A 57217-nucleotide genomic window follows, 5' to 3' on the forward strand; every position below is an offset into this window, starting at 1 on the left:
TGTCGACGACGCTCGAAAACGAGGCCGTAGCGACGCTCGAAAACGAGGCCACCCAGACAGATTGGATGGGTGATCTCGGTGGAGGACTGGGCGTTGATCCGGCGGCTGGTCGCGGACGGTGTTCCGCGGCGGCAGGTCGCGCGGCAGTTGGGTATCGGGCGGGCGACGGTCGATCGGGCGGTGGCGTCGGACCGGCCGCCGAAGTACGAGCGCAGGCCGGTGCCGACGGCGTTCACGCCGTTCGAGGCAAGGGTGCGGGCGATCTTGGCGGAGCATCCGGAGATGCCGGCGACGGTGATCGCTGAGCGGGTGGGCTGGACCGGCTCGATCACGTGGTTCCGGGACAACGTGCGCCGGTTGCGGCCGGGGTATCGCCGCCCTGATCCGGCTGACCGGCTGGTCTGGGAGGCGGGGGACGCGGCGCAGTGCGATCTGTGGTTCCCGCCCAAGCGGATCCCGTTGGAGGATGGGTCCAGCGCGTTGTTGCCGGTGTTGGTCATGGTCGCCGCGCACTCGCGGTTCATCACCGGGCGGATGCTGCCCACTCGGCGGACCGAGGACTTGCTGCTCGGCTCTTGGGAGTTGATCGGGCGGCTTGGGCGGGTGCCACGCCGGCTGATCTGGGACAACGAGCCGGGCATCGGTCGCGGTGGTCGCCTGGCCGCCGGCGTCGCGGCGTTCACTGGCACGCTGGCCACGAAGGTGGTGCAGCTGCCGCCGAACGACCCGGAGTCCAAGGGCATTGTCGAGCGCCGCAACGGGTTCTTTGAGACTTCGTTCATGCCCGGCCGTTCCTTCACCTCACCAGCCGACTTCAACACCCAGTTCGACCAGTGGCTGAGCCGCGCGAACGCGCGCATCGTGCGCACGATCAAGGCCCGCCCGGTCGACCTGATCGAGGCTGACAGGGCACGGATGCTCGCGCTGCCGCCGGTTCCGCTGCTGCTGGGTTGGCGGCACCGGGTCCGGCTCGGCCGCGACTACTACGTCCGCCTCGATGCCAGCGACTACTCCGTCGACCCGACCGCGATCGGGCGGATGGTCGAGGTGAGCGCGGATCTGGACCGGGTCCGGGCCCGCCTCGACGGCCGCGTGGTCGCCGACCACGCCCGGGTCTGGGCCCGCGGCGCCACCGTCACCGACCCGGCTCACAAGCGGATCGCGCAGGCGCTGCGTGAGCAGGCACGACAGCCACGGGTCGCCGCCACCGCCACCAACGCGGATGACCTGACCCGGGACCTGGCCGACTACGACCGCGCATTCGGGCTCAGCGGGGAGGTCGCGTGATGGCTGCCAAGACCACCCCGGAGTCGGTCAAGCAGATCCACTACCTCGCCGCCGCACTCAAGGCACCGCGGATCACCGAGACCGCGCAGCGGCTGGCCGACCAGGCCCGTGACGCGGGCTGGACCCACGAGGACTACCTGGCCGCCGTGCTCGAACGGGAAGTGTCCGCGCGCAACGCCTCCGGCGCCGAACAACGCATCCGCTCGGCCGCCTTCCCCGCCCGCAAGACCCTCGAGGACTTCGATTTCGACGCCCAACCCGCCATCCGGGCCCAGGTCGGCTCGCTGGCCTCAGGCGCCTTCCTGACCGAGGCACGCAACATCGTGCTGCTCGGCCCACCTGGCACCGGCAAGACCCACCTGGCGATCGCACTCGGCGTCGCTGCCGCCCGCCACGGCCACCGCGTGCTGTTCGCGACCGCGACCGATTGGGTCACCCGGCTCACCGAAGCCCACCGCTCCGGCCGACTGCCGCAGGAACTGACCAAACTGCGCCGCTACGGGCTGATCATCGTCGACGAGGTCGGCTACCTGCCCTTCGAGCAAGACGCCGCGAACCTGTTCTTCCAACTCGTCTCGTCCCGATACGAACACGCCTCGCTCGTGCTCACCAGCAACCTGCCGTTCTCTGGCTGGGCCGGCGTCTTCGGCGACCAAGCCGTCGCCGCCGCGATGATCGACCGCATCGTCCACCACGCCGACGTGCTCACCCTCAAAGGCGCCAGCTACCGCCTCCGCGGACGAGGAATCGACAGCCTGCCCAGCATCAGAACACAGAACCAGGCAGACTAGACACACCGACCGGTGGCCTCATTTTCGAGCGTCACAACGGCCTCAGATTCGGGCGTCGTCGACACCACCGCCTTGGCGCATGCCAACGGGCGGACGTTCGACCGCTCTTGACCCGTCGCAGGGCGCCTTGCTGACTCGGCTACCGTCAGCGAACGCCGGAGATGACGAGTCAGAAGGAGTGTCGTGATCCATTCGGTGGTGTTCGACGTCGGGGAGACCTTGCTCGACGCCACGCGCGAGTTCGGCGCGTGGGCTGATTGGATCGGCGTTCCGAGGCACACCTTCTAAGCAACCGACGCGAGTCGATGCCATGCTTGGTGGCGAGCTTGCGCGCCAGGGGGTGACGTACGGGCCGTTGCCGTCAGTCGGCGCCGACTCCGCGGGCCGCTCTTGCGGCGCAGGCTGAAGGCCCGGTTGCCGCGCGGCGAGCGGAGCGCTCGTACCACCGATCACGGCCGGCGACCGGCGAGGGAACCTCGGTGTCGACCTTGTCGATGGAGACCTCAGCAGCGGCCTCGGTGACTCTCACCCAGCTCCGGCAAGGTCACCGGAGTGCACTGGGATCATGGCCGCACGCCGGTCACTTACCCCGCCACACGGGAGCTCGCTTCTCCGCGAAAGCACGCGCACCTTCCCGTGCGTCCTCGGAATCGAAGACGGGGCGGACCAGCGCCTCCTGCTCACGGAAGGCTTCGTCCGTGGTCCAGTCGAGGCACCGGCTGATGACCTCCTTGGACACCCGGACGGCCAGTGGCGCGTTCGCGTTGATCCGGCGCGCGAGCGCGAGTGCTTCGGTGACCGCTTGCCCGGGCGCTACCAGCCGGTTGACCAGCCCGTGGTGATATGCCGCCTCCGCCTCGATCGGATCGCCGGTGAGTGCGTGTTCCATGGCCAGCTGGTAGGGCATTCGCAGCGGCAGTCGGAGCAGGCCACCGGCCGCGGCGACGAGACCGCGCTTGACCTCGGGAATCCCGAAGCGCGCGTCCTCGGCCGCGACGATCAGGTCGCACGCCAGCGCGAGCTCGCATCCGCCGGCCAGCGCGTAGCCCTCGACGGCCGCGATCACCGGCTTCCGCAGCCTGCGTTCCGTCATGCCCGCGAGACCCAGGCCGGGTATCACGACACTTTCACCGCGCAGGAAGGCCTTGAGATCCATGCCGGCGCAGAAGGTGCCGCCGGCGCCCGTGAGGATTCCGCACAGCAGGTCCTCCCGTACCTCCAGCTGGTCGAGTGCCGCGCTGACGGCGCCGGTGACCGCCGCGTTGATCGCATTGCGAGCCTGCGGCCGGTTGATCGTGATGATCAAAACGTGATCCTGCTCGTCGACCCGTACCTCGTCGCTCACCGCGGCAGCTCCTTTCCCGATGGTGCGAGGCTTCGCGCGATGACGTTGCGCTGGACCTCACTGGTCCCTTCACCGATCTCGAGGATCTTCGCGTCGGCGTAGAAGCGCGAGATCGCGGATTCGCGGATGAAGCCGTAGCCGCCGTGGATCTGGACGCTCTCGCTGGCGACGCGGTTGGCGACCTCGGACGCGTACAGCTTCGCCATGGCCGCCGCCTGGGCATAGGGACGTCCCTGGTCACCCAGCCACGCGGCACGGTAGACCAGCCAGCGCGCGGCTTCCACCTCGGTGGCCATGTCGGCGAGCTTGTGCCCCACCGCCTGGAACTTGTTCAGCGGGCGCCCGAACTGCTCGCGATCCTCGGCATGGCGGATCGCGAGGTCGAGTGCGGCCTGTGCGAGCGACAGGGAGAGTGCGGCGACGCTGACCCGCCCTGCGTCCAGAACCTCGAGAAACTGGCGCAGCCCGTTGCCCTCCTCCCCCAGCAGATGGTCGTCCGGGAGCCAGCAGTCGGTGAAGATGAGCTCGCGGGTGTCGAGGGCATGCCACCCGAGCTTGCGTAGGGGCTGGCCCTTGTCGTAGCCGGGCGTGCCGTCCGGCACGAAGAAGGTGCCGTACCTGTTCCTGCCGTTGTCGTCGGTGCCGGTGACCGCGAGCACGGTCACCCCCAGGCTCATCTCGGTGCCGGCGTTGCTGATGAACATCTTGGTGCCGTTGAGCACCCAGCCGTCTTCGGTCCGGCGGGCCCGGGTTCGGATGCCCGCCGCGTCCGAGCCGGCCGTGGGCTCGGTGAGTCCGAATGCGGCGAGCTTCTCGCCGGTCGCGAGCGGGACGAGCCAGCGCTTCTTCTGCTCGTCGGTGCCGAATCGCGCCAAGGGGAGGATGCCGATCGTGGAGTGCGCGTTCCAGGCGGCCGCGACGGACTGGTCGGCCTCGCCGAGGGCTTCCATGGCGGCCACGTAGGACACCAGCCCGGCGTCGGCGCCACCGTAGGTCTCTTCGACGAGCATGCCCATCAGGCCAAGCTCGCCGAGGCTGCGGAACACCTTCGCCGGGAAGTAGCACCGTTCGGACCACTCGGCCGCGTACGGCGCGATCTCCTTGGCGGCGAAGTCGCGGCACATTCGTTGGAGGGCAACGGTTTCCGCTGGCAGGTCGAAATCCATGTCAGTGCTCCTTGGGGTCCAGCAGGATCTTCAGGTGGGAACCCGAGCCGAGTTCGCGGAACGCGTCGAGCCCCTGAGTGAGCGGATACACGCCGGTCAGCAATGGTGTGGGGTCGAGGCGCGCGGTGGCGATCAGGTCGAGCACGCGTGGGATGTCGAAGTTGTAGCCGAGCGATCCGAGCACGGTCCGCTCGAAGGGCACGATCTGTGTCAGCGGAATCGAGGCGGCGCCCCCGCTGATTCCCGCGAGCACGGCGCGCCCCCCTCGCCTGACCGTCGAGATGGCGAGTTCGACCAGTTCGGGCCGTCCCGTGGCCTCGACGACGACGTCCGGCCCGACCCTTCCCGTGCGCAGGAACACCTCGCGCCGCACGTCGGTGACAGCGGGGTCGTAGACCTCCGTCGCGCCCAGCTCGGCGGCACGCTTCGCCCGGTCGGGTGCCGGCTCGCTGACGTAGATGCCCGCGGCCCCGGCGAGTTTGAGAGCCATGAGCGCCGCTATGCCGATCGGGCCCGCGCCGATCAGCAACGCCGTGTCGCCCGGTTGCACTCCGGCCCGCCGGATGGCGTGCAGGCCCACCGCGAGGGGCTCGGCGAGCGCCGCCAGCTCGTCCGGCACTCCGTCGGGCACCGGTACCAGTCCGACGGTGGGAACGGTGACCAGCGGCGCGAACGCCCCCGGCGACGCGAGGCCGACCGAGCCGCCCTTCGCACAGATGTGGTACTCGCCGTGGCGGCACCAGCGGCAGGTGCCGCACCGCAGGCACGGGTCGACCGCCACCCGTGTGCCGACTTCGATTCCCGGGACCGGGGAGCCGAGTGCGGCGACGCGGCCGCTGAACTCGTGTCCCAGCGTCAGCGGGGGCGTGGCCCCGGTCAGCGGGTGCGGGGTGGTCCGGATCAGGTTCGGACCCGCGGTGTACTCGTGCAGGTCCGTCCCGCAGACGCCGGTGTAGGACACCTCCACGATCGCCTCACCGGGTCCGGGAGCCTGCGGCTCGGGTACCTCGTCGAGCCGCAAGTCCCCTCTGCCGTGCCACCGCAACGATCGCATCCGACCCACCTTCGCGTCAGAGTTGTTTTTTCGAACAATCGGTACAAGAATCGTGGTTCCCCGCCAGATGTCAAGGGGGCGGGCCGAAACCCCAGCAAGACAAGGGCAGAACGCGATGACTTCCACTCAGGCGAGCGACGTCGGCGTCGATGTCGCCGAGAAGACCGAGATGTACCGGCGGATGCGGCTGATCCGCCAGTTCGAGGACCGGGCGTCCCGGCTGTACCGCACCAACCAGATTCCCGGTTTTCTGCACCTGTCGATCGGGCAGGAGGCCACGGCGGTAGGGGCGTGCTGGCCACTCGACGACCGCGACGTCATCACCTCGACCCACCGCGGCCACGGGCACTGCATCGCCAAGGGCCTGGACGTGACCGGCATGTTCGCCGAGCTGATGGGCCGGCGAACGGGGACGTGCCAGGGCCGGGGCGGTTCGATGCACATCGCCGACCCCAGGAAGGGGATCTTCGGCGCCAACGGCATCGTGGCGGCCGGTCTGCCCATCGCCACCGGTGCCGGTGCCGCGGCGCAGTTGCGCGACCGCGGCGGAGTGGTGCTCGCGTTCTTCGGCGACGGCGCGGTCGCCCAGGGCATGTTCCACGAAGCGGTCAACCTCGCCGCGGTCTGGCAGCTGCCGATCATCTTCTGCTGCGAGAACAACCACTACGCCGAGTTCTCCGCCGCGAAGGACCAGCACCGGGCCACATTGGCCGACCGGGCTCGCGGATACGGCATCCACTACACCCACGTCGACGGAAACGACGTGCTCGCCGTCGCCGAAACGACCACGGAACTGGTCCGCGACCTCCGCCGGGGCGGCGGTCCCGTGCTGCTGGAAGCGGAGACCTACCGCTGGCACGGGCACTACGAGGGCGACCCGGAGCGCTACAGAGAGCCCGAGGAGCTGGAAGAGTGGAAGACGCGTGATCCACTCACCCTTCTCGCCTCGCACCTGGAGGCTGGCCGCGTATCCGAGATCGACCGCGAGGTGGACGCGGTGATCGACGAGGCGGTCACGGAAGCGCAGGCCGCGGAGGAGCCGGCGCCGGAGACCCTGTATCACTTCGTCGGCGTCCCGCGCGAGCCGGTGCCAGAGCCGCCCGAACCCGACGGCGAGATCTTCCGCACCATGGACGCCGTCCATGAGGCGCTCGACCACGAGCTGGCCGCCGATGAGGACGTGTTCCTGGCCGGCATCGACGTCGCGGCGGGAGGCAACGTCTTCGGGCTGATGAGAGGGCTGGCGGAGAAGTACCCCGGCCGCGTTCGCGACACCCCGATCTCCGAGAGCGCGATCGTCGGGGCGGCCGTGGGGGCGGCGATGGCAGGCCTGCGTCCCGTAGTGGAACTGATGTACTTCGACTTCCTCGGCGTGTGCCTCGACCAGCTGATGAACCAGGCGGCCAAGCTGCGTTTCATGACCGGCGGCGCCGTGAGCCTGCCCTTGGTGGTGCGCACCCAGTTCGGCGCGGGCAAGTCGTCGGGAAGCCAGCATTCACAAAGCCTGGAGGCATTGCTGGCACACATCCCCGGACTCACCGTGGTCATGCCCTCGACCCCCGCGGACACCTATGGCCTGCTCCGGTCCGCGATCCGCGACCCCAATCCGGTCGTCTTCGTCGAGAACCGGCTCCTGTACGGGCGCAAGGGCCCGCGACCGCGGCCCGGCCACCTGGTGCCGCTCGGCAGGGCGGCGGTACGCCGCGAAGGCACGGACGTCACCCTGGTGTCGTACTCGAAGGTGATCCACGACTGCCTCGCGGTCGCCGAGGACCTGGCTCGGGAGGGGATCAGCGTCGAGGTCATCGACCTGCGCACCATAGCGCCGCTGGACACCCAGACGGTGCTGCGGTCTCTCGCCAAGACGAACCGGCTGGTCGTGGCGCACCAGGCCGTCGAGTCGTTCGGCGTCGGTTCGGAGCTCGCCGCCGTCGCCGCCGAGCACGGATTCTGGACCCTGGACGCGCCCGTGGTCCGTGTCGGCGCGGCTCGCACACCCGCGCCGTACGCTCCCTCCCTGGAGCGTGCCTGGCTTCCCGACCGGGACAGGATCGCCACAGCCGTGCGGAAGTCCGTTCTCGGCTAGCGTGCGCGCTTCCGGGGGCCGCGGCTAAGCCCCCTCGCGCTCCCGGAAAGAGCGCACCCGCTCCTCCAGATCATCGGCGTCGTAGGACGGGCTCCTGAAGCCGGAGATCAACGTCGCGCAGTACTCGCGGGACAGGAACTCGGCGTCCCACTCGCCGTCGGGCTTGGCCCACTGGTAGGTGTGGTTGTGCATGTTGAGGAACTGCAGCATCGCCAGGCGGGCGTTCAGCTTCCGGAAGGCGCCCGACTCCATGGCCTCCACGAGCAGGTCCTGCACGATCTTCTCGAACTCGCGTCGCTGGCGAAGTAGCCGCGTACGGTTGGCGCCCCGCAGGTGCCGGTAGTCGTGCTCGTAGACCCAGATGTGGTCCAGGCGCGCCAGGATCAGCTCCAGCAGCGTCTGCGACAGCAGTCGCAGCCGCAGCACCGGGTCCTCGTCCAGGCCGGCGATCCGCCGCGCAGCGGTCAGCAACGGGTTGAGAACCCGGTTCTGGATCTCGACCAGCAGGTTCTCCTTGGACCCGATGTAGTAGTACAACGCGCCCTTGGCCAGGCCGGCGACCTGACCGATCTCAGCGATGCCGGTCGCGGCGTAGCCCTGCTTCGCGAACAGCTGTGCCGCCTGGTCGATGATCTCCTGCCGCTTGATCTCGTAACCCGGCCCGTGCCCCGGTGGTCTTGGCATAAGTCCAGAGCCTATGCGGCGCTCCCCGCCGCGCGCGCGGTGCCTCGGCGAACCGCCGTCTCGCTTCCTCCACTCTCACCCGGTCCGGGCTTGTCAGGTCAGGACACGAGCCTTAAAGTGCTTCCCGTCACCGTTTCGTAGACCGACTGGTACACGAAACCCGCCACCGGCACAACACACTGGAGTGATGGCCCGTGAGTGATGAAAAGTCCCCTACTCCTCGAGGCCTTGCCGTGCCGCGGGAGGAAGTCTCCCAAGAGGACCTGCACGCGTTGGGCGTCGATCTCGCCCGGGACTTCCCCGGCAGCACCGCTGCCGACTTCCGCCGGTACCCGGTCCTGTCCGAGGGCGGCTGGTTCATCGCCGTGAAACACCAGCGGACGCTCGAGTCGGTCGCCCGCGAGCCGGGTCCGCTGCTCGGCCCGATCATTCTGGCCTCCGACGGTCTCGACGTGAACTGAGAGAGGAGAAGTCACCATGATCGGAGTCGATGTCGGCGGCACCTTCACGGATGTCGTGGCGATCGAGGACGGGAAGATCAAGACCGTCAAGGTGTCCACGGACGTGCGCACCACCGAACGAGGCGTACTCAAGGGGGCCGAGGAGATCGGCGTCGAGACCGCCGAGGTCTTCAACCACGCCAGCACCCACGGCCTGAACGCCGTGATCACCCGCCGGCTGCCCAAGATCGCCTTTCTGACAACGGATGGCCACCGGGACATCCTCGACATCGGACGGACCTGGCGGCCGGTCGAGGGCCTCATGAACCCGGCATGGCGCCGCTCCTACGGTGACGCCAACCGGCCCCTGGTGCCTCGCTACCTTCGTCGCGGCATCCGCGAGCGGCTCACCGCCGACGGCGGGGTGCTGATCCCGCTCGACGAGGAGCAGGCCCGCGCACAGCTGGCGGTGCTACGCCGCTGCGGTGTCGAGGGCGTGGCCATCTGCCTGCTCAACGCCTACGTCAACGACCACCACGAGGAGCGCCTGCGGCAGCTGGTGCACGAAGAGCTGGGTGACGTCCCAGTGTCGATCTCCAGCGAGGTCTCGCCGCTGGCGAAGGAGTTCGCCCGCGCCTCCACGACCGTGGTCGACGTGTTCATGCGCCTGATCTACGACGACTACACCAAGCGCCTCGACGCCGGTCTGCGCGACCTGAAGTTCACCGGCGACCTGAACTTCGCCGACTGCGCGGCCCAGCTGGTGCGCTCCGACGTCGCGATGGAGCACCCGTTCCGGATCGTCTTCGCCGGTCCCGCAGCCGGCACCGTCTCGAGTGCACACTTCGGCAGCCTGATCGGCGCGAAGAACCTGCTCTGCGCGGACGTGGGCGGAACCTCCTGCGACATCAGCATCGTCAGCGACGGCAAACCGTTCGTGAACACCACGTTCGAGCTCGAACACGACCTGATCGTCAACGCGCTGTCCAACGAGATCTCCAGCATCGGCGCCGGAGGTGGCAGCCTCGTCACGATCAACGCGGCCGGCGAGCTGAAGGTGGGGCCGGGCAGCGCCGGCGCCGACCCGGGCCCCGCCTGCTACGGCATCGGCGGCACACAGCCCGCCACCACCGACACCTGCCTGCTCATGGGCATCATCGACCCGGAAGGGTTCGCGGGCGGCCGGATGAAGCTCGACCCGGAGCTGTCGCGGCAGGCGTTCGAGGCGCTCGACACGAAGCTCTCCTTCGAGCAGCGGGTGTCGTACGCGTTCAACATCGGCATCAACAACATCGCCGAAGGCGTCACCAACATCGCGATCCAGCACGGCGTCGACCCCCGTGACTACAGCCTCGTCGCCTACGGCGCGGCCGGGCCGATGCTGCTGCCAGCCGTACTCGACCTGGTGCACGCCGCCGAGGTGATCGTGCCACCGCACCCGGGTCTGTTCTCCGCGCTCGGCCTGGTCAGCACCGATCTCGTCTACGCCGACAGCCGCAGCGCCTACACCTTGCTCACCGCCGAGGCGGCCGAGTCCATCGACAAGGTCTACCGCTCGATGGAGCAGCGACTGTCCGAGCGGTTGAAGGAGAAGGACCGCGGCAACGTCACCTTCGTCCGCAGCTTCGACGGACGGCTGGCGGGCCAGACCTGGGAGACGCCGTTCATCGCGGTGCCCGACGGTGAGATCACCGCCGAAGGCGTCGAGCAGATGGTGGCCAACTTCCACGAGGCCTACGCCGAGCGATCCGGCAACAAGTTCGAAGCGCTGCCGGTACAGGGCGTGACGTACCGGGTCCAGGCGGTCGTGCACGCCGAGAAGGTCGAGTACCCGGTGCTGCCCGAGAGGACGGAGGGCGAGCGTCCGGAACCGACGCGCACGCTGACCATCCGTTACCTGACCGACGAGGACCTGCCCGCGCACGAGTACCAGCGCGCCGACCTGCGCGCCGGTGACACGATCCCCGGCCCCGCGGTCATCAGGGAACCGTTGTCCACCACGTTCCTCGTGCCCGGCCAGACCGCCCACGTCGGTGCCCACGGCGAGCTGCGCATCCGCAAGGCGTGAAGGGAAGACCCATGACTGTTTCGCTGAAAGACCTCGACGACGGGCAGTTCACCGAGCGATACGGCGCCGACCGGTTCACCGCGACCGTCCTCGCCAGCCGGATGCGCTACATCGTGCAGCACATGTGCACGGGCCTGCTCAACAACGCGTTCTCGCTGATCCTGCGCGACTGGTACGACTTCGCGGCCACGATCTCCGGTCCGCCGGAGCAGAACTACCCGATGTCGTCGGTGAGCAACAGCCTCGCCATGTTCCTCGGCACGATGTCCGAGGCGGTGCGCAACACCGTCGAGGAGTACGGCCCGGAGAACCTCCGTCCCGGCGACGTGGTGATCTGCAACGACCCCTACCGCGCGGGCAACCACGTCAACGACATCTGCTTCATCCGGCCGGTCTTCGCAGGCGACCGCCTCATCTCGTTCGTCACCCTGCGAGCCCACCAGCTGGACATGGGCGGCGTCGTTCCCGCCGGGTTCAGCGGCACCAAGCGCAACGTGTACGAGAACGGCCTGGTGATCGCGCCGACACTGCTCTACCGCGACAACAAGCCGATCAAGTCGGCGTTCAACCTCATCTTCGACAACGCCCGCTACTGCGCCTTGCTGCTGCCCGACATCAAGACCATCTACGCGAACCTGCTCCTCGGCGAACAGCTGATCCTGGAGAGCGTCGAGCGCTACGGCGTCGAGGCGTACCTGGGCGCGATCCGGTACAGCACCGACGTGTCCGCGGAGGCGATGCGCACGGCGCTGGCCGAGCTGCCCGACGGCGTGTACGAGGCCGAGGAGGGCATCGACTGCGACGGCATCGACGACACGGTCGACTACCGGATCAAGGTGAAGATCACCAAGTCCGGACCCCGCATGGAACTGGACTTCAGCGGCACCTCGCCTCAGGCACGCACCAGCATCAACGCGGGCATCCTGGACACCAAGACCGCCGTCGGGGTCGCGTTGAAGTTCCTCATCGACCCGGCCACACCGTTCACCTCCGGCGCCTACCGGGACATCGACATCGTGCTGCCCGCGGGCACCTTCATCAGCGCCACACCACCGGACGGCGCCGTGTTCCTCTACTGGGAGAGCACCGGGCCCGTCCTGCTGGCGGTGTTCCGGGCACTGGAGAAGGCACTCGGCCGCAAGGCGGTCGGCGGCGACTACGGCTCGCTCAACATCCACAACGCCAACGGCGTCCTCGAGGACGGCACTCCGTGGGTCACCACCGCCCAGTGCGGAGGGGAGCACGGCCCGTGGGGTGCGACCGAGGCCGGCGACGCGGACAGCTACTCCGTGGTGTACCAGGCCAACAACCTCGACCCGGCGACCGAGGCCATCGAGTCCGAGCTCCCGGCCGTCGTGCTGCGCAAGGAGTACACACCCGACAGCGGCGGAGCGGGAACCAACCGCGGCGGTGCGGCCGTCCTCAAGGACACGCTGTACCTGACCGCCGCCGAGCACTGGTCCAGCCCGCTGCACACCAAGAGCCCCAGCGGACTGGGCGTCTACGGCGGCAAGAGCGGTGGCCTGGGTGCGACGTGGGTCTTCCACGCCGACCGCGGCGACGTCGTGCGACGCAAGGAACTCATCGGGACCACCGACGAGGTCTACGCCGAGGCGACCCCGGTCGCCGGGATGCTGAACCCCGACACGAAATGCATCGACCCTGACGGGAAGTACTTCTACTTCGCCAGTACGCCGGTCTGGCACACCAAGCCACACGCCGTGTTCCGCTACCTCACCAACGGCGGCGGAGGCTGGGGCGACCCGACCGAACGTGACCCTGAACGAGTCAAGAAGGACGTGCGCGACGAGTACGTCACGATCGAAGGCGCCTACCGCGACTACGGGGTCGTCATCACGGGCGATCCGCTCACCGATCCAGAAGGTCTGCAGGTCGACGAGGCCGCCACGCGCAAGCGGCGGGCCGAGATGGCCGCTCGGTAAGGAGGAGGAACCGCATGACTTCCGTCGAACTGACCGAGCGTCAGCGTGAACTACGCGAGCAGTTCCTGTCCGAACGCGGGTACTGGAACCAGTTCTGGGAGGGGTTGCTCAGCCTCGACCCCGAGTTCTTCGAGGCGTATCTCAACTTCTCCGCCGTGCCGTGGCGCAAGGGTGTTCTCGAACCCAAGGTGCGGGAGCTGATCTACACCGCCATCGACGCCTCGACCACACATCTGTACGAGCCGGGGCTGCGCCAGCACATCCGCAACGCACTGGGTTACGGGGCGACCAAAGAAGAGATCATGGAGGTCCTTGAGCTGACCAGCGTGCTCGGCATCCACACCTGCACCCTCGGTGTGCCGGTGCTGATGGAGGAACTGGAAGCCCACGAGCAGCGCAACGGTCAGAACTCGTGAATGGCGTTCTCGCCGCGGGCGGACCTGCCGGGATGCACGGCCAGCAGGCCGTCGTGACCGGCGCCGCCCGCGGCATCGGCGCCCGGATCGCCAGGGAACTGGCCTCCGCGGGCGCCGCGGTGACGGTGCTCGACGTCAACGATCCCGGTGAGACCGTCGCGGCCATCGCGCAAGAGGGCGGGGTCGCTTCCGGGCACGCGGTGGACGTGACGGACCTCGCCGCCGTCCGCCGGATCCTCTCGGCGTTGCCCGCGCTCGACGTGCTGGTCACGTCGGCAGCGGTCTACGGCGACACCGTCGCGATCGACGAGCTGGACGAGCCGGAGGTCGATTTCGTACTGGGCGTCAACGTGAAGGGCACCCTGTGGACGATCAAGGCCGCGCTGCCGCTGTTGCGACAGCGCGGGGGGCGCGTGGTCTGCATCGGCTCCGTCGCCGGCAAGGTCGGCGGTGTGCTGGCCGGGCCGCACTACGTGGCCAGCAAGGGAGCCGTGCACGCGATCGTCAAGTGGCTCGCCAAGACCGAAGCCGGGAACGGGATCACCGCGAACGCCATCGCTCCCGGCGTCGTCGACACCGAGATGGTCACCGGCCGTGGGTACCGGCCCGACTACTGCCCGCTGGGCCGGCTCGCCCAGCCTGAGGAAATAGCACGGGTGGCGGCGTTCCTCGCCTCACCCGCCGCGAGCTACATGACCGGCGCCGTGATCGATGTCAACGGCGGATACGCGATGGCCTAAGGAGAGAACACAATGGACTGTGCTGTCATCACCGGCGCCGCATCCGGCATCGGACGCGCCTGTGCGCTACGCCTGGCCACGACAGGGGCGACCGTGGCGCTACTGGACGTCAACGGGGCCGAGGACACCCGCCGCGAGGTCGAGGAGCGAGGTGGCAAGGCCGCTGAGTACGCGGTCGACGTCACCGACGACAACGCGATCCGCGAGGTCATCGGGCGCCTGCCAGCCGCCCCGCGGGTACTCGTCAACGCAGCAGGCATCATCGTCCGCAAGAAACTGCTGGACTGCTCGGTCGAGGAGTGGCGACGGGTCGTCGACGTCAACCTCACCGGATACTTCGTCCTGCTCCGCAACGTCATCCCGGCCATGGCAGACGCGGGCGGAGGATCGATCGTGCAGATCGCGTCGATCGCCGGCCACACCGGCTACGGGTTCTCCTCCTACACGGCGGCCAAGGGCGGGGTGCTCGCACTGACGAAGCAGCTCGCGGCCGAACTGGCCGAACACCGAATCCGCATCAACTCGGTCAGCCCTGGCGTGGTCGAGAGCGGCCTGAACCGGGACACCCTGAGCAACCAGGCCATCCGTACCGCCACCGTCGACAACATCCCACTCGGCCGCCTCGGCGAACCGGACGACATCGCACGGGTCGTCGCCTTCCTCGCCGGCCCCGAGGCCGACTTCGTCACCGGTGCCGACCTCGTCGCCGACGGTGGCATGATCAGCACGATCCACTGGGGCAATGCGGGCGCCGAGCTGCACAGCTTCCACTCGGAGGACCGCTGATGCACAACTTCGCCGCGGTACTCGAACACAACGTGGGCCGGTACCCGGACAAGGTCGTTCTCACCCAGGGCGAGCGGAGGCTGACCAACCGCGAGCTGTCGACCCGGGTCCACGCCCTCGCGGCCGGCCTCCGCGAACTCGGGATCGGGCGCGGCGACATCGTGGCCCTGCTGCTGTACAACCACATCGAGTTCCTCGAAACGGTGCTCGCCCTCAACCACCTCGGTGCCGCCTTCCTGCCGCTCAACTACCGTCTCTCCCCCACCGAGTGGGAGTTCATCCTCGGCAACGCCGAGGCGAGCGCGGTCCTGACGGAGCCCGAGTTCGCCGATGCAGCGGCCGGAATGCCGGTGCGGCACCGGCTGATCCTCGGCGGCGGACAGGACGGGTGGCACTCCTACGACGACATCGTCGCCCGGCACCTCGGCGAGACGGTGCCGCTGGAGGAGGTCGGCCCGGACGCGCTCCAGCGCCTGATGTACACCTCCGGCACCACGTCCCGGCCCAAAGGCGTGTGCATCACCCACGCCAACCTGCTTCACAAGAACCTCGGCCACATCGTGGAGTTCGGCATCACGAGTTCCGACACCACGCTGGTGTGCGGTCCGCTCTACCACGTCGGCGGACTCGACCTGCCCGCTCTGGCCACCCTGCACGCCGGCGGTTCGCTGATCCTGACCAGGAAGTTCGACGCGAACGAGGTCGTCGACACCATCGAGCGCGAACGCCCGACCAACATCTGGCTCGCACCGTCGATGATGAACGCTCTGCTGCACCTCCCCGGCATCACCGAACGCGACACCTCCTCGATCCGGTTCATCATCGGCGGCGGTGAGAAGATGCCGGTTCCCCTCGTCGAGCGGATCCGGGCCGCGTTCCCGTCGGCCTGGTTCGCCGACGCCTACGGACTCACCGAGACCGTTTCCGGCGATACCTTCAACGATGCCGAGCACATGCTCTCGAAGGTCGGATCGGTGGGCAGGCCTGTCGTGCACCTGCGGGTGCGCATAGTCAACGACCTCGGTGAGGAAGTGCCGCGTGGGCAGCTCGGCGAGATCACCCTCTCCGGTCCCAAGGTGTTCGCAGGGTACTGGCGTGATCCCGAAGCGACGGCGAAAGCCCTGCGTCATGGGTGGTTCCACACCGGCGACATCGGCCGGCTCGACGAGGACGGCTACCTCTACGTCGAGGACCGAAAGAAGGACATGATCGTCTCGGGCGGCGAGAACATCGCGACCCCGGAGGTCGAACGCGTCCTCTACGAGCACCCGGACGTGGTGGAGGCAGCGGTCGTGGGCATGCCCCACTCGCGGTGGGGCGAGGTCCCCAAGGCCTTCGTCGTCCTGCGCACTGGCGCCGCGCTCGACGCCGAGCACCTGAGGGATTTCTGCCGCGAACGGCTCGCGAAGTTCAAGGTTCCGGCCGAGATCCAATTCATCGACGAGCTACCGCGCACACCGTCGGGCAAGGTGCTCAAGCGAGACCTGCGGACGCTTCCGGTGATCGCATGAAAGACTTCGACCTCACCGGCACGACCGCCTGGGTGACCGGTGCCGGCAAAGGACTGGGCCGGGCCATCGCCGTGGCACTCGCCTCGGCCGGCGCCACCGTCGGGGTCACCTCGCGCACCCGTGACGACCTGGAGAACCTGGCCGCGGAACTCGGGAAGGGCACAGTGGTGCTCCCGGGCTCCGTCAGCGACCCAGGGTTCGCCGAGGAGGCGGTCGACCGGCTGGGCAGGCTCGACGTCCTCGTGAACTGCGCCGGGATCAGCCCGGTCTTCAAACGCAGCGAGCGGGTGACCGACGAGGAGTGGCAGCAGATCCTGCGGGTGAACCTCGACGGCACCTGGTACTGCTCGCGCGCCGCGGGGAAGCGGATGCTGGAACAGGGTGGGGGCAGCATCATCAACGTGTCCTCCGTGCACGCCACCACCGGCTTCGAACGGATCGCACCGTATGCGGCCAGCAAGGGCGCGGTGGAGGCGCTCACCCGTGTACTCGCCGTCGAATGGGCCGGGCGCGGGGTCCGGGTGAACACCCTCGCACCGGGTTATTTCGGCACCGATCTGGCGGGTCCGCTGATGAACAGCAACTGGGGCGAGAAGATCCGCCACTCGGTGCCCCTCGGCCGAACCGGCGAGCCCGCCGAGCTCGGAGGCGCCGCCGTCTTCCTCGCCAGCGACGCGTCGTCCTACGTCACCGGGAGCACCGTCTACGTCGACGGAGGGTGGACGGCGCATTGAGCCAACCGCGCTAAACGCGTCCCGAAATCAGGGTGCCGGGAGAGGGGACCGGTGCATGGTCCGACTCCGGCGGGCCGTAGCGCTCGGTCGCGCCCCCGGTCCGCGCTGCCAGCTTGTTCCGCGAGCTCACCCACCCGAGAGCTTGGCCGCCAGCTCTGTCCAGCTGGACCCGTGAACCCCGAACGCCACAACATCACTTCCCTCGTGGGCCACGGAGGCTGCCGCCTCGTCGCCCATCGTGCCTTGCGCGGTTCCGGCGCCGTCAGGTCCGCGGGCGGCGCGGACCTGGTTCTCGCCGCGATCCTCAGCAAGCACGAGGACCAACCTGTGAGTCAGCCAAGAAAACAGGGCGACGATGCGAATCCTGACCGGATCCTGACCAGCCACCGGCAGAAGCCAAAAGCATGACCGAACACGCGACACCGTCCCGCCGAACCGTCCTCGCCGCGCTGGGAGTCGCCCCCGCACCGACCGACGAGTGATGAGTTTTCGCGCCCGCATCCGTCACACCTACGACGGGACACGACGAGGCGGGAGGATGACGTGATGAGTGCGGACATGCGGCTGGAGGAGCTGGGCGTGAGGGGTCTGAACGAGGTCGACGAGCTGGCGTTCTCGGGGCTGGCGGAGCGGCACCGGCGGGAGCTGCACGTGCACTGCTACCGGATGCTCGGGTCGTTCGAGGACGCCGAGGACACCGTGCAGGAGACGTTCCTCCGTGCCTGGCGGCGGCGGGAGACCTTCGAGGGGCGATCGACGTTCCGGGCCTGGCTGTACCGGATCGCCACCAACGCCTGCCTGGACCTGCTCGCCAAGTGCCGCCCGGAGCCTGCGACCGGCGGCGAGGTGCCGTGGCTGCAACCTTACCCGGACCGGCTGCTGGACGAGCTACCCGCGGGCGACGCAGATGAGCCAGAGACCGTCGCCGTCGCGCGAGAGACGATCGAGCTGGCATACCTGGTCGCAGTCCAGCACCTCGCGCCGCGCCCACGAGCCGCGCTGATCCTGCGGGACGTGCTCGGCTGGCCGGCGAAGGACGTCGCGGACCTTCTCGGAGACTCCGTCAACTCCGTGAACAGCGCGCTGCAGCGAGCCCGTGCCGGCCTGCGGGAGCACCTGCCCGCCGACCGACAGGACTGGACCGGCGACGAGGACGACGCCGAAACGCGCGAGCTGGTACGCCGCTACACCGACGCCAGCGTGGCCACCGACGTCCCGGCGCTCGCCTCGATGCTGCGCGACGACGTCCGTTGCTCGATGCCGCCCACGCCGGGCCTCTACATCGGCCGCGACACGGTCGTGAACAGCTGGGTCGAGGCCGGTTTCGAGGAGCTGGAGCACCTGCGCGCCGTTCCCACCTCCGTGAACCGGCAGTCCGCCGTCGCCTTCTACCTCTGGCGCGAGCGGGAGGGCGCGTACCTGCCGCTGACGATCGACGTCCTGCGCGTCACCGGCGGGGCGATCACCGAGATCGTCACGTTCCACGACGACCAGTTCCCGCGGCTCGGACTGCCGGAGCGCCTGCCCGCGGACGGCACGGCATAGTCCCCTGCGGACGCTCGCGCTGCGCGGTGAGCCCGTGTCGCCGCGGTCGCGGTGCAGGCGCGCGACCCGTTCGGCGCCGTCACCCGCGGGCGGATACAGCTGGAGCTGCTTCGCGGCGCGGCACACCGAGCGCCCGGACCCGCATGGGCGACACACCTGGAGCAGGATCCGTGACCCCATTTCGCCCCGAGCCCCACACTGCTCCAGTTGTACGGAACAACGGTGCCGGCGATTCGCTCGAAGTCCGCGATGCGGCTGCCGTGGTCGGGGAAATACGGTGCCGCCGAGGGACTGCTCTCGAACGCCTAGTGGTGAACATCGCGCGCGGCCTGGCCGAAATCAACGGCGCCGCACCGGCGAGCCACTCGATTAAGCGCGGATGTTCGCGGACATGACAGCACTGCGCGGCGGCCCGATCCACATGCTCGCATGACGGAAACGACGGATTTCTTTTGGAGAGCCGAAATGAGCCCTGAGATCGCCGGGCCGTTCGTGAACTTGTCTCCCGTTTGGCCAGGAGGAGGCGTACTCTGTTCGCGGTCTTCTCACCCGGGCGCGCGACCGCGGTCAGTTCGATGCCACCCCGCCCCCGCAACGCGTGCGAACCTCATAGCCGGGCCCGATTCGGTGACTCGCGTGGTCAGGACGAACGAGGGCCAGGTGACCGGGTTCGTGTCCCTGGGGCCACTGGGGTTCCTGGGCCCGCCACTCGCGCGAACCAGTTTCGTCGAGGTGCTCGCGGATCATCGCGAGACCGAGGACGCGCTCTTCGAGTGGGCGGGAACAACGGCGAACCCAAGCGCGACCGGTAACGTCCTTCGTACGCTTCGAGGCAGCGGGAGCACGAACCGCAGGGCTTTGCCAAGTTGCGGGACTTCTGGCGAATGGACTGCTCCACGCTCGATGAGCCGGTATCGCACCGCGATGACCTCACTCTCCACGGGTACCCGAGAGCGGCCGCGAGCGAAACGACGTGGATAACGATCATCAATGGGGCCTGCGCCAGTACAGCTACCTCGGTGCGCTCCTCGGCCTCACCCTCGCCCTCGACGACGAGGCCTTCCTTGCCGGTGGGGAGAACACGCACTGACAGGAACCCCTCCTCGGCTGCTCAGCCGGCAGTCACGACGAGGGAGCGCAGCGTCGAGAAGTCGGGCGAGGCGGCGCTCGTCAGGGCGTCGCTGAACTTCTCCGCCTGGTCCGGCGCGACGTCGGCGCGGGCGCAGTTGTCGAGAAACTTTCCGGTCACACGCGTGGCATCCCAGGGACGCCGCACGCCGCCGTCGACGTCGTCGACCTGGACGGTTCGGGTCGTGCCGTCGGTGAACTCGACCTCTATCGCCGCGGGGAAGACCGCCGGGTAGCCCGAACCCTGCCACGGCTCCCACTCGATCCGGCCGGCCATCTCCAGTACGGCGGGATCCGGCGCGCCGAGGAAGTCGTCCAGTACCACGGCGCCGCGCACCACTTGCAGAGCCAGCACATACGGCAGGCTCCACCGTGCCTCGTCCGCCCGGGCGGGGGCCTGCTTGCGCGCCCACGGCAGAGCGATGATCTGTTCCTGCCCCTCCGGCACACGGCACAGGATCCTGCGGATCCCCACCGGCGAGGCATCCAGCGTGGCCACCGCCTCGACGAACGGGTGCAGGAAATGACAGCACGGCAAGGCCTTGAATGCCGCGTCGGCCAGGTGCCACCGCGAGCCAAGGTCGTTCGACAGCGCGGCCAGCCGAGAAGCGGCCTCGGGGTCCCTCGCGTAGAGACCGAAAAGACCGCGTTCACCTTCGAGGACGTCTGGCGCACCGGTGATTCCGCCTCGCACGAGCGCCACGGCCGAGATCGCGGCTTGCGCTCCGATACCGGCCTGCGCCGCCTTGCTCGTCGCACCCCGGCTCAGGAACGTGAAGTTGCCGGCGGAGAAGCTGGCCGCGACGCCCACGGCATCGATCAGCGCCGTGCGATCGAGCCCGCTGAGCACTCCGACCGCGATCGCCCCGGCAATGGGCCCGGCCACGGACGTTCCCTGAAACCCCGTGCGCTGGAAGCCGCTCGGGGCGGCCAGGCCGAGCCGGATCAGCACCTCCCAGCCTGCCACGAAACTCCGCACCACATCCGCACCATTGACGCCGTCGTTCTCCGCTGCGGCGAGCACGGCGGGGGCGAGGACACTGCTGCCGTGCATCACGGATGCCGTGTGGGTGTCGTCGTACTCGAGCGAGTGGACGAGCGTTCCATTGACGAGGGCCGCTTCCGCCGGCCCGGTGCCGGTCCCGGTGCCCAGGACAGTGCACGGCCCCTGCGCGCGGGGAGCGGCCGGGAGAGCGCGAGCCGGCCCGAGCCGGGAGCCGGCCACGGCGACCCCGATGGCGTCCAGCAGGTGCAGACGGGCGACGCGGTCGATCTCGTCCGGCAAGGCTCGCGGCAGGGCCAGCACTCCGTCGACGAGACGTTCGGCAGCCGTAGCCGTCATCGAGGTCCTCCGAGCAGATCGTCGAGCAGCGTGCCCAGTTTCAGGTCCAGGTCGAGCGCCCGTGCCGGGTCGGTGAGTGTCCGGACGCGCTCGGCGAACCCGGGCCGCAGCTCACCCGTGAGCGTCGCGTACTTGGCCAGGAGCTGTTCGCGCGAGAGCGGGCGGTCGGGGCCGCCCGCCGCGGACAACACCGTCTCCTCCACGACTCGGCCGTCGGTGAGCGTCACCTGGACCCGGGACGGACGGTCGTGCGGCGGCCGAGGCGGATCCGCCCACTCCTCGATCGTGACCAGAGCCCGCAACCGTGCCACGTCCGGATCTTCCAGCGACGAAGCCGCGAACGCCCCGGCGGACGCGTCCCGTGCCGACAACACGGTCGCGACCGCGTGCGGCAACGAGAACCGTCCTGCGAGGCTGGTCCTCGGCTCCGCGTTGCGCAGAGCGGCAGCGAGTGGATGCGCCAGCACGGAGATGGCCGAGATCGCCGAGGGGTGGACCTCCTGGGCGACGCGAGCGGCCGCCTCGACGCTCGAGTGCAGGTACTGGCAGCAGGCGTAGGGCTTCTGATAGCCGTCTTGCACCGCGTACCGCTCCCCCAGCCCGTCGGTGAGTTGGTGCGGCTGAGGCGTGGCGCCACCGACGCGTCCGAATACCTCATCGAGAACGGTCGGGCTCGCGGTCAGTCCGGCGACGGCGACGTCGGCGGCGACGAAACCGAGTTGTGCTCCGGCCGCCGCCCACGCGTTGCGCACGGTCGCGCCCTCGGTGGCGTGCGCGAACGGGCCGGTGAGCGACATCGAGGCGGCGCCGAGAACGGATCGGGTGAACTGGTCGGGAGGCAACCTTCGTGCTGCCGCGATCGCGGCGGCCGCCCCGATCGGCGAGAGGGTCGCATGGGGATGGAGTACCAGCGGCAGCGGCGGCCGATAGGCACGTGCGATGCGGGCGACGACCTCGTAGCCGACCACCACCGCGGCCAGCAGATCGCCCAGGGTTCCTCCCGTCGCCTCGACCTCGGCGAGCGCGGCGGGCAACGTGTACAGCGAACCGTGGCACGTCGCGGGCCGGTAACCGCCGTCGAGCTCGGTCCAGTTCGCCGCGATCGCATTCGCGAAGGCCGCGGCGCGGCGCTCGGCGCGTGTCCCTGGAAGCCCGACGACCGTCGCCTCGCCCGGACCACCCGCCTGGCCCGACACGGTCCGGACCTCCCGCTCGGCGTGAGCGCCGAGCATGGCGGCGAGATCGTCGCAGACGATGGTCAGCGTCGTGCGGAGGACCGCCTCGGGTAGAGCGGCGGTCTCCTGCTCCGCCGCCCAGCCGAGCAGCGTCCGAGCCTCAGACATCTGTCACCTCCACGCGTTCACCAACGGGCGTGGCCGGCCGGGCCGACGCCGTGTGCCTGCGGTGTGCGAGTGTCGCGCAACCGGCCGCGAGCAGGGACAGGGCGACCACATACCAGGCCATCGCGGTGTTGCTTCCGGTCACGCTGTAGAGCCAGGTCGCGAGGAACGGCGCCGTGCCACCGACGATCGTGGTCGGCAGTGCGTAGCTCAGTGACGCGCCCGTGTAACGGGTCTTGGCCGGGAACAGCTCACTGTAGACGGCGGGCTGGGGTGCGTACGCTGCCGACTGCACGACGGCCAGTCCCAGGATCATGCCGAGCAGGATGAGCCACGACTCCCCGGACTCGATCATGGCGAAGTAGGGGAACACGAACGCCGCCCCGACCAGCGCCGCCACCGCGACCTGACGCCGCAGTCCCACTTTGTCGGAAAGCCAGCCGAAGAGCGGGATCGACACGAGATAGCAGACCGAGACGATGGTCAGGTGGTTGATCGTCTCGCCCTTCGGCACACCGAGAGTGCCGGTGACATACGCCAGGGTGTAGGTGGCCACGGTGTAGTAGAGCGCGTTGTTGGAGGCACCGAGACCGGCACCGAGGAGCACCGAGCGCCAGTCGTCCCGCAGCACCTGTACGACCGGCATGGCCAGTACGCCCTCGGTCTTCGCGGTCTCGGCGAAGTCCTGTGATTCGGCGAGTCCTCGGCGGATCGCCAGACCCACCACCACGATGATCACGCTGCACAGGAAGGGAATCCGCCAGCCCCATTGTTCGAACGCGTCCCCGCTGATCGCCGACGCGGCCGCGATGACCAGACTCGCCAGCAGCAGGCCGGCGGGTGACCCGATCTGCGTCGACGAACCGAACAGGCCACGCCGGCGGGCCGGCGCGTTCTCCACCGACAGCAGCGCCGCGCCGCCCCACTCTCCGCCGAGCGCCACGCCCTGGGCGATGCGGCACAGCACGAGCAGCACCGGCGCCCAGACACCGATCGTGTCGTACGCCGGGATGCAGCCGATGAGGACAGTGGCGCCACCCATGATCAGCAGGGTGGTGATCAGCACGTTGCGGCGACCGATCCGGTCGCCGAAATGTCCGAAGAGGACACTACCGAGTGGCCGGGCGATGAACCCGACGGCGAAGGTCGCGAAGGCGGCGAGGGTACCGACAACACCTTCCTGTTCCGGGAAGAAGACCTCCCCGAACACCAGCGAGGCCGTCGTGCCGTAGATGAAGAAGTCGTACCACTCGAGGGTGGTGCCAACGAAGCTGCCCATCGCGGCGCGCCGCGACTGCCCGGCGCGCGACGGAGATGAAGAGGACACGGGTTCGCTCCCTGCTGTTCGTGAGGTTGTTCAGCGGGTCCCAGCCGCGTGCCGGCCCGCGAGCATCCCCAGGCCCAGCGCGGCGAGCAAGCCGTTTCCGGAGGAGTAACCCGAGCCGCCCGCACGGCCGCTGACACCGGCCGCGACTCCGCCCGCCGCGTAGACGCCTGGAACCGGACCGCCACGCCCGAGTACGCGGGCGTGCGCGTCGACGCGAACTCCCCCCTGCGTATGGAAAAGCGCGGGGATCGCGCGCACGGCCGCGTACGGCGGCCGCAGCTTCCCCCAGCCCCAGTTTCCACGGCCGGTTGGATCCTTCGCCGACCCGTCGGCGGCGGCGCGCGCGGTCTCCAGGGTCCGCGCCAGCTCGTCTCCGTCCACCCCGATGGCTTCGGCGAGCGCCGCCACGTCGGCCGCCTCCTTCACCCCGCCCGCGGCGACCAGGTCGGCGAACTCCTCCTCGTGCGCGGCGACCGAATCGCGGATCCTCGTGTCGAAGACGACGTGGATCGGACCCTGCGCTCGCGAAACCTCGGCGGCGAAGCCGGAATAGCCCACCGACTCGTCGCCGATCCGCGCACCGCGGCCGTCGACGAGGATCCCGCCGTGCTCGACGGTCGTCCACGAGGTGATCGAGCCATGCGGGCTCGCCACCGCGGCATAGCCTTGGAACGCGGATTCGTTGCCCATCGTTGCGCCGAGGTCGAGCAGCCACCGCACGGCCTCGCCCGTGCTGCCGTGCGCCCCGAGGTACTCCAGGCCCGAGGCCTGCGGCGCGAAGCGGGCGATCATCTCCGGATCGGCGCCGAACCCGTTGGCCGCCAGCACGACCGCGTGGCTGCGCAAGGTGTAGGTGCCCGAGCGACGTCCGGACACGACCACGCCCCGGACCGCGCCGTCCTCTACCAGCAGGCTCTCGACCGGCGTGTGCGTGAGTACCTCGACATCGGCGGCCTTCGCGGCGCGCAGCAGGTCGGCGATGAGCGCGTGCCCCTTGCGCGACGGCGGCGCGTGCAGCCGTGGCACGCTGTGCCCGACGTGCTTGTAGTCCGTGATCAGCCTCAGGTCCACGCCGTGGGTGTCCACCAGCCACTCCACCAGTGGTGCGCTCGCCTCCGCGAGGACGTGCACGAGATCCTCCGCGTCGTGCGGTCCGGACTGGCGCAGCAGATCCGCCGCCAGCCGCGCGGGCGAGTCGTTGATGCCCGCTTCGGCTTGCCAGCGACTGCCACCGCCCGGTACGGACCCGGTCGAAGCGGCGGTGTTGCCCCCTGGGCGCTCCTCCTTCTCCAGCACCACGGCGGTCGCACCGCCGTCGGTTGCCGCCAACGCGGCGGCCAGGCCGGCTCCACCAGCCCCGACCACGACGACATCGACGTCGACCTCGGGCCGATTCAGCTCTCCCACGGCGTCCTCTCTGCTCAACTGGCGCGCAGCGCCGTGCCGCGCGTCTCGGTCAGGGTCAATGCGGTGCCCGCGCTGATGACGGCGGCGGCCACGAGGAACCACGCGGGCGCCAGTGCGTTGCCGGTGGTGTCGAGCAGCCACAGGCAGATCAGTGGCGCGGTGCCGCCCACGGCCATGCTCGCGAGGTTGAACCCGAGCGCAATGCCGGTGTAACGCACGCGGGAGGGGAACATCTCAGCGAAGGTCGCGAAGACAACGCCCATCAGCGCGGACTCGGGCAGGCCCAGCACCACCTGCGCGAGCAGGGCCAGCACGAAATCGTGGTTGTTCATGACCGCGAAGGCGGGCACCGCCAGCACGCCGAACGCCACCGCGGCCCCGAACAGCAAGGGTTTGCGTCCCCACTTGTCGGCGAGATGACCGAACAGGGGCATCGCCAGGCACGAGACGACCAGCGTCGTGGTGGTCGACCAGAACGCGGCGCCCGCGCTGAAGCCGCCGGTGCGCTGCAGGTGGGTCGACGCGTACACGTAGACCACGTAGTAGCCCGCGAAGAGCAATGTGGACAGACCGAGGGTGCGCAGCAGGGCCGGCAGGTGTGCTCGAACGAGTTCGGCGGCCGGCGCCGAGGCCAGTCCGCGGCCCGAGGACAGCTCGTCGTCGCCGACCGAGTCCTCCAGCCGGAACCGGATCCAGAGGCCCACCAGGCCGAGCGGCAGGCTCAGCAGGAACGGCACCCGCCAGCCCCAGCTCACAAGCTGGTCGTGCGTCAGCACGCTGGTGAGTACCGTCACGGCGACCGAGGCCAGCAACGCGCCGGTAAGCGCACCGAGTTGGACGGTGGAGCACAGGAACCCCCGCCGCGACGGCGGCGACTTCTCCGCGACGTAGGCCGCGGCCCCGCCCACTTCGCCGCCGGAAGCGACGCCCTGCACGCACCGCGCGGCCACCAGGAGGAACGCCGCGCCCACCCCGATCGCGCTGTAGGTGGGCAGCATGCCGATCGCCACGGTGGCGACGCACATCGACAGGATCGTCGCGGCGAGAATGCGCGACCGGCCGAACCGGTCCCCGAGATGCCCGAAGACGAGGCCGCCAAGTGGGCGCAGGACGAACGCCGCGGCGAACGTCGCGAACGTGGCCAGCAGCGCACCCGTGGGGTCCGTTCCGCTCGCGAAGAAGACCACCGACAGGATCGTGGCCAGGTATCCGTAGATCCCGAAGTCGTAGTACTCCACGATCGAGCCGATCAGGCCTGCGGGCACCACTCGAGGGTCGATCGCCTGCGGGACGACCATTGTCGCGCTCCCCTCCGCGGGCACGACTCGATCGTTCGACTCCATCGTGCGAACCTCCTGCTTCTGTGCGCCGGTGACGGGCCGACATCCTGCCTCACCATGCGGCACGAACTGACAACTGTCAACAGTTTTCTATATCGATAGCGCCAGATACAGTGAGCGGGAGCTTGGCTACCATCAACTGTTGACAGCTTCAGACGGTCTGGGACGCGCTACCTGCCCCACGGCATGGCGAAGCGACCGTGTAAGGAGATCTGGTGAGCGAGCAGACACGTCCCGCCAAACTCGGCAGACTGGCGACCTACGCCGGGCGTAGTCTCGAGGTCCTGCGGGACATGATCCTCGACGGCACTCTCGCGCCTGGCGAACGCCTCAACGAGGTACACCTGTCGCAGGCCCTCGGCATCAGCCGGGGCCCGCTGCGCGAGGCCATCCAGCGGCTGGCCAGCGAAGGGCTCGTGGAGGCCGTCACCCACCGCGGCGTCTACGTGCGGTCCTTCTCGCCGCGCGAGCTCTCCGACTTATACGAGCTCCGGATCGCGCTCGAGACACACGCGGTACGGCTCGCGGCTCGGCACGCGCCTGAGGAGCGTATCGAGGAGCTCAGCCGGTTGCTCGACCACACGGAGTCCAGCATGGGCGTCGACACGACCGGTGCCTATCCCGCCGACCAGGACTTCCACGCGCGGCTGGCGGGGCTCGCCGCGAAACCGCCGCTGGTGGTGGCGCTGACCGACGTCGGGCGGAAGATCCAGCTCGCCCGCGCACGCTCGGCCCACCAGCCGCGGCGCGCCCGCACCGCCCTCGACGAGCACCGCGCGATCGTCACGGCACTGACGTCGCGGGACGGCGACCACGCCGCGGCCCTGATCGAAGCACACCTGGTGAGCTCGCTGAACAACGCGCTGGCAGTGCTGGGCACCGAAGAAACCGACTAATTCCGGGCGGGCAACTCGGACAGGGCCGGCAGCAGCGAATCCGTCGTGGTGACGTCCGCGTACTTCTGTGCCATGTCGAAGAGATTGACCTCGTGCACGACGGGACTGCGGTCGTACACGGCGTCCGCGGGCACGCTGACCCGGAAATTGTAGGAGAACGCGTCGGCCACGCTCGAGCGGACGCAGCCCGATGTCGTGCAACCCGTGACGACGAGCGAATCCGCGCCCGTCTCGACGAGGTAGCTGACGAGCGGCGTGCCGAAGAACGCACTGGGGTGCCGCTTCGGCACCAGCACGTCACCCTCGACGGGCGCGACCTCGGCGACGAATTCGTAGCCCTTGGCAGGAATGTCCATGATGGCGGGCACCTTCGCGCCCAGCCTGCCCGCGTCGTAGGACTTCTTCGGCGCCACGTGCGGGTACAGGATCGGCCAGCCCTTCGCGCGGAAGGTCTCCACCAGCCGCGCGATGTGGCCGACCGCCTTCCAGCCGACCTCACCGCAGCTGGTCGGGAACTCCTCGACCGCGGCCTCGAACGGCGCGGGCGTGGTGCCCACCGTCCGGTACTGCACGTCGATGATCAACAGCGCGGGCCGCGAGCCCAGGCCCACGGGTTTGCCGAAGCCGGCAAGGTCATAGTGGCGCAGCGTCATCTCGTCGATCACGCCCGCGCCGCCTACCGTCCAGGTCTGCTCGGTCACGCGAACTCCTTCCGTATCTCCGCCAGCGCGGCCGCACCGCCGTGGGTGCGGGAGAGGTAGGTGCCGGTCGGGGTCGTGGACAGCACGCCGTCGCGGTACGCGAAGTGGCCGCGAACGATCGTGTGCACGATGCGAAGCGGGATCTCCATCCCTTCCCACGGCGAGTACTCGGCCGCCGAGTACTGGGTCTCGGCCCGCACCGTGGTCGTCGCGTTCAGGTCCACGACGGCCAGGTCGGCGTCGGAGCCGACGCGGATGGTTCCCTTGCGGGGGAAGAGCCCGAACAGCTGCGCGGCCCGCGTACTGGTGGCGTCGACAAGCCGTTCCAGCTCGATCCCTCGGCGCAGCCCCTCCCCCACGGTCGTCGGCAGCACGAGCCCCGTGCCGGGGAAACCCGCGGAGGCCGACCAGATGTCCTTCTCCTTGGCGGTTCGGTGGCGGGCGTTGTGGTCGGAGCCGACCGTGTCCACCGCACCGGAACGCAACCCCTCCCAGAGCTCCTCGACGTCCTCGCGGTGCCGCACCGGCGGATTGACCTTGCCGTAGGTCCCGCAGTCGGAATCGGTGGTCAGCGTGAGGTACTGGGTGCAGGTCTCGGTGAACAGGTTGGGATACGCGTTCCGCTGCATCCGCATCGCGTCCAGCGCGGCCTTGCTGCTCGTGTGCACCGCGTACACGGAGGCACCGGTGACGCTGGCGAAGTAGGCGACCCGCTGCACCGCCTCGGCCTCGACCACCGGAGGCCTGCTGCGGTACCAGGCCTCCAGCGGCGGGATCGAGTCGTCCCGCGGCTGGTCGCGCAGTTTCCACACGAGCTCGATGTTCTCGGGGTGCGGGTTGACCACGGCACCGGCCTCGGCCGCCTTGCCGAGGAGCCCGTACATGTAGGCGTCGTCGTTGCCCGGCAGGCCGAGGTACTTGCCCTCGTCACCGCGGAAGTTCATGAAGAACTTGAAGCTGGGCACGCCGAGTTCGCTGACATAGGCTGGGATCTGCGACACCTGCTCATCCGTGCCGAGCACGAAATGGAAGCCGTAGTCGGTGTGCGAGTTGCCCGCCATCGTGGCGTCGGACGCGGCGAACACGCCTTCGTAGGGATCCGCGCTCATGAGGTAGACGAGCATCGTTGTGATGCCGCCCGCGACCGCCGACGCGGTTTCGAGCGACGCGTCGTCGGGGTCACGCGGCACCCGGATGTCCTTGCCGAGGTGGACGTGCGGGTCGATCCCGCCGGGCAGCACGACCTTGCCCGTGATGTCCACCTCCTCGGCAGCGCGGACCGGGGTGCCCGGTGCGACGAGACCGCTGATGACGCCGCCGGCGACCACGATGTCCAGGTCCTGCAACCCCGCGCCGTGCTGGAACACCCGGCCACCACGGAGCTTCAGATCGTGGATGCCGCTCATATCGCCGTTGCTCACCGGATGCGCCTCCGTTCCGCGGTCGCCGCGTACCGCTCCTCGAGCCGGTCGAACTCCGGCTTGCGCACGAGCGCCTGCCGGTCTTCCCAGCTGATCATCAAATCTGCCGCGCCACGGGTGTCCCCGTGCTTACCGAGATGGTTCAGGACCTCGCGCATGCCGACGACCGCACCACGCATCGTGGCGTTGGCGTAGAGGGCCACGGCGAAGCCCAGCTCACCCAGCTCCTGACGGGACAAGATCGGGGTGCGGCCGCCCTCCACCATGTTCGCGACGTGCAGCCCCGGAACCCGGCGGGTGATCTCGCGCATCTCCCCGACGTTCTCAGGAGCCTCGACGAAGATCACGTCGGCACCGGCCTCGAGGTAGGCGGCCGCGCGCTCGCACGCCGCGTCCAGCCCTTCGGTGGCGCGGGCGTCGGTCCGGGCGACGATCACCAGATCGTCGTCGCGGCGGGCATCGACGGCGGCCTGGATCTTGCCGACCATCTCACCGGCCGACACCACGTCCTTGCCGCTGAAGTGCCCGCATTTCTTGGGGCTGACCTGGTCCTCGATCTGGACCCCGGCGACTCCGGCCCGTTCCAGCCGTCGGATCGTGCGCTGGACGTTGAGCGCGTTGCCGAACCCGGTATCCGCGTCCACGATCACCGGGATACCCACGGCATCACAGATGGCTTCGACGTGCGCGCACAGCTCGTCGAGGGTCAGCAGGCCGTGGTCGGGCATCCCCAGGTAGGTGTTGGTCACGCCGGCACCGGTGACGTAGACGGCGTCGAACCCCGCCTCCTCCACCACCCGCGCGGTCAGTGCGTTCGCCGCGCCCGGCAACAGCAGCGGACGATCCTGCGAGCCGACCAGAGCACGCAGTGTTCGCGCCGGGGTGGTCATGAAGCCTCCTCGAGGTCGATCGGAACCGTGGATGATCGGCACTCGTTCACCCTCCGCTTCCCACTCTCTCAGTCAGTCGAGACAGCTGACAACTGTCAACAGTTGGCGAGTTTGCCACGTTGGCGACGGATTGTCACCGGCCGGGTCCAACGGCCAGGTCACACATCCACCTCGCGCGGCCAGGTCACCCGGCTGGCTCAGGAGACGGCCGGCTGGACGGACGGTCTCGCGGCGTGCGCCAACAGCATCCGGCGGCCCAGCAGGACCGCGCCGCCCGCCAGCAGCATCGCTGCCGCCGACACCGACCACGCCACCGTGAACGACATGTGGGTCGCCAGGAACCCGAAGCCGATCGGCCCGACGAATCCACCCGCGTAAACGCCGGCCTGCACGATCGCCGTCGCCGCGGCGGGCGCAGACGGGTTGAGCCGGACGACGGCGAACTGCAGGAGCCCGGGCCACGACCAGCCGAGCCCGAAGCCCAGGACCGTGCCGATAATCAGCCAGACCGGTCCCGGGGCGGCGAGCAGCGCGAGCCCGGCCGCCCCCAGCAGCAGGCAGCCCGCGACCACGGCGACGTGCCCACCGGAACGTCGGTCGGCGAGCCAGCCGTGCAACAGCCTCATCAGCAGCCCGACCACGCTGCCCAGTGTCAGGACCAGCCCGGCCAGTCCCGGGCTCACGCCACGTTCGACCGCGGAAGCCACGAGGAAGATGCCGAGCGCGTTCGCCGACGCGGAACCGAGCCCCGCGGCGGCGGCGATCACCGACAGTGCCGCGGTCGCCCTGTCCTCGGGAACGGCCTTCTCCCGCGAACTGGGCCCGGAGCCACGCGGGGCCGTGATCAGGGAGGCCAGCGCGATCACCGCGCCGATCACGTAGGCCCACCGCCAGCCGATGGTGAGTCCGACGGCGGGAACCGCGACTCCGGAGAGCAAAGTGGCGAGGGGCACCGAGGCCTGCTTCGCCCCAAAGGAGAGCCCCATGCGGACCGTCGGCATCAAGCGAGCCAGCGTCAGGTTGGAGGACAGCTGGCCCATCACGTTGCACCACGCCGAGCACAGCAGGAACGTGAGCAGCGTGGCGTAGTTCTGGGCAAGCCCCGCGATGAGCAGCATGCACGCGGCCGCGCCGAGCACGGCGATCCGGCTGGTACGGCCGGACCCCAGCCGCTCGACGAGCTTCCCGATCGGCAGGGACACCAGCGCGGACACGGCGAAGTACAACGCCACCGCCAGCCCCAGCCCAGCAGGGTCGAAGGCCAACTCGGCCGAGATTTGCACCGTCATCGCCCCGGTGAGGAAGACCGGCAGCACGGTCGAGGTGGTGATCGCAACCGCACCGAATCCCACTCGGAACGCGGACTGCTCGCGGTTCATGACACCGTCCTGACGGCGCCGATCTCGACGATCATTACCAGGACGATAGGTAGCGGCGTGAGGTACCGGCAACAATGGCACGCTGCCCGGCCGCTCGAGTTGAGCGGAGGCGCGAGGCGCCTGCCAGCGGAAACAGGAGGTCCCTCTGCGGGATGGGTGCGCATTCGGCGCCCCGAGTCCGGAGCGCCGACGAGAGCATCGTCACGTTCTCAGCCGAAAAACCGGCCCGTCACGGCAGACGAGCGGAGCCTCCTGCGTTCCGTCGCCACCGCCCGCGGCGCAGCCACGGCAGTATCCGAGGCCACAGGCCATATGCGCCTCGATGGAAACCTGTGCGGCCGCGTGCCAGCGCGCGGCGAGCTGCGCGGTCAACCGGGTCAACCGCTCGGAGCCGCTGGTCAGGACTGCTGCGGTGGGTCGCCGTCGAACGCTCGGTGCAAGCGCTCGCGCAGCACGGGGACACCGCTGGTGCCATCGGCGTCGGTCACCCGGCGGACGTCGGCGCGGCACGCGCGGACGTCCGCGCCGATGATCGACGCGTCGTGTCGGCCGCTGAGAACCGCCGCCACGCGCACCGGCCTCCCTGCCAGGTCCTGAGCGACGGTGGTCATGGCGCCGACGCCCACTCCGCGTCCAATGAGAAGAATGCGCTCCGTGTCATCGTGGACCGTGAACCCTCGCCCCAGGGGGCCGGTGACCACGACAGCCTCACCGACCGCGACGGCCGACAACGCCGTGGTTCCGGCACCGACGACGTAGACGATGTCCGCGACGCCGCTGCGGGCATCGCGGGTGTAGATCGCCATCGGTCGCGGCAGGACCGGTCCTGACTCGGCGTCCGGACTGACCATCACGAACTGTCCTGCCCGAGCTCGCTCGGCGATGGTCGGCGCGCTGAACCGAAGCAGCCGATAATGGTCCGACAATGGGCGGTTGACCAGCACCGGCGCCCGCGCACATGTCGGCGTCGGACGCTCGCCTGCGAGGACGTCCAGAACTGCCAACGTGCTCATGTCAGGCTCTCGTCCAACCGAAGGCGTCCTGCCGTCAACGCGGTCGTCCCCAACGCGATGTCGTCGATGCTCGTCCACTCCGCCGGATGGTGGCTGATCCCCTCCTTGCTCGGCACGAACAGCATGCCGCTCGGTGTGACGTTGTCGATCTGCTGCGCATCATGGCTGGCGCCACTGGTGAGCACGCGCGGCTCGACGCAGAACGGATCGGCAGGACGCCGCGAGCTCGTCGCGAATACCGTCCGGCAGGCGGACCGGCGGGGTGTCCGCGAGCTGCACGCGCTGGAAACCGATCCCGCGGCCCGCGCAGATGGCCTCCGCCCGCCGCACGATCTCCTTCGCGGTGTCCCGCTGACGCTGGGCATCGGTACCTCGCACGTCGACCCACAACGTCGCGTGCCCCGCGATGGTCGTGCTCGAGCCCGGCGTCACGTCGATCTCGCCGACGGTGGTTCGGGTGCCGACGTTGTGTTCCTCGCCCGCCAACGACTCGATGGCCAGCACGAGCTCCGCGGCGGCAGCCATCGCTTCCGCACGCAGGTGCATCGGCGTCCCACCGCTGTGCGTCGCGCGGCCGCTGAGCTCGAGCAGCCGCCGCGTGCTTCCGGAGATCGAGTCGACGACTCCCAAACGCACGCCGTCCGTTTCGAGCACACTGCCCTGCTCGATATGGAGCTCGACGAACGCAGCCCAGTCGGCCGGCCTCCACACGGCGTCCGCCACCGCGGCGGGATCGAGCCCGGCGCCCGTCATGGCGTCCGCGAGACTGACGCCGTCCGCATCCTGCTTCGTCGGCAGGTCGCCGGGACCGGTCAGCCCCGCCGCGATCCGGCTACCGGTGCAGGCCTGTCCGAAGCGCGCGCCTTCCTCGGCCGCGAAAACCACGAACCGTATCGGGTGACGGTGTGCCACATCGTGTTCGACGAGCAACGGCGCCACCTCCATCGCGGCGCACACACCGACGATCCGGTCGAAGGCGCCGCCGTTCGGCACACTGTCCACATGCGAGACCGTGCCGATCGCCGGCAGTATGGCATCCGAGCCGGACCGTTCCGCGATGGTGTTGCCCGCGGCGTCGACCCACACCTTCAGCCCAAGCGTGGACATGGCTCGGCGAACAACTCGTGTGCCGCTCGTTCGAGCGGCGTGTAGGCCAGGCGCGGGACGCCGGGTCCACTGTCTCTTTCGGACAACCCGGCGAACGTGTCGATGCGTTCGCGCAGGGCGCACCGGGTCGGCCACGAGGTCGGTCACCGCACGGTCTCCTTCGCCTCGTGCGACGGCAGCAAGGCGGTCGTGGCCAGTGCCAGCACGTAATCCCCGAGCAGCCGAAGATCTCTCGCGGTAGCTGCTGCCAGGTGATACCGGTCTTGAGCACGAACACGATCCCGGCCAGCGCGGCACGGTCGTCCAGCGGAAGCCGTCCCGGGAACCGTTGCCTGCGACCAGGCCGCGGCGGCAGCACCGGCTCGATACGCGCCCACAAATCGTCCGTAACAAGATCGGTAATCACTCGCCAATGAGCTCAACATCGCTCAACCCCAGCGAAAACGACACACGGATCATTTTGAAAGATCTTTAAGTCCCGGATCGTCTCGGGCACCGTCGACGTCATGGCTGCGTAGCTCGGCTGCCCGCAGAAGTGGATCAGGAACTCGAACTCCGCCCGGCCTGCGGCGCCGAGCAAGTACCACGATCGCGAGGTAACCGCCGAGGACCGTCACCGCGATCACGGTGATGAGGGTCTTTCTCCTGCTGGACACGGAGAAGGAGTTGACTCCGATACCGCCGGCCTGCAGCTGTTCGCTCATCACTTGTGCGTTTTCAGCGCACCGGTGAATGCGTAGGCCGCGAGTCCGACGTCGAGCCGATGGCTTTGCTCAAGAGCGTTGTCGATGTCGCTAAATCGGTTGACCATAGCGATTGGTCCGAAGGGCTCTTCGTTCATTGCGCGGGGCGAGGTGGGTGTGTCAGCGAGCACGGTGGGTTGAAAGAAGTTTCCCGTCTCGCCGATACGATGACCGCCCGATAGCTTGCAGGCGGCGGCGGTTGGCCAGCGGACCCATCTGTACGTTGGCGGCGAGACCATCGGCGACCGTGCTGTCACTCAACGCGAGGTCCCACAGTGGCGTGATCGGTAATCGCGCTGCGGGGCCGACTGGGTCCGGTTAGTGCAGGTGCAGTAGAACGAGGTTCTTCATCAGGATCATGACGACGCCGAGGAGGCCAGCCGCACAGGTCGCCCCAATGAGGGCTGGACCGCGCAGCCGGGCGACCCGCGCCGCCGACCACGCGTGGTACACCAGCAGCACCACCGCTACAGCCAGACCGGCGTTGGCAGCTGCCGCCGGCGAGGCACCAGCGAGCCGTGCGAGCAGCAGCGCTGCCAGCGGCCCGTAGGACGCCGTCACCATGGGCCAGGTGGCGCGCAGCTCCCCGACGACCTGGCCCAGCCTTGGCAGCCTGCCGTTGGACACGTGCTCGCCCAGCAGTTCCGCGTACTCCTCGGCCGACCAGTACACCAGGAGCGTCACCAGCACCGCGACCGCGAGAGCGGTGGTCCGCAGCTGCCCGCCCGCAGCGGTCAGGATCGCCGCGGTGACAATCGCCCCGTAGATCCCGGCCGCTCGGCGACGGCCGGCGGTCCGGACGGCGATCCGCTCAGGGTGCGGGCCGACCATATCCCGTCTCCTCCTGTTGTCCGAAGCGGGCGGACAGCAACAGCGATTCGGTGCGCCGGACCGCAGCTGCCCGCTCCGCGCCGTTGTGGGTCAGTGCGCGCACGGGATCATTCGGGTCCCGACGGGCCCGCAGCTCCACCATGCGCGTCCTGAACGAGACCGGCAGCCCGTCCGGACTCGTTGTCAGGTCGCAGTACCACAGCGCGTCCCGGACCGGACCGCGCTCGTCAGAGAACGCCGCGAGTTGGGGGCCGAGGCCCATCACAGCCGCGACCGACACCGCTCCCGAATGGTGGGCCACCAGCCCGCACACGCGGCCGGGTACACCGAGCCCGGCAAGGTAACGCGCACCGTCGAGCTGGTGCATGCCGCTCGTCCGCACCCCAGCGGCGTAACCGATGTCGTGCAGCCACGCCGCGGCGATCAGCGTCGGCCGGTCGTCGGCTGCGAAGGCAAGGGCGACCGCCTCCGCCTTGCGCCCGACACCCTGGCTATGCGCCCACCGTCGCGGAAGATGTACGGCGAGCAGCCGCCAGGACGTCATCTGTGCCCATTTCTCCAGCGGTGCGCCGCCACGGTACGGCTCGACCGGGCCGAGCCCACCGCCCATCAGCGCCAGTGACATTCGATCACCCTCCGCTCGGCCGCGGTGCGGGCAACACCCCGATCACCAGTCCCATGAACGCCGGGACGTTCAGCCAGACCACGACGCGGATCCCGGCCACGACGACCACGACGGCGTACCCGAGCAGAAGTGCGCACACGGCCGGCAGGTGGCCGCGGGAGGGTCCCACACCGTCCAATGAGGCCCGCAGGCCCCGAGGCTCCTCCATTCGCCCGAGATTAGGGTGGCGGCACCCTGCGCTGCTCATCCTGGCCGGGTGAGACGGACCCCGCCGGGACGTTGGCCGCCGGAGCGGCCATCCCGGTGGAACGGTGACCAGACCGCGCCGAGCGAGGAACGGGGCGCACTCCTCACCCATCTCGGGTGAGGACGCGCGCTGTCGGCCCGGGAGGCAGTGGGTGAAGGAGGACGGCGGCTATAGCGGCAAGCGCGGAGTACGACGATCGCGGCGCGCATCCCCGGAATCGGAATTGATCCAGCGAGGGCAGTACCCACCGACGCGCTGCGGTTGTCGAGGTGTTCGGCGGTTCGCGGCCTCACTGCTGCACTCGTCGGCACAGTAACGACCGTGACGCTGCCCAACTGGGGCAGGCGCGCCAGTTCCCAGCGCGGCGAGCAGCATCGGCACCATGTCGGTCTCCGCGTGTAGAGCGTGATCAGGGTTGGATCCAGGTCACCGTCCTGTCCAGGTCGCTCGTGGTGGGAGAGTTCATGACCGAGGTGTCCAGTGTCCTCGGGAACCGGCCCGGCCGCGAGCGTGAGCAGCACCGTTCCGCCACGGTGCCGCGTCGTTGCCGTCGCCCGCATCCCGAAACCGTCAGGGAACAGCGGCCCCGTGTGCTCACCTTTGACAGGCGAAGAACGGTGTCGAGTGCCGGGGCACGGTGGTGGTCTTCCGGATAGGAGACGGCCATGGCCGAGCAGACCCTCACGGACGGAGGCGTCCGGACACCCGGCACGGCGGCGGCCCGGCGGGGCCGCGGCCGGGTTGTGTCCGGCGCGATGATGTTGATCCTCGCCGGGCTGTTCACGGCGATCACGGCTTTGTCGCCTTGGTCGCGAACCAACACCGCGTCATCGGTCCCGAGGGCACGTTGGTCTTCGACCTCAACAGCTGAAGCTGGATCCAACCCGCGGTCGGCGTATTCACATTCGGGACTGGCATCGCGCTCGCGAGCGGGGCGATCCGGGCCCGGGCAGTCGCGGTGCGGTCCACGATGGCCATGACCCTCGATGGCTCGTGATCTGGGCGGTCGTGGCGCACGGCCGCGCATAAGCAGCACGGCGGCGCGGGCGATGCGCCATGCGTTCGTCTCGACGGCCAGCCGGTACCGCTGGGTGCGGCTGACCGGCGAGTTGGTTCGGCGCGACCACGAGATCGTCGGCACTCTGCTGGCGGCCGCGCTGGCCTTTAGGATCTTCGTCTGGTTGCTGCCCTGCGCCCTGATCATTGCTGGGTTGCTCGGGTTCGGGTCGTCCGGTGGGCGGACCCTGTCGGAACTCGCCAGGGACACCGGCCTCAGCCCGCTCACCGCGAGCCTGCTGGAGAACGTCGGGAAGCAGGCGGAGCAGAGCCGGATGCTCGCCATCGGTGTCGGCGTCGGTTCGCTGGCGCTGGCCTCTGTCGCCCTGGGCCGGGCGCTGGACGGCGTGGTCAACCGGGTCCGGCCCGGCGCCTGCCCACGGGATGCGACCGCCCTCGTCCGGGCGGGCCGCTATAGCGCGGTCCTGTTGGGCACCGTCGCGGCGTGCCTCGGCGGGCCGCTGCTGAGGTCCGTTCTGCACATCCCCATGGTCGTGCTCTCGATCGTGATGGTCGCCGTGTTCACCCTTTTGGGACTGCCGTTGCTGCGTGCTGGCCAACCGGGCCCCTCCAGCGCGCTACTTCCCGGGGCAATCCTTTTCGGGCTCGGCCTGGAAGCGCTGCGGACGGCCGCCGTTCAGTTCCTGCCAGGCAAGCTGTCGCGCGCGTCGGAGCTGTACGGGACGCTCGGCGTGGCGGCCGCCCTGCTGGTCTGGCTCATGCTCATGGCCCGGTTCATCGTGCTGGCCCACGTACTCAACCTCCTGCTATTGAAACAGGAGAACCCTCCACGGAGGAGTTCCGATGACAATGCCCCCTGAGGGCGCCCCGCCACCGACGCCCACGAAGAAGGTCCCGGTCAAGCTGATCGTCGCGGCAGCGCTCGTCGCACTCGCCGTGACCTTCATCCTGCAGAACCGCCAAACCGTGGACATCCGCGTGTTCACCACGACGATCAGCGGCCCGCTCTGGGCCGCGCTGACCGGCGTGCTCATACTCGGCGTACTCGTCGGGCTCCTGCTGGCCCGCGGCGGCCGCCGCGGCAAACGGGAGCACCCTCCCGGGTATGGGCCACGTCGATCATGGCGAGGTGGGTGAACACCCTGGTGTTGCCGGTCTTGCACGTCCTGCGGGAGCGACCCTCGCGCTCCTGTTCTGGGCGGTCACCGGCAGCCTCGGGACTGCTCGTGCCTCGGCCGGCCTGATTGGCCTGGGCGCTGCTCGCCTGGCTGGGGGATCGAAAGATGCGCCGCGGGGAACGCGGGGCGGGTGCACCGGTCAGCCGAAGCCTAGCTCCCTGGCCGCCACGATGGCCGCCCGGCGGTTGTTCACGCCGAGCTTGGCGTAGATGGCGCGCACGTGGGTCTTCACCGTGTTGACCGAAACCCTCAGCGTCGAGGCCACCTCGTCGAGCGGCTGCGGTGAGGCTGCCAGGCGCACCAGCACGGCGCGCTCTCGGCCGGTCAGCACCGTCGCGGCCAGGTCAGCCCCGGCAGCGGCGAAGGTGTGTCGGACCTCCGCCGCGAACGACTCGGCATCACCGAACCCGCCCGTCTGGTCGAGCAACAGCCTGCGGACATCCGGCTCGACGTGTGCGAACGGGCGGATGGTCCGGCCGGGCGCTGCGAGCGCGAGCGCCCGGTCGAGCGCACTGCGGGCCTTGGTACGGCAATCGAGCCGCAGCGCCGCGGCCGCCTCGAGCAGGTCAAGCTCGGCTTTCGTGCCGGGAACCAGCTGGGGTACGCCCGGCTCGCGTGCGGCGACGAGGGCTCGTTCGGTTCCGTCCAGGTCGCCACGCGCAAAGCGGGTGCGCGCCACGGTCAGGTGCCCTTCGGCCGTCGGGCCGAGACGGTGCGCGCCCCATTCGGCCACCTCACGGGCGAGCGGGAACTGCGCCAGGTTCAACGCGCACTGGTGTTCCAGGACCATCGCCATCGCGGCGAGCTGTCGCGGCACCGGCGCTTCGGCAAGGTCGGCCCGGTTCTCGTGTAACAAGCGCAGCCCGGCCACCCGCTCCCCGCCGTCGAACCGGGCCACGCCCTCGACGACCGCGGCCGCGAAACGCAGCACGGGTGAGTCGGCACCCTCCAGCTTCGCGGCGCACTCGAGAGCACCGAACGGATCCGCCTGCAACAGCCGCACGAAGCCGAGCATCGCGTGGCACACGGCCAGCCACGGCGACTGTTCCCAGGTGCCCTGCCCGGCGAGAGCGAGTGCCAGCTCGCAGTACTCCGCCATGACGGCATGCTCACCGGTGACGGCAGCCAGCAGAGCCTGCGCAGTCTTGGTGTGCACTGCGAGGTAGTGCAGGTCCTGCTCGTCGCTGAGCCGGTCGGCGGCCTCGAGTTCCCGGCCTGCCCCCGGGTAGTCGCGGTCGGCGAGCAGCGCGAGTCCGTGGTCGAGCCGTTCCCAGGCCTCCATCGTCGTCGAGAAGCAGGTCCCGTCGTCTCCCGGAACCGGCCTGCGACCGCATGCCAGCGCGTGCGCCGACACGACGAGCCGGCGGAACGCGGCGAGCCGCTCGTCCTCATGGGACGGCCATGCCTGGGCGCTGCGCGCGATGTCCGATTCGGCCGTGGTGAGGTCGCCAAGTTCGAGGTGTGCGAGGCCAGAGAAGAGCAGCAGCCACGGGTCTCGGGCGACGGTGGTCCCCGCGGCGGTCAGCCCGCGAAGCACCAGCCCCGGCCAGCCGTCGAGAAGCATGTCCACCCCGAGGCCGTGCAACAGGTTCGCGGCGGCCCGCTCGTCACCGGTCTGCTCGGCGTGCCGAAGCGCCTCCCGGGGACTGTCGTGGTCGGCGAACCAGGCGGCCGCCCGGTGGTGCAGTGTGGTGACCAGCTCAGGCTGGTGGCGGGTGAGCTCGGCCCGGAGGTACGCGCGGAGCATCGGATGGAGCTGATACCACAGCTGCTCGCCGTCCACCGCGGTCACCAGTACGCCGTCGCGTTCGAGGCCAGCGAGAACGTCACCGACGTCGTCGCGCCCGGTCAGCGACGCGGCCAGCCGCGGCGACACCTGCTCGCATACGCTCAGCATCGCGAGCAGGGCCCGGTTGTCCGCGGCCAGGTGTGACAGCACTTCACCGGTGAGGAAGTCGGCCACCGTGTGGTCGTGGCTCACGTACTCCGAGAGCAGGCGTTCGGGGTCACCGGTGAGGCGCAGCGAGCGAGCGGCCAGCCGGATCCCTGCGGCCCACCCGTCGGTCTGGGCGACCAGGCGCTTCAGCTGGCCGTCGGTGAGCGTGACGCCCGAGCGCGCGAGAAGCTCGCGCGCCTCGACCTGTCCGAACCGCAACCCGTCGGCCCGGAGCTCAGTCAGGCGTCCCTGCACCCGCAGCCGGGCCAGCGGTAGCGGTGGATCCGACCGGGCCGACAGCACCAGCCGGAGATTGCGCGGCTGGTGGCGGATTATCGTCGCCAGCACGCGCAGGGCGGCCCTGCCGGGGACCTCCTGCAGGTTGTCCAGCACCAGGACCAGTCGCCCAGGCAGGGCCTCGATGGCGTCGGCGAGTTCGGTAACGGCGGTGACGATGTCACCGGGCGGCACAGAGGAATCGGTTTGCGCCGGCGCGGGTGGCGCGTGCTCCCCGATTGCCGACAGTAGGGCCGCCAGGAAGTGTTCCGCGCTGTCGTCGTCATGGTCGAGGGAGACCCACACGGCATCGGACCGCGTGGCGATCCACTCGGCGAGCAGTAACGTCTTACCGAAACCGGCCGGTGCGCAGACCAGCGTGACGTCGGAGGAAGCCACAGCATGCGAGAGCCAGGTGCACAGCCCGGCACGATGGACGAGGTTTCCGGGCAGCCGGGGCGGGACCAACTTGATCTGGGACACTGACCAGCGCCGCCCGGTCATCCACTCTCCTGCCCTGTCGCGCATGGGCGCGACAGTATGGAGCGGACAACACTGCCGGTAGGGCCAAGGGGCCCCAGAAGACGATATTTCTACTCCACCAATTCAGCACGCTCGCTGTCGAGAAGTCCCCGAGCGACCGCGACGGCGACGGCGTCCCGCCGTCGCGTGACGCCCAGTTTCGCGTAGATGCCGCGGACGTGGGTCTTGACCGTGTTCGGCGAGACCGTCAGATCGTCCGCGATCTCCTCGATCGACCGCAGTGTGGGCAACAGCCGCAGGACGCTGCGCTCGCGCTCGGTCAGCGGGTCGGGAATCGCATCGACACCGAGACCGCGCCGGCGTGCGAGCAGTTTCGCGGCGAAAGTGTCCCGTGTCCCCAGCCTGCCCAGCAATGCGGTCAGCACCGCGATCACCTCGTCCGGCGCGAACACGAAGGGCAACACCACATCTTGGCGTTGGGCGGCGGACAGGGCGTCGCCGACGAGCCTGCGCGCGCCGTCGGGTTCCCCATAGTGCAGGGAGATCCGAGCCTGCAGGAGGCGGGCTTCAATGCCCGACCACGGCAGGAGGGCAGGCATGCTCCCGTCCAGGACCGGTTGCAGCGTCTTCGCCGCCGAGCCATGGCGGCCGAGCGCGACCTTCCCGCGCGCCCTCATCACGAGCAGCTCCGCGGTGTGCCCGATCTGGCTCTGGCACCACCCCACCACCTCACGGGCCTGGTACCCGGCACCGAGCAATAGCGCCGCCCGATGCTCCAGCACGCCGGCGAGCGCCGCGTACTCCCGCTGCAGAGCCCGGCCGCCCAGCTCGAGACGCGCTCGGCGCATCCGGCGCAGGCCGCTGTGCCGTTCCCCCGAATCGAACTCCGCGGCACCACCGAGCATTTCCGCCGCAACCCTGAGGTTGCCACCGACCCGCGACGCCGGTCCGCTGGTGGAGCTGACGATCCGGGCGACGTGCCGCGCGCACTGCTCCGGTTCCGCCTTCAGCAGTGCGCGGTAGGCCAGCAGCACACCCATCGTCGCGCCCTCGATCGTTCCCAGCGCATCGGAACCGATGTCCGCCGACTGCAGGCGGGCGATCCGGTCCACCGATCGGAAATCGCCCTCAAGAGCCGCGATCTGGCCGAGCATCGTCAAGGCCCGGACGGCGACGTGGCGCTGACCTGCCTCGCCAGCCCGCCGCACGACCGCCTCCAGCCGACCCCGCACCGCGCTGTGCTGGCCGGTCAGCAGAGTCTCCGTCTCCCGCTGCACAACGGCCAGCGCCTCGAGGTCGGCCTCGCGAGCGAGGTCAGGGTCGACCGCGTGGGCCGTGCGCGTGATCTCCGCATGGTCACCGTCCAGCTGCACCCTCCGGGACCGTGTGAGCTGCCGCAGCACCACCAGTTCCGGCGGGGCGTCGGCCGGCCAGGCAGCATCGGCGTGACGCAAGTGCAGATCGGCGGTTCCGGTCTCTCCTGCCTCGAGGCTGAGCGCGGCGGCGATCAGCGCCAGCAGCGGGGTACGCGCCACGAGGCCTTCGTCAAGGACGCCGAGGGCCTGCCGCAGCACGGTGTGCTCGCCGATGAGAAAGAGCATCACCGCGTGGGTCCGCAGCAGAACCACCGTGCGGCCGTCATCCCCGGCGCGGGCGCAATGTGCCAGCGCCGACGCGGGAGCGCCCCGGCGCTCGAACCAGGCGACGGCGAGTAGGTGCTGGCCGCTGAACCGGTCCGGGTCGCGACGTCCGAGATCAGCGAGCAGATAGGTGCGCAGCAGGGGCAGGATCCGGTAGCCCTCGGAGGTGTCCGTCTCTCGCACGGCGAGGTCCTCGGCCGCGAGATCGTGCAACAGGGCCGCGGCGTCGGACTGTCCGGAAAGGATCACTGCCAGCTCCGGTGACAGATCCCCGCACACGCTGACCAGACGCAGGAACTCCTGAACGGGGTCGTCGAAGCCGGTGAGGACCTCCTGGGCGAGGTAGTCCGCCAGCGCGCGGTCGTGCCCGGCGAGGAACTCGTTGAGATTGCCTTCCCGCGCGGCCGAGGACGCGGCCAGCCGCAGGGCGACAGCCCACCCGTCGGCCTCGCAAACCAGGCGGTCGAGCGTCTCGGAGGTCACCACCGCGCCGCTGACGGCGAACAGCGACCGCGCCTCGACCGAGGTGAAGCGCAGGTCGTTGGTGCCCATCTCGGTAAGCCTGTCGGCCAAGCGCAGTCGCGCCAGGGGAACCGGAGGTTCCCGTCGGCCGGACAGCACCAGCCGCACGCCCGCGGGCTGGTGCCGGACCAGCGCCTCCAGCGCTCGCCGCGGCCCCGCGCCCACGAGCTCCTCCACGTCATCGAGGATCAGGAAGACCGGAGTTTCCAGCGCATCGAGCGCGTCAGCCACCTCGGCGAGGAAACCCGGGTCGGCGCTCGGATCGTCGGGCACCCCGAGCGTGCGCAGCGGGCTGCTGGCCGGAACGCCGGGTTGTGCCGCGAGCGCGTCGAGAACCGCCGACCACAGCCGGCGGTCGTCGCGGTCGTACGCGTCCAGCGACACGAGCGCGGTCACGGCATCGTCCATGCGGAGCGCCCATTCGCTCAGCAGCAGGGTCTTGCCGGTGCCCGCTGGCGCGCACAGGACGGACACCGGTTGTTCCGTGGCGCGGTCCAGCAGCCCGAGCAAGCGCGGACGGGAGACGAAGTGCACCGGCAGATCCGGCACCGTGATCTTCGTCCTCGGCACGCGTCTGCGCCCTTTCCCGATCAGCGGGTCCCGCATCGTCATCCCTCTCGCTGATTCCGACAGTGTGCACACGGTGCGCGGCCAATTCCAGCCGCCGTGCGCATCTCACCCAGCACAGGCGAGGAAAGCGGCGGTCTCGACAGCGACCGTGGCGGAGCTGGCACCAAGCAGGGGCCAGCGGCTGTCGAGAACCCCCGCGAGGAGGCGAACCGGTGCCGGAGATGAACTACGAGTTCCGCGTCCACGGACGGTGCTCGCCGAGGCTTCGCGAAGCTGTGGCTGAGTACACCGACATGCGGATGGAGCCGGCCCCGCCCGAAACCATCATCTATAGCGCGGTCACCGACCAGGCGCACCTTCACGGATTGCTGATGCTCCTGGAGGACTTCGGCCTACGGATCGTGTCAGTGCACCAGATTCCCGAGCTGCCACGCCCGGACCCGCGAACGGAGAACGGCGATGACTGATGCGACGAGCCGCGCGGTGGACGCGTCACCGGCACTAACGCCCGACGAGCGCGCCGAGCTGGACCGGTTGCGCATTGAGGTCGCGGCCCGGCGCGAGCGGCCGCCACGCAGGATCGTCTGGCGATCCATCGCGGCGGGCGTCATCCTCACGCTGGGCTGCCTGCTGATGCCGATCGCGTTGCTGACGGTGTGGGTGCACAACCAGGTCGCCGACACCGACCGATTCGTCGCGACGACCAGCCCGCTCATCCGGGAACCGTCGGTGCGAGCCGCGGTCACCGACCGGGTCACCACCACCGTGTTCGACTACGTCGACGTTCCCGCGCTCACCTCCGAGACGCTCCAGGCCCTGCGCGCGCAGGGCGTGCGGCCAGCCGTCGTCGACCGGCTGGAGGGACTTGCCGGGCCGCTGGAGTCGAGCCTGCGCGGGTTCGTCCACGACCAAGTCGCGGGGATCGTGGCCAGTCCCCAGGTGGCCGAACTGTGGGAACGGTCGCTGCGCTCCGCCAGCGAACAGATGAACGCCGTGCTCTCCGGTCAGAGCCAGGCCGTGGTGGTGGCCGACGGTCAAGTGCGGCTCGATCTGGCCCCGTTCATCAACGAGACCAAGCAACAACTAGTGCAGTCCGGCTTCACTGTGGCGAACCGGATCCCCGACGTCCACCCGACGATCGCGATCACCGACGCAACGACACTGGAGAGGACACAGGGCGCCTACTCTCTGCTGGACAAAGCGGCGACGTGGCTACCGTGGATCGCCCTCGCCCTGCTGGCGCTCGGCGTGTACGTGGCTCGTCGGCACCGGAGAGCGCTACTCGGCGCGGGACTCGGCGTCGCGCTGGCCATGCTGACGGTCGCCGCAGCGCTGCTGGTCGTCCGGGGCGCGCTGGTCAATGCCGTACCCCCGCGGGCGACGGTGGCCGCAGGCGACTCCTACGATCTGATCGTCCGGTTCCTGCGCGACGGGCTGCGGCTGCTGTTCGTGGTCAGCCTGGTCGTCGCCCTCGGCGCTTTTCTGACCGGCCCTTCCGCGACCGCGGTGGGAATCCGCCGGGGCGCGTCCAAGGCCATCGGGTGGCTGCGCGGCGGCGGCGCCCGGGCCGGACTGCGCACGGGTCCGGTAGGGCCGTGGGTGCACGCGCACCTCACCGCGCTCCGATTCGGCCTCATCGGTGTCGCCGTGCTGGTCTTCGTCTTCCTGAACCGCCCGAGCGGGCTGACGGTACTGGTGATCGCGCTGATCCTGGTGTTCGCTCTCGGCGTGCTGCAATTCCTAGACCAGCCCCGCCCCGCGGACGACGGCCGCAAGCCTGCCGCCCCGGCGTGACCTGGCACTCGTCGCAGGTACCGGGGTCCTTGCCTGGCACGACCTGACGGCGCGCACACAGCGGGCGGCGTCCCACTCGCGGCCGCGCGCACGGCGCGAAACCGGGCGGCTGCACCGCCAGGGCGGTCTACAGACATCCGAGCGCAGCTTTCGCCTCGCCCAGCGGGCCACCACCTCGTCCGGGCCATGATCTGGATCCGCGCGGCCCGCAGAGGCTCCCCCGCAACCGACGGAGGTCCGGATGATCTCCGGCAGGTCGACCTACCTGACCACCCGCGCACGAATGCCGGCCAGCTCCGGGCACGGTGCGCGGGGCCACGGCCCCTTCCATCACCCGTCGGGAGTGAGGCGTCCACGCGGCGGGCGCGGCAGGGTTGGAGTCGTCGAACCCCGGCTCCGCGGGAGGCGCAATGACCGACAGCTACACCCCACCCCGTCAGCGCCGGACGGCGACCGGCTGGACCGGGTGGATCTCGTTCGGCGGGATCATGCTGGTCCTGCTCGGCCTGTTCCACGCAGTCGAGGGCCTCGTCGCGGTCTTCGACGAGGACTACTACGCGGTACCCTCGTCCGGTCTCGTCGTCGAGGTTTCCTACGACGTGTGGGGCTGGCTGCACTTCGGAATCGGAGTAGCCGCCGTCGTGATCGGCTGCGGTGTCCTGGCAGGCAAACTGATCGCGCAGATCCTCGGCGCGATCCTCGCTGGCGCAAGCGCGATAATCCACCTGGCCTTCGTGCCCGCCTACCCGGTCTGGTCGCTCATCGTCATCACGCTCGACATCGTCGTGATCTACGCGCTGATCGCACACGGGCGGGAGATGCGACTCGCCGACTGACTCCCGCTCCCGGATCGACCGCCTCTGTCGACGCCGCGACGTGCCGCTGCGGGAGAGAACCTTGTGGCGGATGCTCTACGAGTCCCCCAGCCACGCCCTCGGCGGTGCTCGCGCTGAACGTCGAGGACCTGGACCTGCCCAACAAACAAGCCAGGATCACCTCCAAGGGCGCCCGCGAACGGTGAAACCGCTGATCACGAAGAAGCTGGCGCTAGTTCCCGGTTGCGGTCACCAGATCGGGGGGATGAGCCGACGGTCGGTCAGCTCGCCATTCACCGATCACTGGGGCCAGTCGTGTATCCAGCTGTAACGCGTGATGGTGGCGCTCGTCGCTGTGCCGCAGCAGCCAGCTCAGAGGGTGCGGCCAAGTTCGTGCGCGAACTTCGGCGCGATCACGCCGAACCGCGGGAGCAGCTCGGCGGGCACGACCGGTGGTCGCGTGCGCGCCTGAACCATCGCGATGAAGCAGGCGCGTGTCACCGCAGGGTGGAGCTCGAGCTGGTCGAGCAGAGAGTCATCCGCGGTCACGGCCGTGATGTCGAACGGCGACAACGCGGCATCGGGGAAGTCCTTGATGTTGTTGGTCATGATGATCTCGGCTCCGCCACGCACAGCCGCGGCGAGTACATGACGGTCATTCGCCTGGTTGGTCATGACAGGAATGAGCGGCTCGTAGCCCTCGACCAGCGCATCCGGAAAGGCTGTGCGCATCGTGTCGACCCGCCCCTGGGCTCGTCCCGGTCGTAGACCGGGCGGCCTTTCTCCCCGCCGCGCAGGTGCGCCGAGGAGATCACCCGGCACAGCCGGGCGTAGCCCTCGGTGCCGCGGGCGAGCACGAGCAGGTGCTCGCCGCCGGGGTCCGTGCTGGGGTCTGCTTGCTATCGGGACCGTGCGACTCACCGTGTCACGTTCGACGCCCACCTGGTTATCGCTGGGGTTGGAGCCACGGTTCCTGGGATAGCGGGCTGCCGGTCTCGAGGAGGGACCTCAAATTGGACTGCACCGCGGCCCAGCCCTCGGCTGACTCGTCCCGCTCGGCCTGGTCGAGGAAGTTCTCCTCGGTCACGGTGAGCCGCACTATCCCGCCGTATGGCTGGATGTCGAAGGTGATCCGGCCTGCCCCGTTCGGGCGGTCCTCGCCCGGCCGGGGCACGGCCTCCGCCTCATCCGGGCGCTCGCCCCCCCGGTTACCTTCTTCGTGGCTTTTGATCAAGGAGCTGCGGTCGCCAGGCCCGGCATGACTTAGTCCCCAGTCGCACGCATGATCCGGGGGTGGTGTCACCGGGTCTGGTGGCATCAGGGGACCGCTGATAGGGACACGGCCGGCGGGGTGAATGCCGGTGAGCAGGCCGCGGATGCGGTTGCCGAGGCGGGTGGCCTCACCGGCCAGGTCATCGTCGAACCCGACTAGCACCTCCAGCTCGGCAAGGGCGTCGTCACCGACATCGACCTGGCGCAGCGTGTGCGGCAGGCTGCGGGCGGCATCGGCGATGACGTAGGCATCGCGGGCGTCGGTCTTGGCGGTGCCGGGGTAGAGGTCGGCGATGCGGCGCATCGCCAGGCCGGGCAGGTAGGCCACCTGGTGCCCGCAGGCGCGGGCGACCGCGACCGGCAGCGCGCCGATCGTGGCCGGTTGATCGACCACGACCAGCAGCGGCCCGTGGGCGGCGAACGTGTCGAACAAACGCCCGCAGCTTGGGTTCGCTGTTGGGCAGTGGCCCGTCGTGCAGCCGCTTCCCGGCCGGGTCCAGGCCGACGGCGTGGTGGTTGCCTTTGCCGACGTCCAACCCCAGGAACACGCCATAACCGCTGGTCATCCACCACGTCCTTCGTCCGTGGCGGGTGGTCGCCGGTCGAGCATCGATGGCCGGCACCCACGCCTGCGACGAGACCTACCCGAAGGCGGCCGTGTCCCTATTCAGCGGTCCCTCGATGCCACCAGGCCCGGCGACACCACCCCCGGATCATGGACTCAACTAGGGGCATCAGTCATACCGAACCTGGCGACTACAGCTCCTTGATCAGGAACTACGAAGAAGGTAACGGGGGGACCGCTCCGGCCACGACCTCGCTCATCGCACGCGGGTCGGAGTCGAGCGTCGCGCCTGCCCGTTCGAGGTTGGGACGGGAGACGTTGGCCTCGAGCGCGGCGTGCTCGGTCCCGGACAGCTCGTCGGCTACGCGCCAGTACTCCTGTGTGGACAGTCCGCCGATACTGACCACGACGGGGGTGGCGAGCTTCGCGTAGCCACCCAACCCGGACCGGCGAAACTCCGCAGCTCCCCGGCTCGGGATCCGAAACGGAGCTGCGCCGCGCCGGACTCCACTTCGCCAGCACGCTCTCCACCCCGAAAGCACGGGTGCGCGCCCTCTTCGGACGGTCCGCCGGAATTCCCGCCGACGAGCTCGTCGAGAGTGGAGTGGATGCCGACGGTGTCGGCCGGTGAGCGGCGGCTCCGAAGTGCGCCGATGAGGGCGCGGGTGAAGCCAGCGAGGAGCCGTTGGTGGCCGGCGCCATGCTCGACCGCGGCGACGGCATGCCGGCCCGATCACCGACGCCCAGGGGCGGGTCGTCCAGGTTTCACCTGACAGGCGAGCACGAGCCGCAGTGCCGTCAGGGAGCGCAACAACTGCCTCGCGGACTGGAACGCGAGCTGGAGTGCTCCTCGAAGCCGTGCGACACCATGGCGTTTCCGAGTCCGGCGGGTGCGGCGAGTGCGCGCACCTCCGCGAACTCTTCTCCATCGGCACCCTGATCGCGGACGACGATCGCGACATACGCGACATCGTCCGTCGGTACATCGAGAAGTCAGTCAAGCCGCATATCGCCGACTGGTACGAAACCGGCGAAAGCCCGGCGCGCGACCTCCGTGGCCCGCTGTCGTGCCTGAACGAAGCCCGGTTCGGTATCGCCTTTGGCGCGCTCGAGCCCGCTCGGGACTGCCTGGAGACCGCGATCACCTACGCAGCCGAGCGCGAGATCTTCAACCGACCGCTCGCCGCCTTCCAGCTCACCCAGGCCAAGCTTGCCGATATGACCCTCGAACTCGGCAAGGGGATGCCGCTCGCGCTCCAGCTCGGCAGACTCAAGGACCAGCACCAGCTCACGCCCGAGCAGGTGAGCCTCGGAAAGCTCAACAACGTCCGCGAGGCCATCGCGATCGCCCGTGGGTGCCGCGGCGTCCTCGGCGCGGCCGGGAGCACCCTCGACTTCCCGATCCTGAGGCATGCCAACAAACCTCGAATCGGTGCTCACCTACGAGGGCACAAGTGAGATCCACCAGCTCGTGATCCGCTGGGACAAAGCCATCGCCGACAACACCACCGACCCCGCCCACACAACCTGGCGCGACACCGCCTGAGCCACCCCCAACGCATCGGCGAAGCCAGCCCAGACCAACTCGACACACTCACCCGCATGGACGACACACCTGGAGCAGCATCCGTGACCCCACTTCGCGCCGGGCCCCACACTGCTCCAGCTTTGCTCCACCTACTGAACAGCAACTGAAGCGAGATCCACAATGGATGAATTTACGGCGCGACGAAAAAGGCCCGCTGACCTGGCGCTATAACCAGTTCAGCGGGCCTTCCGAAACGTGGAGCTAAGGGGACTCGAACCCCTGACCCCCTCACTGCCAGTGAGGTGCGCTACCAGCTGCGCCATAGCCCCGGGTGAAGCGGGAGTGCCGCTCACGTGTTGATTACTTTACCCCACCGCCTTCCCACCCTCACGCGGGGGTGGCCTCAGCGGTCCGAGCGCAGGGAGGCCGGGTCGAAGGAGTCCAGGTCGTAGACGTCGTCGCCCGCGTCGGTGGGGGCGGCGGGCTGCGTCCGGCGGCCGCCGAGGCGCTCCTCCCTGCGCCACTGGAACTCCTCCACCGTCAGCCCCGTGTCGTCGTTCGCGGCGCGCGCGGGGGCCGGCATGCCCGAGAGCTGCTCAATGAGGTACGTCATGTCCTCGCCGAGCAGCAGGGCGACCTTGTTGTAACTCGCCTGGGTGGCCTCCTGCATCGCGACCTGGGCGACCTCCACGATCAGCGAGCCGAGCCGGTCGGGGCCCCAGTTCGCCGCGGCAGGGGCGAGCCAGAGGTTCAGCAGCTTGCCGCGCGCGTCGACGGTCAGCTGGATCGTGTTGTCCAGGTCGTGAGCCGTGCCCGTGGCCTGGGCCATCAGGGTCTCGACCTGCGCCAACGCGTCCTGGCGGGCGCGCGCGGTCTCGATGAGCTGCTTGGTCGTGGGCTCGGTCATCGCGCGGCTCCCGGGTAGCGCGGTTCGTCCTCGTCGTCAGGCAGCGGTTCGTAGCCGAGCGAGGCCAGCTGCCGGTCGCTGCCCGGTCCCAGCACCGGCGACAGCGCCCGGTACATGCGGTCGCCCGCACGCCGCGTCGCCCGGTTCGCCAGGTCGACGATCTGCTGCGCGACCGCGTCCGTACCTGCCCGCAGCGCGGCGTGCGTGATGCGCACGTCCGTGAGCAGCCCGCCCGGCGCCACCTCGACCCTGATCGAGCCGTCCGCGGACTCCGCCCGCCCGGTGACGCTGCCGACCTGCGCGAACCGCTCCCGCGCCTGCGCGGCCGTCTGTTCCATCTGCTCGCCGACCCGGGACGCCTCCCGGTCGATGTCGATCTCCGCCACTACGCGGCCCCTCCCACCAGATCCAGCGCCGAGCCAGGTCGTGCCTGACGATCCGAGGAAGATCCTCGTACTGGACCGTACTCGGGTCTTCCGACAACGCAGCGAGGCGCCGCGCAGCAGGCAACGGGATCGTCAGACACGACCTAGCCCGTCGGGCGGTAGAAGCCGATGAACTGCTGGCCCGCGTTGTCCGTCCGGATGGGGCCGATCTGCACGGGGTCGCCTGCCTCGATCATCTGCCCGTCGCCGATGACCATCGCGACGTGACCCGACCACACCACCAGGTCACCCGGCAGCAGCTGGTCGATCGACGGCACCTCGGCGCCGACGGTCTGCGTCTTGGCGATGCGCGGGATCTCCAGGCCGGCCTCGCCGTAGGAAGTCATGGTCAGGCCGCTGCAGTCGAGGCCTACGCCGCGCGCGGTGCCTCCCCACACGTAGGGCACGCCGAGCTGGGACAACGCCGCGCGGACGGCCTTCGCCGCCGTCTCGTTGGGCGCCTCGACGGTCTTGCCGTTGGGCAGGTTGATCTTGACACCGGTGCCGGGCTGGGGCGGGATCGCGACCGGCAGCCTCGGCTTGGTCACCGCCCCGCCGCTGTAGCCTCCGCCGCCTCCGGAACCGCCGCCACCGCCGGAGCCGCTGCCCTGCGCGTTGAACGACGACGCGACCTGCGTGCTGCCGCCCGCGCTGCTCGCCGTGGTCGACTCGCTGCCGCCGAGCTTGCCCGCGATGCCGGTGAGCTTGCCGAGCGTTTCGGCGCTGGTGTCGGCGGCCTGCCCGGTGAGCTCGCCGATCTTGCGCTGCAGCGAGACCATGAGTTCCCGCACCGCGGCCTGGCCGCCGGTCGGCACCGGTGGCGTCTGCCGCGCGGCCGCGACGGCCTTCATGGTGTTGCTGATCTCGCGGATGATCTCCTCGCGGATCCGGTCGTTCTCGATCTGGCCGATCTTGAGCGCCTCGGCGGCCTCCGTGACGGCGTCCTCGATCTCCCTGCTCTCGTTCAGCAGGGTCTCGACCTCACGTTCCAGGCTTTCCGACGTGCTCGTGGCGAGGTCGGTCGCGTGCCCCGACGACCGCGACGCCAGCGCGACCCGCTGGCCGCCGACCGAGCCCTGCACGCCGTCGAGCGAGGTCCGCAGCGCCGCCTGGCCGCCGACCGCGCCGTCGATGGCGGCGTCGTCGGTGCGCAGCTTTCCCGCGAACTGGTCGGGCAGGTCCAGTGCCGTGCGCATCACCTGTGCGGTCTCGGTCATCTGAGCTCCTTGCCGAGGCGCTCGATGGTGGCCTGCTGGTCGGCCTCGACGGCGTCGTAGTTGGCGCTCGTCTGCCGTGCGGCGTCACCCATCTGCTGCCACTGCCCGCCGAGCCTGCTCAGCCGCTCCTGCAGTCCCCGCATGCGGTTGGCGTAGGCACCGGCGAACCCGGCCTCCGAACCCATCGCGGAGAAGCCGGCCCCCGCCAGCTCGACGTGCGGTGCGAGATGTGAGTCGCTCGCGCCGCGAAGGTCGTCGCCCGTGGGGTCGATGGCCCGCGCGTAGTCGGCGTACGCCCCCTCGTCGACCCAGAAACCCCGGTGTGGTGTCCCGTCCACGTCCCCTCCTCGTACCCGGGAGTGCGACGCCGGTGGCACGCGAACGGTTCCCGCGGGCACTCCGGGCTCAGCCTAGAACACCCTCCGTGCACGAGAAGGGGAAACGATTAACTCTGGGCGTTCGAGATCAGCTTGTCGAGCCACTGCTGGTCGGTGAAGTCGACGATCTTGCCGTTGTGGGTGACCGTCGGGGTGCCGAAGCCGCGGTTGCCGTTGCCGAAGTCCTGGTGCAGCGAGGAGTCGTTGCTGATGCGCTGCATCTCGGCGGTGAGCTGCTTGTCGAACTTCCCGCTGTTGACGCCCTGGGCGAACGCGGGGTCGGTGATGCCGAGGTCGCGGCCGAGCTCGATCAGCTGCTCCTTGCTGTAACCGCGCTTGCCCTCCTCGGGCTGGTTGGCGTAGAGGCTGTCGTGGAACGCGGTGAACTTGCCCGCGTCGGCGGCGAGCAGTGAGGCGTTGGCGGCGTCGAGCGAGTAGCCCGGCGGGTCCGAGGCCTCCACGAGCATGGGCACCATGTGCGTGCGCAGCTGGAGCTGGCCCTGAGCCACCTTCTGCTCGATCTCCTGGCCGTAGGCCTCCTGGAACTGACGGCACACCGGGCACAGGAAGTCGGCGTAGACGTCGATCGTCACGGGGGCGTCCGGGTTGCCCGTCACGACCACGAGGCCCTCGCGCCGCTCCGGGTACTGCGAGTTCGCGGACTGCGCGGTGGGGATCTTCTGGCCCTCGGTGGCGTTCTGCGAGGCGTTGGTCCAGATGAGACCGCCGATGACCACGGCGGCCACCACGACGATCGCGCCGACGATGATGCCGACGCGCTTCGGGTCGGTGCTCTTCCTGGCCTTCGCCACCGCCTGCTTACCGGCCGACTGCTGCTGTTGCTGCTGTTGCCGGCGCTTGCGCGCGGTCCGCTCCGCTCCGCCCACTGGGGTCCTTCCTCGTGCTCTTCAGGACCTAGGCTAGTGACCGCGTCTGAGAAAGCTGTGAGGAGGCAGGCTTGCCGGTCGCGAGGCTCGTCACAGCAGAGCTGCCGGCCTTACCGGTGCGCGAGGTGCTCGGCGACCTGGACGCCGCGCTGGCCCGGCACGGCAGCGCGGTGCTCGTCGCACCACCGGGTACCGGCAAGACCACGCTCGTGCCCCTTGCGCTCGCGGACGCCGCCGAGGGCCGGGTGGTGGTCGCCGAGCCGCGGCGGCTGGCCGCCCGCGCCGCCGCGAACCGGATGGCCGCCCTGCTCGGCGAGCGGGTCGGCGAGACCGTGGGCTACGCGGTGCGCGGCGACCGGCGCACGTCGAGCCGCACGCGCATCGAGGTGGTCACCACGGGGCTGCTGGTCCGCAGGCTCCAGCACGATCCCGAGCTGCCGGGCGTCTCGACGGTGCTGCTCGACGAGTGCCATGAACGACACCTCGACGCCGACCTGCTGCTGGCCCTGTTGCTGGACGTGCGCGAGGGACTGCGGGAGGACCTGCGGCTGCTCGCGACGTCGGCGACCGTGGCCGCCGACCGGCTCGCCGCGCTGCTCGGGGACGCCCCGGTGATCACGGCCCACACCACGAGCCACCCCGTCGAGGTCGTCCACCGCCCGCCGTCTCGGGGGGAGCGCATCGAGGCGTGCTTCGCGCGAGCCGTCCACACCGCACTGTCCGAAACGGAGGGTGACGTGCTCGGGTTCCTGCCGGGTGCGAAGGAGATCGCCAGGGTGACGGCCCTGCTCGACGTGCCAGGGGTGGACGTGCTCCCCCTGCACGGCAGGCTGCCGGCCGCCCGCCAGGACGCGGCGCTCACCGAGGGGTCACGCAGACGGGTGGTACTGGCGACGGCGGTGGCCGAGTCGAGCCTGACCGTGCCCGGGGTGCGGGCCGTGGTCGACTCCGGACTGGCGCGCGTGCCGAGGGTCGACCACCGGCGCGGGCTGCCCGGCCTGGCGACGGTCCGCGTGTCGGCGGCGGTGGCCGACCAGCGAGCGGGCCGGGCGGGGCGCCTCGGCCCCGGGACCGTCTACCGGTGCTGGCCCGCCCACGAGCACGCGAGCCTGCCCGCGTACCCCGAGCCCGAGATCCGCACGGCCGAGCTGTCCCGGCTTGCGCTGGAGCTGGCGTGCTGGTCGACGCCGGACGGCGGCGGGCTCGGCTGGTGGGACCCGCCGCCGGAGGGCGCGCTGACGGCGGGGCGCAGGCTGCTGCGCACACTCGGGGCCGTGGCGGAGGACGGGACGGTCACCGAGCGCGGCACGCGCATGGCCGCGCTCGGCCTGCACCCTCGGCTCGCCCGCGCGCTGCTCGACGGCGCGGCGGAGGTCGGCGCCCGTTCGGCGGCGGAGGTCGTCGCGCTGCTGGACGAGGGCGCTCAGCTCACCGATGTGGAGGCCGAGCTGCGCAGGCGGGAGAAGGAACCGGACGGACGGCTGCGCAAGGAGGTCCGCAGGCTCGCCGCGCTGGTCGAGGGCGGGCCGGAGGCGCCGGACCCGGCCGCCGTCGTGGCGCTGGCCCACCCTGAGCGGCTCGCGCGCCGCCGCGGTGGGGGCTCGAACGTGTACCTGATGGCCGGAGGGACGGCTGCCGAGCTGCCGCCCGGCAGCGGGCTCGGCGAGTCCGAATGGCTCGCGGTGGCCGAGGCGACCCGCGAGCCGGGCCGCGCACACGGGGTGATCCGCCTGGCCGCGAGAGCCGACGAGGCACTGGCCACGCGGGTCGCGGCGAACCTGGTGACCGAGTCGGAGGAGATCACGTTCTCCGGCGGCGAGCTCGTGGCCAGGTCCGTGCGCAGGCTCGGCGCGATCACGCTCGCCGAGCGGCCGCTGGCCGAACCGGACCCGCCGCTGGTCCGGGCCGCCGTGCGCGAGGGCCTTCGCAGGGAGGGTCTGGGGCTGCTGTCGTGGCCCGCCGAGGCCGTGCGCCTGCGGCAGCGGCTGGCGTTCCTCAACGAGCACGTCGGCGCGCCGTGGCCGGACACCGGCGACGAGGCGCTGCTGTCCAGGGTGGACGACTGGCTGGAGCCGGAGCTTTCCGGTGTGCGAAGGGGCGCTGACCTCGCCCGCATCGAGACGGCGTCCGCGCTGCGCAGGCTCCTGCCGTGGCCGGAGGCGAGCCGCTTCGACGAGCTGGCACCCGACCGCATCGAGGTCCCGACGGGCTCGCGGATCCGCGTGGACTACGCGAGTGGGGAGCCGGTGCTCTCCGTGAAGCTGCAGGAGACGTTCGGCTGGCTCGCCACCCCGCGCATCGCGGGCGGAACGGTGCCCGTGGTGCTGCACCTGCTCTCCCCCGCGGGCCGTCCCGCGGCGGTGACGGCCGACCTGGAGTCGTTCTGGCGCAACGGTTACCTGGGCGTGCGGGCGGAACTGCGCGGCCGGTACCCGAAGCACCCGTGGCCGGAGGACCCGCTGACGGCGGAACCCACTCGAGGAGCCAAGCGCCGCCCCCGTCCGCAGTGAAGGCCACCTTCACTGCATTGAACGCAGTGAAGGTGGCCTTCACTGCAGTGGGGACTTGGTGTAGAGGGAGCGCTCCGGGCGGGTGGGGAGTCTCGCCGCCAGCTCCTCGTCGTCCTCCTCGTGGAGGCCGAGCTGCACCGCCTCGCGGATCTGCTCGCGGTTCTCCCTGACCACCTCGGCGAAGAACCGGTCGATGCGCTCGTCGGTGAGCACGTCCAGGATCACGCGGATTGTCGTGTCCACAACGGACTTGACGATCTCGTCGTGGAACGGCAGCCTCGAGAACCGCCCCGCCTGCGGGTCGTTCTTGAGCTTCTCGGTGACGATCTCCCGCAGCATCTCCTGATTGCTCGCCAGCGAGCGCGCGAGGTTCTCCGGGTAGTTGCCGGTCTCGAGCACCTTCACCACCTCGTCGAGCACCGCGACCGTGACGGGCTTCTTGATCGCCAGCACGATCGGCCGCGAGAAGCGCTCCACGAGCCGCTGGGTGAACTGCTCCCCGAACGCGCGGTCGGCGGTGCGCGCCAGCCGCACGATCACCACGACGATCCGCAGCAGCCGGAAGCCACGCAGCGCGGGGTGGGCGATCGGGATCATGCCGAGCACCTCGTACCAGCGGCGCAGCGGGAACCACTTCTCCCAGCCCTCGGCCCGCCACCGCCACAGGAACTCGATCAGGAACACGCCGCAGATGGACGTGTCGACGATGAAGACGATGTGGGCGGTCCGCGCCGAGTGCTCGAAGAACAGGATGTAGCAGAGCAGGACCACGGAGAAGATCGCGAGCGCGAGCATCACGAAGTCCACGATGGTCACGTCTCGCCCGCGCCGCCGGATACCGCTCGTCATGCGCCGCATTGTGCCCGACGAAAGTCGACCCCTGCTTGTTGCGATCGGGCAGTGTGTCGGCCCTCCTCCCGCCCCTAGCTTCGTGACCTGCACGAGTCCACGGAGGAGAACATGAT

53 protein-coding genes, 1 tRNA gene and 4 pseudogenes (1 of these 58 cut by a window edge) are annotated in these 57217 nt (G+C 69.7%); 23 read left to right on the forward strand and 35 right to left on the reverse strand.

The genetic code is table 11. The annotated features are described in order from the left end of the window. Window positions 1-69 precede the first annotated feature (69 nt). The 3 genes and pseudogenes from istA to BA062_RS36195 form a co-directional block, all read left to right on the forward strand. Window positions 70-1287 (forward strand): IS21 family transposase, encoded by a 1218-nt coding sequence (gene istA / locus BA062_RS36185; protein WP_210406951.1) that lies wholly within the window; start codon window positions 70-72, stop codon window positions 1285-1287. After that, window positions 1287-2078 (forward strand): IS21-like element helper ATPase IstB, encoded by a 792-nt coding sequence (gene istB / locus BA062_RS36190; protein ID WP_110339647.1) that lies wholly within the window; start codon window positions 1287-1289, stop codon window positions 2076-2078. Before istA ends, istB begins: the two co-directional genes overlap by 1 nt. Before the next feature lie 183 nt (window positions 2079-2261). Then, window positions 2262-2363, forward strand: a pseudogene (locus tag BA062_RS36195) (HAD family hydrolase); the annotation flags it as partial. A 295-nt stretch (window positions 2364-2658) separates the two neighbouring features. Here BA062_RS36195 and BA062_RS36200 read toward each other — a convergent pair. The 3 genes from BA062_RS36200 to BA062_RS36210 are packed head-to-tail and all read right to left on the reverse strand — an operon-like array spanning window position 2659 to window position 5643. Beyond that, window positions 2659-3423 (reverse strand): crotonase/enoyl-CoA hydratase family protein, encoded by a 765-nt coding sequence (locus BA062_RS36200; protein WP_110343659.1) that lies wholly within the window; start codon window positions 3421-3423, stop codon window positions 2659-2661. Beyond that, window positions 3420-4589: an acyl-CoA dehydrogenase family protein gene (locus BA062_RS36205; protein ID WP_110343660.1), complete on the reverse strand. Its 1170-nt coding sequence runs from the start codon at window positions 4587-4589 to the stop codon at window positions 3420-3422. The genes BA062_RS36200 and BA062_RS36205 overlap by 4 nt, the downstream gene beginning before the upstream one ends. Before the next feature lies 1 nt (window position 4590). Beyond that, window positions 4591-5643, reverse strand: a complete 1053-nt coding sequence (locus BA062_RS36210; RefSeq protein ID WP_245960190.1) for a 2,3-butanediol dehydrogenase — start codon at window positions 5641-5643, stop codon at window positions 4591-4593. Between the two features lie 115 nt (window positions 5644-5758). Here BA062_RS36210 and BA062_RS36215 point away from each other — a divergent pair, with 115 nt between their 5' ends. Continuing rightward, window positions 5759-7729 (forward strand): alpha-ketoacid dehydrogenase subunit alpha/beta, encoded by a 1971-nt coding sequence (locus tag BA062_RS36215; RefSeq protein WP_110343662.1) that lies wholly within the window; start codon window positions 5759-5761, stop codon window positions 7727-7729. 24 nt (window positions 7730-7753) lie between these two features. On the opposite strand, the gene BA062_RS36220 is transcribed toward BA062_RS36215, so the two are convergent. Further along, window positions 7754-8413, reverse strand: a complete 660-nt coding sequence (locus tag BA062_RS36220) for a TetR/AcrR family transcriptional regulator (RefSeq protein WP_110343663.1) — start codon at window positions 8411-8413, stop codon at window positions 7754-7756. A gap of 233 nt (window positions 8414-8646) precedes the next feature. Between BA062_RS36220 and BA062_RS36225 the strand changes: the two genes are divergently transcribed. From BA062_RS36225 to BA062_RS36270, 10 genes are all read left to right on the forward strand, one after another. Next, complete coding sequence (locus BA062_RS36225; RefSeq protein WP_110343664.1) at window positions 8647-8874, forward strand: hypothetical protein; 228 nt, start codon at window positions 8647-8649, stop codon at window positions 8872-8874. Between the two features lie 16 nt (window positions 8875-8890). Further along, window positions 8891-10921, forward strand: coding sequence for a hydantoinase/oxoprolinase family protein (locus tag BA062_RS36230; RefSeq protein WP_110343665.1), 2031 nt, complete (start codon window positions 8891-8893; stop codon window positions 10919-10921). A gap of 11 nt (window positions 10922-10932) precedes the next feature. Then, window positions 10933-12864 carry a hydantoinase B/oxoprolinase family protein gene (locus tag BA062_RS36235; RefSeq protein WP_110343666.1) on the forward strand — a complete coding sequence of 644 codons (1932 nt, stop codon included), beginning with the start codon at window positions 10933-10935 and terminating at the stop codon, window positions 12862-12864. Window positions 12865-12878: 14 nt separating this feature from the next. After that, entirely contained in the window at window positions 12879-13280 is a 402-nt protein-coding gene (locus BA062_RS36240) for a carboxymuconolactone decarboxylase family protein (RefSeq protein WP_110343667.1), read from the forward strand. Further along, window positions 13277-14020, forward strand: a complete 744-nt coding sequence (locus tag BA062_RS36245; protein WP_245960191.1) for an SDR family NAD(P)-dependent oxidoreductase — start codon at window positions 13277-13279, stop codon at window positions 14018-14020. The genes BA062_RS36240 and BA062_RS36245 overlap by 4 nt, the downstream gene beginning before the upstream one ends. Window positions 14021-14032: 12 nt before the next feature. Next, window positions 14033-14806: an SDR family NAD(P)-dependent oxidoreductase gene (locus BA062_RS36250; RefSeq protein WP_110343669.1), complete on the forward strand. Its 774-nt coding sequence runs from the start codon at window positions 14033-14035 to the stop codon at window positions 14804-14806. After that, window positions 14806-16317, forward strand: a complete 1512-nt coding sequence (locus BA062_RS36255; RefSeq protein ID WP_110343670.1) for an acyl-CoA synthetase — start codon at window positions 14806-14808, stop codon at window positions 16315-16317. The genes BA062_RS36250 and BA062_RS36255 overlap by 1 nt, the downstream gene beginning before the upstream one ends. Then, on the forward strand, window positions 16314-17051 hold the full coding sequence (locus BA062_RS36260; protein ID WP_110343671.1) for an SDR family NAD(P)-dependent oxidoreductase: 738 nt from the start codon (window positions 16314-16316) through the stop codon (window positions 17049-17051). Before BA062_RS36255 ends, BA062_RS36260 begins: the two co-directional genes overlap by 4 nt. 171 nt (window positions 17052-17222) lie before the next feature. Next, a complete protein-coding gene (locus tag BA062_RS39615; RefSeq protein ID WP_146240132.1) occupies window positions 17223-17459 on the forward strand; it encodes a hypothetical protein in 237 nt (78 codons plus the stop codon). Window positions 17460-17597: 138 nt separating this feature from the next. Beyond that, complete coding sequence (locus BA062_RS36270; RefSeq protein ID WP_110343673.1) at window positions 17598-18596, forward strand: RNA polymerase subunit sigma-70; 999 nt, start codon at window positions 17598-17600, stop codon at window positions 18594-18596. A 1111-nt stretch (window positions 18597-19707) separates the two neighbouring features. Here the strand turns inward: BA062_RS36270 and BA062_RS36275 are convergent. From BA062_RS36275 to BA062_RS36295, 5 genes are read right to left on the reverse strand one after another with little or no spacing between them, the layout of a single operon-like run. Then, window positions 19708-21030, reverse strand: coding sequence for an MmgE/PrpD family protein (locus BA062_RS36275; protein ID WP_168214193.1), 1323 nt, complete (start codon window positions 21028-21030; stop codon window positions 19708-19710). A 32-nt stretch (window positions 21031-21062) separates the two neighbouring features. Then, window positions 21063-22409 carry an MmgE/PrpD family protein gene (locus BA062_RS36280; protein WP_110343675.1) on the reverse strand — a complete coding sequence of 449 codons (1347 nt, stop codon included), beginning with the start codon at window positions 22407-22409 and terminating at the stop codon, window positions 21063-21065. Continuing rightward, the gene (locus BA062_RS36285; RefSeq protein ID WP_146240133.1) at window positions 22402-23733 is read right to left on the reverse strand and encodes an MFS transporter; all 1332 of its coding nucleotides are present in this window, start codon (window positions 23731-23733) and stop codon (window positions 22402-22404) included. The genes BA062_RS36280 and BA062_RS36285 overlap by 8 nt, the downstream gene beginning before the upstream one ends. 30 nt (window positions 23734-23763) lie before the next feature. Then, window positions 23764-25140: an FAD-dependent oxidoreductase gene (locus BA062_RS36290; protein WP_210407108.1), complete on the reverse strand. Its 1377-nt coding sequence runs from the start codon at window positions 25138-25140 to the stop codon at window positions 23764-23766. A gap of 14 nt (window positions 25141-25154) precedes the next feature. Then, a complete protein-coding gene (locus BA062_RS36295; protein ID WP_210407109.1) occupies window positions 25155-26483 on the reverse strand; it encodes an MFS transporter in 1329 nt (442 codons plus the stop codon). Between the two features lie 212 nt (window positions 26484-26695). On the opposite strand from BA062_RS36295, the gene BA062_RS36300 reads away from it, so the two are divergent. After that, a complete protein-coding gene (locus tag BA062_RS36300) occupies window positions 26696-27376 on the forward strand; it encodes a GntR family transcriptional regulator (RefSeq protein WP_110343677.1) in 681 nt (226 codons plus the stop codon). Here BA062_RS36300 and BA062_RS36305 read toward each other — a convergent pair. The 14 genes and pseudogenes from BA062_RS36305 to BA062_RS39625 all read right to left on the reverse strand — a co-directional run bounded on the left by BA062_RS36305 (window position 27373) and on the right by BA062_RS39625 (window position 36294). After that, window positions 27373-28077, reverse strand: coding sequence for an isochorismatase family protein (locus tag BA062_RS36305; protein WP_210407110.1), 705 nt, complete (start codon window positions 28075-28077; stop codon window positions 27373-27375). The genes BA062_RS36300 and BA062_RS36305 overlap by 4 nt on opposite strands. Continuing rightward, window positions 28074-29498, reverse strand: a complete 1425-nt coding sequence (locus BA062_RS36310; RefSeq protein WP_110343678.1) for a dihydroorotase — start codon at window positions 29496-29498, stop codon at window positions 28074-28076. The genes BA062_RS36305 and BA062_RS36310 overlap by 4 nt, the downstream gene beginning before the upstream one ends. Further along, complete coding sequence (locus BA062_RS36315) at window positions 29495-30388, reverse strand: isocitrate lyase/PEP mutase family protein (RefSeq protein WP_110343679.1); 894 nt, start codon at window positions 30386-30388, stop codon at window positions 29495-29497. Before BA062_RS36315 ends, BA062_RS36310 begins: the two co-directional genes overlap by 4 nt. A gap of 197 nt (window positions 30389-30585) precedes the next feature. Then, window positions 30586-31767, reverse strand: coding sequence for an MFS transporter (locus BA062_RS36320; RefSeq protein WP_110343680.1), 1182 nt, complete (start codon window positions 31765-31767; stop codon window positions 30586-30588). A gap of 201 nt (window positions 31768-31968) precedes the next feature. Beyond that, entirely contained in the window at window positions 31969-32079 is a 111-nt protein-coding gene (locus tag BA062_RS41490; protein WP_391353514.1) for an iron-sulfur cluster-binding protein, read from the reverse strand. Between the two features lie 86 nt (window positions 32080-32165). Then, the gene (locus BA062_RS36325; RefSeq protein WP_210407112.1) at window positions 32166-32711 is read right to left on the reverse strand and encodes a ferredoxin reductase domain-containing protein; all 546 of its coding nucleotides are present in this window, start codon (window positions 32709-32711) and stop codon (window positions 32166-32168) included. A gap of 65 nt (window positions 32712-32776) precedes the next feature. After that, on the reverse strand, window positions 32777-32965 hold the full coding sequence (locus BA062_RS41125) for a M20/M25/M40 family metallo-hydrolase (RefSeq protein WP_281271680.1): 189 nt from the start codon (window positions 32963-32965) through the stop codon (window positions 32777-32779). Further along, a complete protein-coding gene (locus BA062_RS36330; protein WP_281271681.1) occupies window positions 32940-33866 on the reverse strand; it encodes a hydantoinase/carbamoylase family amidase in 927 nt (308 codons plus the stop codon). The genes BA062_RS41125 and BA062_RS36330 overlap by 26 nt, the downstream gene beginning before the upstream one ends. A gap of 220 nt (window positions 33867-34086) precedes the next feature. Continuing rightward, window positions 34087-34293 (reverse strand): annotated as a pseudogene (locus BA062_RS36335) (transposase); the annotation flags it as partial. Window positions 34294-34342: 49 nt separating this feature from the next. Beyond that, the gene (locus BA062_RS39620) at window positions 34343-34591 is read right to left on the reverse strand and encodes a hypothetical protein (RefSeq protein ID WP_146240134.1); all 249 of its coding nucleotides are present in this window, start codon (window positions 34589-34591) and stop codon (window positions 34343-34345) included. After that, window positions 34591-34869 carry an aldehyde dehydrogenase family protein gene (locus BA062_RS41495; protein ID WP_110343681.1) on the reverse strand — a complete coding sequence of 93 codons (279 nt, stop codon included), beginning with the start codon at window positions 34867-34869 and terminating at the stop codon, window positions 34591-34593. The genes BA062_RS39620 and BA062_RS41495 overlap by 1 nt, the downstream gene beginning before the upstream one ends. 79 nt (window positions 34870-34948) lie before the next feature. Continuing rightward, window positions 34949-35461: a hypothetical protein gene (locus BA062_RS36345; RefSeq protein ID WP_110343682.1), complete on the reverse strand. Its 513-nt coding sequence runs from the start codon at window positions 35459-35461 to the stop codon at window positions 34949-34951. After that, on the reverse strand, window positions 35442-36086 hold the full coding sequence (locus BA062_RS36350) for an HD domain-containing protein (RefSeq protein WP_245960192.1): 645 nt from the start codon (window positions 36084-36086) through the stop codon (window positions 35442-35444). Before BA062_RS36350 ends, BA062_RS36345 begins: the two co-directional genes overlap by 20 nt. Before the next feature lie 4 nt (window positions 36087-36090). Then, window positions 36091-36294: a hypothetical protein gene (locus tag BA062_RS39625; RefSeq protein ID WP_146240135.1), complete on the reverse strand. Its 204-nt coding sequence runs from the start codon at window positions 36292-36294 to the stop codon at window positions 36091-36093. A 1025-nt stretch (window positions 36295-37319) separates the two neighbouring features. Between BA062_RS39625 and BA062_RS36360 the strand changes: the two genes are divergently transcribed. Together BA062_RS36360 and BA062_RS36365 are read left to right on the forward strand one after the other, a co-directional pair. After that, complete coding sequence (locus BA062_RS36360; RefSeq protein ID WP_245960193.1) at window positions 37320-38210, forward strand: YhjD/YihY/BrkB family envelope integrity protein; 891 nt, start codon at window positions 37320-37322, stop codon at window positions 38208-38210. After that, window positions 38194-38487 (forward strand): lipopolysaccharide assembly protein LapA domain-containing protein, encoded by a 294-nt coding sequence (locus BA062_RS36365; protein WP_110343684.1) that lies wholly within the window; start codon window positions 38194-38196, stop codon window positions 38485-38487. Before BA062_RS36360 ends, BA062_RS36365 begins: the two co-directional genes overlap by 17 nt. Before the next feature lie 180 nt (window positions 38488-38667). Here BA062_RS36365 and BA062_RS36370 read toward each other — a convergent pair whose 3' ends face one another. Continuing rightward, entirely contained in the window at window positions 38668-41268 is a 2601-nt protein-coding gene (locus BA062_RS36370; protein ID WP_245960194.1) for a winged helix-turn-helix domain-containing protein, read from the reverse strand. 65 nt (window positions 41269-41333) lie between these two features. Next, window positions 41334-43991, reverse strand: a complete 2658-nt coding sequence (locus BA062_RS36375; protein WP_110343763.1) for a winged helix-turn-helix domain-containing protein — start codon at window positions 43989-43991, stop codon at window positions 41334-41336. 185 nt (window positions 43992-44176) lie between these two features. Between BA062_RS36375 and BA062_RS36380 the strand changes: the two genes are divergently transcribed. The 3 genes from BA062_RS36380 to BA062_RS36390 all read left to right on the forward strand — a co-directional run bounded on the left by BA062_RS36380 (window position 44177) and on the right by BA062_RS36390 (window position 46585). Then, a complete protein-coding gene (locus tag BA062_RS36380) occupies window positions 44177-44422 on the forward strand; it encodes a hypothetical protein (RefSeq protein WP_245960207.1) in 246 nt (81 codons plus the stop codon). Then, window positions 44415-45749 carry a hypothetical protein gene (locus BA062_RS36385; RefSeq protein ID WP_110343686.1) on the forward strand — a complete coding sequence of 445 codons (1335 nt, stop codon included), beginning with the start codon at window positions 44415-44417 and terminating at the stop codon, window positions 45747-45749. Before BA062_RS36380 ends, BA062_RS36385 begins: the two co-directional genes overlap by 8 nt. A gap of 410 nt (window positions 45750-46159) precedes the next feature. Further along, window positions 46160-46585 carry a DUF7144 family membrane protein gene (locus BA062_RS36390; RefSeq protein ID WP_110343687.1) on the forward strand — a complete coding sequence of 142 codons (426 nt, stop codon included), beginning with the start codon at window positions 46160-46162 and terminating at the stop codon, window positions 46583-46585. A 351-nt stretch (window positions 46586-46936) separates the two neighbouring features. Here the strand turns inward: BA062_RS36390 and BA062_RS36400 are convergent, their stop codons facing one another. The 3 genes and pseudogenes from BA062_RS36400 to BA062_RS36410 form a co-directional block, all read right to left on the reverse strand. Continuing rightward, on the reverse strand, window positions 46937-47386 hold the full coding sequence (locus BA062_RS36400; RefSeq protein ID WP_146240136.1) for a VapC50 family PIN domain-containing toxin: 450 nt from the start codon (window positions 47384-47386) through the stop codon (window positions 46937-46939). Window positions 47387-47909: 523 nt separating this feature from the next. Beyond that, window positions 47910-48402: pseudogene (locus BA062_RS41500) on the reverse strand (IS110 family transposase); the annotation flags it as partial. Window positions 48403-48613: 211 nt separating this feature from the next. Continuing rightward, window positions 48614-48841, reverse strand: coding sequence for a beta/alpha barrel domain-containing protein (locus tag BA062_RS36410; protein ID WP_210407113.1), 228 nt, complete (start codon window positions 48839-48841; stop codon window positions 48614-48616). A gap of 610 nt (window positions 48842-49451) precedes the next feature. Between BA062_RS36410 and BA062_RS36415 the strand changes: the two are divergent. After that, window positions 49452-49947 (forward strand): annotated as a pseudogene (locus tag BA062_RS36415) (acyl-CoA dehydrogenase family protein); the annotation flags it as partial. A gap of 238 nt (window positions 49948-50185) precedes the next feature. Here the strand turns inward: BA062_RS36415 and BA062_RS36420 are convergent. The 6 genes from BA062_RS36420 to BA062_RS36445 all read right to left on the reverse strand — a co-directional run bounded on the left by BA062_RS36420 (window position 50186) and on the right by BA062_RS36445 (window position 53742). Further along, window positions 50186-50258 (reverse strand) — tRNA-Ala (locus tag BA062_RS36420). A gap of 74 nt (window positions 50259-50332) precedes the next feature. Next, on the reverse strand, window positions 50333-50836 hold the full coding sequence (locus tag BA062_RS36425; protein WP_110343689.1) for a YbaB/EbfC family nucleoid-associated protein: 504 nt from the start codon (window positions 50834-50836) through the stop codon (window positions 50333-50335). Next, a complete protein-coding gene (locus tag BA062_RS36430) occupies window positions 50833-51174 on the reverse strand; it encodes a YbaB/EbfC family nucleoid-associated protein (RefSeq protein WP_110343764.1) in 342 nt (113 codons plus the stop codon). Before BA062_RS36430 ends, BA062_RS36425 begins: the two co-directional genes overlap by 4 nt. A gap of 191 nt (window positions 51175-51365) precedes the next feature. Next, window positions 51366-52478 carry a C40 family peptidase gene (locus BA062_RS36435; RefSeq protein WP_110343690.1) on the reverse strand — a complete coding sequence of 371 codons (1113 nt, stop codon included), beginning with the start codon at window positions 52476-52478 and terminating at the stop codon, window positions 51366-51368. Further along, complete coding sequence (locus BA062_RS36440; RefSeq protein ID WP_110343691.1) at window positions 52475-52816, reverse strand: hypothetical protein; 342 nt, start codon at window positions 52814-52816, stop codon at window positions 52475-52477. The genes BA062_RS36435 and BA062_RS36440 overlap by 4 nt, the downstream gene beginning before the upstream one ends. A 107-nt stretch (window positions 52817-52923) precedes the next feature. Further along, the gene (locus BA062_RS36445; RefSeq protein ID WP_110343692.1) at window positions 52924-53742 is read right to left on the reverse strand and encodes a DsbA family protein; all 819 of its coding nucleotides are present in this window, start codon (window positions 53740-53742) and stop codon (window positions 52924-52926) included. A 71-nt stretch (window positions 53743-53813) separates the two neighbouring features. On the opposite strand from BA062_RS36445, the gene hrpB reads away from it, so the two are divergent. Then, the gene (hrpB, locus tag BA062_RS36450) at window positions 53814-56252 is read left to right on the forward strand and encodes an ATP-dependent helicase HrpB (protein ID WP_110343693.1); all 2439 of its coding nucleotides are present in this window, start codon (window positions 53814-53816) and stop codon (window positions 56250-56252) included. 39 nt (window positions 56253-56291) lie between these two features. Here the strand turns inward: hrpB and BA062_RS36455 are convergent, their stop codons facing one another. Next, entirely contained in the window at window positions 56292-57101 is an 810-nt protein-coding gene (locus BA062_RS36455) for an ion transporter (protein ID WP_110343765.1), read from the reverse strand. A gap of 111 nt (window positions 57102-57212) precedes the next feature. Here BA062_RS36455 and BA062_RS36460 point away from each other — a divergent pair, with 111 nt between their 5' ends. Further along, window positions 57213-57217 carry the 5' end (the start) of an ABC transporter ATP-binding protein gene (locus BA062_RS36460; RefSeq protein WP_110343694.1) on the forward strand. Its footprint extends 925 nt past the window's final position, so 5 of the gene's 930 nt are visible here — the first part of the coding sequence; its start codon is at window positions 57213-57215; its stop codon lies beyond the right edge, outside the window.

Source organism: Prauserella flavalba (genome assembly GCF_003202235.1).
Lineage (GTDB): Bacteria > Actinomycetota > Actinomycetes > Mycobacteriales > Pseudonocardiaceae > Prauserella_A > Prauserella_A flavalba.

Bases quoted from the DNA above. Each gene is read 5' to 3' on its own strand.
- istB (WP_110339647.1), top strand. From the start codon at position 1,287: ATGGCTGCCAAGACCACCCCGGAGTCGGTCAAGCAGATCCACTACCTC.
- BA062_RS36205 (WP_110343660.1), bottom strand. From the start codon at position 4,589: ATGGATTTCGACCTGCCAGCGGAAACCGTTGCCCTCCAACGAATGTGC.
- BA062_RS36210 (WP_245960190.1), bottom strand. From the start codon at position 5,643: ATGCGATCGTTGCGGTGGCACGGCAGAGGGGACTTGCGGCTCGACGAG.
- BA062_RS36215 (WP_110343662.1), top strand. From the start codon at position 5,759: ATGACTTCCACTCAGGCGAGCGACGTCGGCGTCGATGTCGCCGAGAAG.
- BA062_RS36220 (WP_110343663.1), bottom strand. From the start codon at position 8,413: ATGCCAAGACCACCGGGGCACGGGCCGGGTTACGAGATCAAGCGGCAG.
- BA062_RS36230 (WP_110343665.1), top strand. From the start codon at position 8,891: ATGATCGGAGTCGATGTCGGCGGCACCTTCACGGATGTCGTGGCGATC.
- BA062_RS36235 (WP_110343666.1), top strand. From the start codon at position 10,933: ATGACTGTTTCGCTGAAAGACCTCGACGACGGGCAGTTCACCGAGCGA.
- BA062_RS36240 (WP_110343667.1), top strand. From the start codon at position 12,879: ATGACTTCCGTCGAACTGACCGAGCGTCAGCGTGAACTACGCGAGCAG.
- BA062_RS36250 (WP_110343669.1), top strand. From the start codon at position 14,033: ATGGACTGTGCTGTCATCACCGGCGCCGCATCCGGCATCGGACGCGCC.
- BA062_RS36255 (WP_110343670.1), top strand. From the start codon at position 14,806: ATGCACAACTTCGCCGCGGTACTCGAACACAACGTGGGCCGGTACCCG.
- BA062_RS36260 (WP_110343671.1), top strand. From the start codon at position 16,314: ATGAAAGACTTCGACCTCACCGGCACGACCGCCTGGGTGACCGGTGCC.
- BA062_RS36270 (WP_110343673.1), top strand. From the start codon at position 17,598: ATGAGTGCGGACATGCGGCTGGAGGAGCTGGGCGTGAGGGGTCTGAAC.
- BA062_RS36280 (WP_110343675.1), bottom strand. From the start codon at position 22,409: ATGTCTGAGGCTCGGACGCTGCTCGGCTGGGCGGCGGAGCAGGAGACC.
- BA062_RS36295 (WP_210407109.1), bottom strand. From the start codon at position 26,483: ATGGAGTCGAACGATCGAGTCGTGCCCGCGGAGGGGAGCGCGACAATG.
- BA062_RS36315 (WP_110343679.1), bottom strand. From the start codon at position 30,388: ATGACCACCCCGGCGCGAACACTGCGTGCTCTGGTCGGCTCGCAGGAT.
- BA062_RS36320 (WP_110343680.1), bottom strand. From the start codon at position 31,767: ATGAACCGCGAGCAGTCCGCGTTCCGAGTGGGATTCGGTGCGGTTGCG.
- BA062_RS41490 (WP_391353514.1), bottom strand. From the start codon at position 32,079: ATGGCCTGTGGCCTCGGATACTGCCGTGGCTGCGCCGCGGGCGGTGGC.
- BA062_RS39620 (WP_146240134.1), bottom strand. From the start codon at position 34,591: ATGAGCGAACAGCTGCAGGCCGGCGGTATCGGAGTCAACTCCTTCTCC.
- BA062_RS41495 (WP_110343681.1), bottom strand. From the start codon at position 34,869: ATGGTCTCGCCGCCAACGTACAGATGGGTCCGCTGGCCAACCGCCGCC.
- BA062_RS36345 (WP_110343682.1), bottom strand. From the start codon at position 35,461: ATGGTCGGCCCGCACCCTGAGCGGATCGCCGTCCGGACCGCCGGCCGT.
- BA062_RS36350 (WP_245960192.1), bottom strand. From the start codon at position 36,086: ATGTCACTGGCGCTGATGGGCGGTGGGCTCGGCCCGGTCGAGCCGTAC.
- BA062_RS39625 (WP_146240135.1), bottom strand. From the start codon at position 36,294: ATGGAGGAGCCTCGGGGCCTGCGGGCCTCATTGGACGGTGTGGGACCC.
- BA062_RS36360 (WP_245960193.1), top strand. From the start codon at position 37,320: ATGGCTCGTGATCTGGGCGGTCGTGGCGCACGGCCGCGCATAAGCAGC.
- BA062_RS36365 (WP_110343684.1), top strand. From the start codon at position 38,194: ATGACAATGCCCCCTGAGGGCGCCCCGCCACCGACGCCCACGAAGAAG.
- BA062_RS36370 (WP_245960194.1), bottom strand. From the start codon at position 41,268: ATGCGCGACAGGGCAGGAGAGTGGATGACCGGGCGGCGCTGGTCAGTG.
- BA062_RS36375 (WP_110343763.1), bottom strand. From the start codon at position 43,991: ATGCGGGACCCGCTGATCGGGAAAGGGCGCAGACGCGTGCCGAGGACG.
- BA062_RS36380 (WP_245960207.1), top strand. From the start codon at position 44,177: ATGAACTACGAGTTCCGCGTCCACGGACGGTGCTCGCCGAGGCTTCGC.
- BA062_RS36385 (WP_110343686.1), top strand. From the start codon at position 44,415: ATGACTGATGCGACGAGCCGCGCGGTGGACGCGTCACCGGCACTAACG.
- BA062_RS36390 (WP_110343687.1), top strand. From the start codon at position 46,160: ATGACCGACAGCTACACCCCACCCCGTCAGCGCCGGACGGCGACCGGC.
- BA062_RS36425 (WP_110343689.1), bottom strand. From the start codon at position 50,836: ATGACCGAGCCCACGACCAAGCAGCTCATCGAGACCGCGCGCGCCCGC.
- BA062_RS36430 (WP_110343764.1), bottom strand. From the start codon at position 51,174: ATGGAACAGACGGCCGCGCAGGCGCGGGAGCGGTTCGCGCAGGTCGGC.
- BA062_RS36435 (WP_110343690.1), bottom strand. From the start codon at position 52,478: ATGACCGAGACCGCACAGGTGATGCGCACGGCACTGGACCTGCCCGAC.
- BA062_RS36455 (WP_110343765.1), bottom strand. From the start codon at position 57,101: ATGACGAGCGGTATCCGGCGGCGCGGGCGAGACGTGACCATCGTGGAC.